At 64.3% G+C, this 57,671-nt stretch carries 49 protein-coding genes and 2 pseudogenes (1 of these 51 running past the window's edge); 13 read left to right on the forward strand and 38 right to left on the reverse strand.

Annotation, left to right across the window (positions count from 1 at the left end):
* Positions 1–768: 768 nt before the first annotated feature.
* The 6 genes and pseudogenes from AB0K73_RS13605 to AB0K73_RS13630 all read right to left on the reverse strand — a co-directional run bounded on the left by AB0K73_RS13605 (position 769) and on the right by AB0K73_RS13630 (position 7,159).
* A pseudogene (locus AB0K73_RS13605) lies at positions 769–1,967 on the reverse strand (IS481 family transposase).
* A 446-nt stretch (positions 1,968–2,413) separates the two neighbouring features.
* A complete protein-coding gene (locus AB0K73_RS13610; RefSeq protein ID WP_364775377.1) occupies positions 2,414–3,619 on the reverse strand; it encodes a serine hydrolase domain-containing protein in 1,206 nt (401 codons plus the stop codon).
* Entirely contained in the window at positions 3,592–3,999 is a 408-nt protein-coding gene (locus AB0K73_RS13615) for a carboxymuconolactone decarboxylase family protein (protein ID WP_360513726.1), read from the reverse strand. The genes AB0K73_RS13610 and AB0K73_RS13615 overlap by 28 nt, the downstream gene beginning before the upstream one ends.
* Positions 4,000–4,561: 562 nt before the next feature.
* Positions 4,562–5,359, reverse strand: coding sequence for an SDR family NAD(P)-dependent oxidoreductase (locus tag AB0K73_RS13620; protein WP_360513728.1), 798 nt, complete (start codon positions 5,357–5,359; stop codon positions 4,562–4,564).
* Positions 5,356–6,282 (reverse strand): NAD(P)-dependent oxidoreductase, encoded by a 927-nt coding sequence (locus tag AB0K73_RS13625; RefSeq protein WP_360513730.1) that lies wholly within the window; start codon positions 6,280–6,282, stop codon positions 5,356–5,358. Before AB0K73_RS13625 ends, AB0K73_RS13620 begins: the two co-directional genes overlap by 4 nt.
* Positions 6,275–7,159: an N-acyl homoserine lactonase family protein gene (locus tag AB0K73_RS13630; RefSeq protein WP_360513732.1), complete on the reverse strand. Its 885-nt coding sequence runs from the start codon at positions 7,157–7,159 to the stop codon at positions 6,275–6,277. Before AB0K73_RS13630 ends, AB0K73_RS13625 begins: the two co-directional genes overlap by 8 nt.
* Before the next feature lie 136 nt (positions 7,160–7,295).
* Between AB0K73_RS13630 and AB0K73_RS13635 the strand changes: the two genes are divergently transcribed.
* On the forward strand, positions 7,296–7,985 hold the full coding sequence (locus AB0K73_RS13635) for a GntR family transcriptional regulator (protein WP_360513734.1): 690 nt from the start codon (positions 7,296–7,298) through the stop codon (positions 7,983–7,985).
* A 7-nt stretch (positions 7,986–7,992) separates the two neighbouring features.
* On the opposite strand, the gene AB0K73_RS13640 is transcribed toward AB0K73_RS13635, so the two are convergent.
* Positions 7,993–8,427 carry an HtaA domain-containing protein gene (locus AB0K73_RS13640; RefSeq protein ID WP_360513737.1) on the reverse strand — a complete coding sequence of 145 codons (435 nt, stop codon included), beginning with the start codon at positions 8,425–8,427 and terminating at the stop codon, positions 7,993–7,995.
* Between the two features lie 142 nt (positions 8,428–8,569).
* Between AB0K73_RS13640 and tcuA (AB0K73_RS13645) the strand changes: the two genes are divergently transcribed.
* The 4 genes from tcuA (AB0K73_RS13645) to AB0K73_RS13660 all read left to right on the forward strand — a co-directional run bounded on the left by tcuA (AB0K73_RS13645) (position 8,570) and on the right by AB0K73_RS13660 (position 12,992).
* Positions 8,570–10,054 carry an FAD-dependent tricarballylate dehydrogenase TcuA gene (gene tcuA / locus AB0K73_RS13645; protein WP_360514669.1) on the forward strand — a complete coding sequence of 495 codons (1,485 nt, stop codon included), beginning with the start codon at positions 8,570–8,572 and terminating at the stop codon, positions 10,052–10,054.
* Between the two features lie 92 nt (positions 10,055–10,146).
* Positions 10,147–11,355, forward strand: a complete 1,209-nt coding sequence (locus AB0K73_RS13650) for a serine hydrolase domain-containing protein (protein WP_360513740.1) — start codon at positions 10,147–10,149, stop codon at positions 11,353–11,355.
* A gap of 79 nt (positions 11,356–11,434) precedes the next feature.
* Positions 11,435–12,571: a serine hydrolase domain-containing protein gene (locus AB0K73_RS13655; RefSeq protein WP_360513743.1), complete on the forward strand. Its 1,137-nt coding sequence runs from the start codon at positions 11,435–11,437 to the stop codon at positions 12,569–12,571.
* Positions 12,572–12,755: 184 nt separating this feature from the next.
* Entirely contained in the window at positions 12,756–12,992 is a 237-nt protein-coding gene (locus tag AB0K73_RS13660) for a hypothetical protein (protein ID WP_360513746.1), read from the forward strand.
* 177 nt (positions 12,993–13,169) lie between these two features.
* On the opposite strand, the gene AB0K73_RS13665 is transcribed toward AB0K73_RS13660, so the two are convergent.
* The 16 genes from AB0K73_RS13665 to AB0K73_RS13740 form a co-directional block, all read right to left on the reverse strand.
* Positions 13,170–14,219, reverse strand: coding sequence for an NADP-dependent oxidoreductase (locus tag AB0K73_RS13665; RefSeq protein ID WP_360513748.1), 1,050 nt, complete (start codon positions 14,217–14,219; stop codon positions 13,170–13,172).
* A 13-nt stretch (positions 14,220–14,232) separates the two neighbouring features.
* Positions 14,233–15,018 carry an SDR family oxidoreductase gene (locus AB0K73_RS13670; RefSeq protein ID WP_360513751.1) on the reverse strand — a complete coding sequence of 262 codons (786 nt, stop codon included), beginning with the start codon at positions 15,016–15,018 and terminating at the stop codon, positions 14,233–14,235.
* 1 nt (position 15,019) lies between these two features.
* Positions 15,020–16,207, reverse strand: coding sequence for a cytochrome P450 (locus AB0K73_RS13675; RefSeq protein ID WP_360513754.1), 1,188 nt, complete (start codon positions 16,205–16,207; stop codon positions 15,020–15,022).
* Positions 16,194–17,099, reverse strand: coding sequence for an NAD(P)-dependent oxidoreductase (locus AB0K73_RS13680; RefSeq protein ID WP_360513757.1), 906 nt, complete (start codon positions 17,097–17,099; stop codon positions 16,194–16,196). Before AB0K73_RS13680 ends, AB0K73_RS13675 begins: the two co-directional genes overlap by 14 nt.
* The gene (locus AB0K73_RS13685; RefSeq protein WP_360513760.1) at positions 17,096–18,583 is read right to left on the reverse strand and encodes an aldehyde dehydrogenase; all 1,488 of its coding nucleotides are present in this window, start codon (positions 18,581–18,583) and stop codon (positions 17,096–17,098) included. The genes AB0K73_RS13680 and AB0K73_RS13685 overlap by 4 nt, the downstream gene beginning before the upstream one ends.
* A gap of 108 nt (positions 18,584–18,691) precedes the next feature.
* Positions 18,692–19,399, reverse strand: coding sequence for a GntR family transcriptional regulator (locus AB0K73_RS13690; protein WP_360514672.1), 708 nt, complete (start codon positions 19,397–19,399; stop codon positions 18,692–18,694).
* Positions 19,400–19,476: 77 nt separating this feature from the next.
* Positions 19,477–20,283 (reverse strand): N-acyl homoserine lactonase family protein, encoded by an 807-nt coding sequence (locus AB0K73_RS13695; RefSeq protein ID WP_360513763.1) that lies wholly within the window; start codon positions 20,281–20,283, stop codon positions 19,477–19,479.
* Between the two features lie 14 nt (positions 20,284–20,297).
* Positions 20,298–21,248 (reverse strand): PDR/VanB family oxidoreductase, encoded by a 951-nt coding sequence (locus AB0K73_RS13700; protein WP_360513766.1) that lies wholly within the window; start codon positions 21,246–21,248, stop codon positions 20,298–20,300.
* A 159-nt stretch (positions 21,249–21,407) separates the two neighbouring features.
* Positions 21,408–22,229 (reverse strand): ABC transporter ATP-binding protein, encoded by an 822-nt coding sequence (locus AB0K73_RS13705; protein WP_360513769.1) that lies wholly within the window; start codon positions 22,227–22,229, stop codon positions 21,408–21,410.
* Positions 22,230–22,248: 19 nt separating this feature from the next.
* Positions 22,249–23,121, reverse strand: coding sequence for an ABC transporter permease (locus tag AB0K73_RS13710; RefSeq protein WP_360513772.1), 873 nt, complete (start codon positions 23,119–23,121; stop codon positions 22,249–22,251).
* Complete coding sequence (locus AB0K73_RS13715) at positions 23,091–23,963, reverse strand: ABC transporter permease (RefSeq protein ID WP_360513775.1); 873 nt, start codon at positions 23,961–23,963, stop codon at positions 23,091–23,093. The genes AB0K73_RS13710 and AB0K73_RS13715 overlap by 31 nt, the downstream gene beginning before the upstream one ends.
* 66 nt (positions 23,964–24,029) lie before the next feature.
* The gene (locus AB0K73_RS13720; RefSeq protein WP_360513779.1) at positions 24,030–25,043 is read right to left on the reverse strand and encodes an ABC transporter substrate-binding protein; all 1,014 of its coding nucleotides are present in this window, start codon (positions 25,041–25,043) and stop codon (positions 24,030–24,032) included.
* A 119-nt stretch (positions 25,044–25,162) separates the two neighbouring features.
* Entirely contained in the window at positions 25,163–26,197 is a 1,035-nt protein-coding gene (locus AB0K73_RS13725; protein WP_364775383.1) for an NADP-dependent oxidoreductase, read from the reverse strand.
* Positions 26,194–27,600 (reverse strand): MmgE/PrpD family protein, encoded by a 1,407-nt coding sequence (locus tag AB0K73_RS13730; RefSeq protein ID WP_360513785.1) that lies wholly within the window; start codon positions 27,598–27,600, stop codon positions 26,194–26,196. The genes AB0K73_RS13725 and AB0K73_RS13730 overlap by 4 nt, the downstream gene beginning before the upstream one ends.
* A 132-nt stretch (positions 27,601–27,732) precedes the next feature.
* Positions 27,733–29,907, reverse strand: a complete 2,175-nt coding sequence (locus tag AB0K73_RS13735) for a cytochrome P450 (protein WP_360513788.1) — start codon at positions 29,905–29,907, stop codon at positions 27,733–27,735.
* A complete protein-coding gene (locus AB0K73_RS13740; protein ID WP_360513791.1) occupies positions 29,904–30,638 on the reverse strand; it encodes an SDR family oxidoreductase in 735 nt (244 codons plus the stop codon). Before AB0K73_RS13740 ends, AB0K73_RS13735 begins: the two co-directional genes overlap by 4 nt.
* A 154-nt stretch (positions 30,639–30,792) precedes the next feature.
* On the opposite strand from AB0K73_RS13740, the gene AB0K73_RS13745 reads away from it, so the two are divergent.
* Together AB0K73_RS13745 and tcuA (AB0K73_RS13750) are read left to right on the forward strand one after the other, a co-directional pair.
* Positions 30,793–31,386 (forward strand): TetR/AcrR family transcriptional regulator, encoded by a 594-nt coding sequence (locus AB0K73_RS13745; RefSeq protein ID WP_360513794.1) that lies wholly within the window; start codon positions 30,793–30,795, stop codon positions 31,384–31,386.
* A 159-nt stretch (positions 31,387–31,545) separates the two neighbouring features.
* On the forward strand, positions 31,546–33,072 hold the full coding sequence (tcuA, locus tag AB0K73_RS13750; protein ID WP_360513797.1) for an FAD-dependent tricarballylate dehydrogenase TcuA: 1,527 nt from the start codon (positions 31,546–31,548) through the stop codon (positions 33,070–33,072).
* A 35-nt stretch (positions 33,073–33,107) separates the two neighbouring features.
* Here the strand turns inward: tcuA (AB0K73_RS13750) and AB0K73_RS13755 are convergent, their stop codons facing one another.
* From AB0K73_RS13755 to AB0K73_RS13770, 4 genes are all read right to left on the reverse strand, one after another.
* A complete protein-coding gene (locus AB0K73_RS13755) occupies positions 33,108–33,419 on the reverse strand; it encodes a MarR family winged helix-turn-helix transcriptional regulator (RefSeq protein ID WP_360513800.1) in 312 nt (103 codons plus the stop codon).
* A gap of 723 nt (positions 33,420–34,142) precedes the next feature.
* Positions 34,143–34,673, reverse strand: a complete 531-nt coding sequence (locus AB0K73_RS13760) for a flavin reductase family protein (protein ID WP_360513803.1) — start codon at positions 34,671–34,673, stop codon at positions 34,143–34,145.
* On the reverse strand, positions 34,670–35,875 hold the full coding sequence (locus tag AB0K73_RS13765) for an acyl-CoA dehydrogenase family protein (RefSeq protein ID WP_360513806.1): 1,206 nt from the start codon (positions 35,873–35,875) through the stop codon (positions 34,670–34,672). The genes AB0K73_RS13760 and AB0K73_RS13765 overlap by 4 nt, the downstream gene beginning before the upstream one ends.
* A 123-nt stretch (positions 35,876–35,998) precedes the next feature.
* Positions 35,999–36,946 (reverse strand): LysR substrate-binding domain-containing protein, encoded by a 948-nt coding sequence (locus AB0K73_RS13770; RefSeq protein WP_360513809.1) that lies wholly within the window; start codon positions 36,944–36,946, stop codon positions 35,999–36,001.
* A gap of 177 nt (positions 36,947–37,123) precedes the next feature.
* Here AB0K73_RS13770 and AB0K73_RS13775 point away from each other — a divergent pair, with 177 nt between their 5' ends.
* A complete protein-coding gene (locus tag AB0K73_RS13775; RefSeq protein ID WP_360513812.1) occupies positions 37,124–38,362 on the forward strand; it encodes an ABC transporter substrate-binding protein in 1,239 nt (412 codons plus the stop codon).
* 319 nt (positions 38,363–38,681) lie between these two features.
* Positions 38,682–39,760, forward strand: a pseudogene (locus AB0K73_RS13780) (IS3 family transposase).
* Positions 39,761–40,732: 972 nt separating this feature from the next.
* On the opposite strand, the gene AB0K73_RS13785 reads toward AB0K73_RS13780, so the two are convergent.
* On the reverse strand, positions 40,733–41,941 hold the full coding sequence (locus tag AB0K73_RS13785; protein WP_360513815.1) for a hypothetical protein: 1,209 nt from the start codon (positions 41,939–41,941) through the stop codon (positions 40,733–40,735).
* A 74-nt stretch (positions 41,942–42,015) separates the two neighbouring features.
* Positions 42,016–42,708 (reverse strand): hypothetical protein, encoded by a 693-nt coding sequence (locus tag AB0K73_RS13790; RefSeq protein WP_364775387.1) that lies wholly within the window; start codon positions 42,706–42,708, stop codon positions 42,016–42,018.
* Positions 42,709–43,211: 503 nt separating this feature from the next.
* On the opposite strand from AB0K73_RS13790, the gene AB0K73_RS13795 reads away from it, so the two are divergent.
* The 3 genes from AB0K73_RS13795 (at position 43,212) to AB0K73_RS13805 (ending at position 45,886) form a co-directional block, all read left to right on the forward strand.
* A complete protein-coding gene (locus tag AB0K73_RS13795; protein WP_360513821.1) occupies positions 43,212–44,408 on the forward strand; it encodes a competence protein CoiA family protein in 1,197 nt (398 codons plus the stop codon).
* A 140-nt stretch (positions 44,409–44,548) separates the two neighbouring features.
* A complete protein-coding gene (locus tag AB0K73_RS13800; RefSeq protein ID WP_360513824.1) occupies positions 44,549–45,574 on the forward strand; it encodes a hypothetical protein in 1,026 nt (341 codons plus the stop codon).
* A gap of 96 nt (positions 45,575–45,670) precedes the next feature.
* Positions 45,671–45,886: a hypothetical protein gene (locus tag AB0K73_RS13805; protein WP_360513827.1), complete on the forward strand. Its 216-nt coding sequence runs from the start codon at positions 45,671–45,673 to the stop codon at positions 45,884–45,886.
* Positions 45,887–46,402: 516 nt separating this feature from the next.
* Here the strand turns inward: AB0K73_RS13805 and AB0K73_RS13810 are convergent.
* From AB0K73_RS13810 to AB0K73_RS13850, 9 genes are all read right to left on the reverse strand, one after another.
* Positions 46,403–47,668, reverse strand: coding sequence for a hypothetical protein (locus AB0K73_RS13810; RefSeq protein ID WP_360513830.1), 1,266 nt, complete (start codon positions 47,666–47,668; stop codon positions 46,403–46,405).
* A 526-nt stretch (positions 47,669–48,194) separates the two neighbouring features.
* Positions 48,195–49,454, reverse strand: a complete 1,260-nt coding sequence (locus AB0K73_RS13815; RefSeq protein ID WP_360513833.1) for a hypothetical protein — start codon at positions 49,452–49,454, stop codon at positions 48,195–48,197.
* Between the two features lie 9 nt (positions 49,455–49,463).
* Complete coding sequence (locus AB0K73_RS13820; RefSeq protein WP_360513836.1) at positions 49,464–49,730, reverse strand: hypothetical protein; 267 nt, start codon at positions 49,728–49,730, stop codon at positions 49,464–49,466.
* 96 nt (positions 49,731–49,826) lie between these two features.
* Positions 49,827–50,237 carry a sulfate permease gene (locus AB0K73_RS13825; RefSeq protein WP_360513839.1) on the reverse strand — a complete coding sequence of 137 codons (411 nt, stop codon included), beginning with the start codon at positions 50,235–50,237 and terminating at the stop codon, positions 49,827–49,829.
* Between the two features lie 111 nt (positions 50,238–50,348).
* On the reverse strand, positions 50,349–53,819 hold the full coding sequence (gene mobF / locus AB0K73_RS13830; protein WP_360513842.1) for a MobF family relaxase: 3,471 nt from the start codon (positions 53,817–53,819) through the stop codon (positions 50,349–50,351).
* A 138-nt stretch (positions 53,820–53,957) separates the two neighbouring features.
* Positions 53,958–54,818 carry an alpha/beta fold hydrolase gene (locus AB0K73_RS13835; protein WP_360513845.1) on the reverse strand — a complete coding sequence of 287 codons (861 nt, stop codon included), beginning with the start codon at positions 54,816–54,818 and terminating at the stop codon, positions 53,958–53,960.
* A gap of 278 nt (positions 54,819–55,096) precedes the next feature.
* Positions 55,097–56,122, reverse strand: a complete 1,026-nt coding sequence (locus AB0K73_RS13840; protein WP_360513848.1) for a hypothetical protein — start codon at positions 56,120–56,122, stop codon at positions 55,097–55,099.
* Complete coding sequence (locus AB0K73_RS13845; RefSeq protein WP_360513851.1) at positions 56,119–56,595, reverse strand: hypothetical protein; 477 nt, start codon at positions 56,593–56,595, stop codon at positions 56,119–56,121. The genes AB0K73_RS13840 and AB0K73_RS13845 overlap by 4 nt, the downstream gene beginning before the upstream one ends.
* Positions 56,596–56,648: 53 nt before the next feature.
* The gene (locus AB0K73_RS13850) at positions 56,649–57,071 is read right to left on the reverse strand and encodes a hypothetical protein (protein WP_360513854.1); all 423 of its coding nucleotides are present in this window, start codon (positions 57,069–57,071) and stop codon (positions 56,649–56,651) included.
* A gap of 321 nt (positions 57,072–57,392) precedes the next feature.
* Between AB0K73_RS13850 and AB0K73_RS13855 the strand changes: the two genes are divergently transcribed.
* Positions 57,393–57,671, forward strand: the beginning of a protein-coding gene (locus tag AB0K73_RS13855; RefSeq protein WP_360513857.1) for an ArdC-like ssDNA-binding domain-containing protein. The gene runs 783 nt beyond the window's last position; only the first 279 of its 1,062 coding nucleotides appear in the window; it begins with the start codon at positions 57,393–57,395; the stop codon falls past the right edge of the window.

Below are 57,671 nucleotides of genomic sequence, written 5' to 3' on the forward strand. Positions count from 1 at the left end.
GCGTCGCCCACAGAATCGAGCCGACCAACGCAACGACCAGTGCACCACCGATAACCGAACACATGCGCCACCGCGCCGCCAGCCACGACCTCAACAGACACCTCTCCGAACGCACGACGATGAGCGTCGAGACGACGCACGCTTGGTATCACGTGCAGCGTCGTGCAACCAGGCGGTAGGGCCGCTATGAAGAGGTTCGGGTCGATGACACGTGACTGTCGGAATGAACCTACAGCCAATTCTCCGCATCGCACATGCCCCCCAAAAGAGGGTCATTACTCGGGCTTGATTTCGACGCATCAGCGAGAGCGAGCGATCGACGATCATCAGGCGAGCCCCGTCGTCCCGTGCCGTGCGAAATTGACTGCTCGGGTCGCCGAGATGGGGACGCGACGATGACCGGCAGCCCCTCACGCGGCGCATTTCTGCTCGGACTATCGTGCCAGAAACAACCTGCTCGGACTATCGTGCCAGAAACAACCGCTGATCAGGGATTTGTGGGGCTTGTGGTGGGGCGGACCAGACTTGAACTGGTGACCGATGGAACTCCTCGGCCGTGACTCGCCGTCTCGGCATGAGCCGGGATGCTTCGAAGAATCTCGATTTGATCAGGAATTTCTTGCCGCAACGACAACTGTCGAGTCTCGATGCTACCTGTTGATCTCGACCGCTATCGAGATTTCTCGGGGCAAAAGTGTTGGATAAACGTGCGCGGATCAAATCATCCGTAGGGTTGTGATGTCTCAGGACATCGGTGACGGTTCTGCCTCAGGACATCGGTGACAGTTGATGTCTCAGGACATCGGTGACGGTGGGAGGGTCTTGGGCCGTCGGCCGCGGGGCTTGCCGCTGCCGACGTACCGGGTCCCGGGTGCCGGCCACGGGTGCTCGACGATGAGCGTGCCACGGTCATCGAAGATCATGACGCCCTCGGGCTCGTAGACCACGAACACGTGCTGGCCGACGTGGTCGCGGCTGGTCTGGAAGCAGATCCCGCGGGCATACGCGGTTCCGTTCCCGGCGACCTTCACGACTCGCACCTGGTCGTCGCGGCCATCGGTGCGGAACGCGATCGGCGTGCGTGGCGGCGGCGGGCCGGGCTTCGGAGGGTCGGCTTTCGGGGTCGCGTCCCACGCTTGTCGCGGGGTGATCCGACCGGGAAGGGCCTGGTGCGGACGCTCGGTGTTGTAGATCGCGTCGAACCGGTCGACCTGCTCCTGCAGCTCGGCGGGGGCGTCGGCGATGGGCTGCTTGTCGAGGAACCGGAACAGGGTCTGGTGGAACCGCTCGTTCTTGCCCTGCGTGGTGGGCCGGTACGGCTTGCCGGTGATCGGCTGAACCCCGATCGCTTTCACGTGCGCAACGAGCTGACCGTCGTAGCCTCGCCGGGACGGGTTCAGCGCCGACCCGTTGTCGGTGAGCAGCCGTTGCGGCACCCCGTGCGCGGCGATGCCCTTGTCCACGACCGCGATCGCTGCGTCCGAGGTCTCGGCGTCCGCGACCAGAGACGCGACCGCGTACCGGGAGTGGTCGTCGATGAGCTGGAAGATCACGCACTTGCGCCCACCGGCGAGGACGTACTCGGTGGCGTCCAGCTGCCAGCACGCGTTCGGCGCCGGATACACGAACCGGCGGAACGCGGCCCGCGGTTTCTTCCGCGGCTCGAGCTTCGCGACCCCGGCGTCGTGGAAGATCCGCGCCAGCGACGCCGGTGACGGTGCGATCATCCCGAGCGACCGCATCTTCTCGTGCACACTGATCGGCCCGTGATCCAACCCCGACCGCTCCAACGCGGCCCGCACCCCGATGGCCTGTGCCTTCACGTCGTCCGCGATGGTCGTCGGGCTCGTCCTCGGCCGTCGGCTCCGCGGCTCGAGCGCCACCGCAGGCCCCTCGGCCTGCACCCGCCGGCGGATCTCGTAGAACGTCTTCCGTGAGATCCCGTGCTCGAGACAGAACGTCGACACCGCCCCGCGTGGCGCACCCGGCGGCCACTGCGTGATCGCGAGACGGACACGAGGATCGACGGGCTCGTTGCGGCTCATCCCTCAAACATCTGAGGGAACTGTCACCACCAAACCGCTCCGAAGCGTCACCGCTCTAATGATTCAGAACTGTCACCGATGTCCTGCGACATGACAGTCGGATAGAACGGTCAGATCTCGATGAGACCAGTAAGGCCGTTAGTTCGCCGCCGGGAATGACGTTTACGATTGCACCTGAACGCAGGGTGAATAAGTTCCCGGGCAGACCACCTCATACAGCCCTTCTCATTGCTCGACCGTCGATATTGCAAGTGCCAGCGAGGACGGATGTCGCCGGGGGTCGCTACTGGATCGGTTCCTGCGGAGCCTCATCGCGAGCGTCTAGGCGCTGCGATCAGCGGGGAACGTGAGAATGGCTGCCATATCTGCTACGTCACGGCGGCAACCGCCATATCAGACAGCCGTTGAAACCGGGCGATGTTCTGAGCTTGACTGAGAAGTCCCGCGGTGAGACCAACGAAGACGAGATCCAGCTCCGGATCGACCCAGTACAAGGCGCTGCCTGCGCCGTAATTTCCGAAAGTCTCGGGGCTAGTGAGGGTCCCGAGTTGCGTGTTGACGATCCGAGGGCCGCGGACATTGAATCCGAGTCCGAGGTACGCCGGCGGCACGTCATACCCCGCCCGCAAGGCGACAGTTTGGTACAACTCGTTTGGCATCTCGCCTGTCCACACCGTTCGTGCGCGCTTGATCGTCGCTGGAGAAATTAGGTCGTATCCGTTGACCGAAGTGCCGCCGCGGCGGAGGGTGTCAGCGAAGAGGACAAGGTCACCGCTCGTCGACGCGGCGCCCGCCCAAGCGGACTCATTCGATTCGGCGAGGTGCAATCCGAAATCGCCAGGAGTGGTGCGGGAAAGGGACTTGATGGGAACCGTGCCCCGAGTATCTGGTATGACGTGACGATCGCGCATCCAAGACTTGATGCCCATCGCGGTGTCCGCCATCCCCAGGGGTTGGAAGATTTCCTCGTCAAGCAGGGTTCCGATGTCCCGGCTTTCCGGATCAGTGCGGCAGAGCATTGCAGCAAGAAGGGTGTGGTTGGCCATGGGGGAATAGTCGCAGCGAGTCCCCGGCTCCACGACGCCGTGGATATTGGCGACAACCGCCCGCAACGCATCGTCCAACTTGTCGAGGTAGAGCGCTGGCGCCGGCTCCCAGACCCCGGGCATTCCCGCGGTGTGGGTTAAGAGATGGTAAACAGTCGAGCGGTCACGAGGTGGGCCTGCGAACTCGGGAATCACCTCCACGACCTTGCTCGTGAGGGCGAGGCGACCCAGTTCAACCCAGCGAAGGGTGAGGGCGTTCACGAAGGTTTTAGTGATCGAGAATATTGAGAAGACGGAGTTCTCGACTATCGGATGCGAAGCCTGCGCATCCGCATGTCCGGCAGCCAAGTCGAGCACCAACTCGCCGTGTCGTGCTATTTTCACGGACGCGCCGAAGTACAGGCCGCTGCTGATGTCATGCAGCACCGACTCGGCGAGTGCGGCCAGGCGGGCGGGCGACATACCTGCGGCCACTGCTGCCTGTTCGAGCACCGCCGGCATCATTTGGTCTCCGGCCCAGACTTCCACGCCTTGATCTGCTCGTCGGCGATCCGGAACGACTCGAGAGCCGCTGGCACCCCCACGTAGATGGCCGTCTGCATCAGGACCTCGCGAATCTCATCAACCGCGACTCCGTTGTTGAGGGCACCGCGCACGTGCACGCCAAACTCATGTCCTCGATTCAGCGCAGTGAGCATTGCGAGATTGATCAGGCTACGATCACGTTTCGACAGTTCTGGACGTGCCCAGACGGTGCCCCAGCAATACTCGGTAACCAACTCCTGAATCGGCCGGGTGAAATCGTTCGCCGCAGCCAGCGATTCCTCGACATACTGCGCCCCGATGACGCTCTTGCGGATCGCAAGGCCCCGCTCATAAGCCGACTTAGCGGCATTCTCCCGACTCATCTTTCCTCCTCCGTTGCGAGCACACTGGCCGCCTATGGAATGGCCATTTGCCAGCTACATTACTGTATGACAGCACGGCCGTAGGTTTGGCCGCGGGCAGTGGAGGCGCTAGGAGGCCCTGCTTTCGCTCTGCCCTACCACGACTCGAGGCGTCGCCCCTCGATGTATCACGATTCCGGCGACCCATCGGGCGAACACTTCGTCGGCTCCTCCGCACGGCGGCGGCGATCTGTCAGGGTGATCGCGCGGTGTTACGCCACCCGCACCTCGGTAACCCCGGAGCACCTGCTCCAGGAGCGGATTCGCCGTCCCCTCGCTACAGCACGCGGTCGAAAGACTTCGTAGCTGCGAGAATGTGACGTCCGCGCCGCAAAGCGAAGGTAGCTGCAATCTCAAGATCGTCGAATCGCGGCGCGTTGCACATCGGTCGCACGCTGCGGGAAGAGTCGCGTCGCGAAGCGCTAGAGCTCGACGCGGAGTTCGGGGAGGCGGCCACCTCTGTACTGCCAGCACGCGTACGATCCTGCCGCGGCCCGCTATTACCGAACTGCAATTTGGACACCTAGGTTGCGGCGTTCAAGAACGCCGCACGAATCTGCGCCACCCTCTCGTCGAAGCGGGGCAGCAGTTCGGGATGCGTGGGCGCGTAGAGGCTATCCGTCTCGACCGCATTGAGGATCCGTGCCGCGACGTCCTCGGGTGTGCGCCAGGAGATCCACTCGAAGCCCGTTTCTTCGAGCTCGCGGTCCTTAAGACCACCGCGATCCTCGCGTGCACGCTGACTGGATCCGATGTTGGTCGGCGTCGGTCCGGGCAGCGCGACCGTCACACCGACGGACGAATCGGCCCCGGCGAGCTCCGCCGAGAGCACCTCGCCGAAGGCGAGCACGCCGGCCTTGGTGGCGGCATACACCCCCAGACCGGGCGAGGGAGCCAAAGCCGCCATGGAGGCGGTCATGACCACGTGTCCTGACCGTCGACTGTCGACGATCTTGGGAAGAAATGCGGACACGCAGTCGACGACACCGCGGAGATTGACGCCGAGCATCCAATCCCAATCCGACCGGGTCATCTCGGCGAGAGACCCGAACGGGCCCACACCGGCGTTCAGCACTAGGAGGTCGGGCGCGCGCCCTGCCGCTTCCTCCTCGTCCGCGACCTGTGCCAAGGCGGCCGCATCGGTGACGTCGAGAGCGACCCAGTCCGACCCAATCCGGGTCGCGGCAGCCTCGGCGGCATGCGCGTCGTGGTCGGCGATGAGCACGTTGGCTCCACGCGCGATGAGAGCTGCCGAGAGCGCCGCTCCGATACCGGACGCGCCGCCAGTGACGAGCGCGCGTCGACCGGAGATCGCGGTCATCCGATCACGTCCACCGCGATCACACTGCCGCCCGTGCCCGGGCCCGCATCGCGGCGGGACTCGAGGTAACGGGCGATTTCCGTGTGGTCCGCATCGGGATCAAGCGAGTCAGCAGCATCCGACCACTCAGCGACTGCCGCATCGCCGAGCTCCATCGGAATGCCGAGGCTGTGCGCGAGCTCTGTCGCGATCTTCATGTCTTTGAGCATGAGTCGTAGGCCGAAGCCGGAGTCAAAGGTCCGCGGCAGGATGAAGTTCGGCCACTTGTTCTGCGACGATCCGCTCCGGCCGCTGGAGGCGTTTATCGTCTCGAGCATGACGGCAGGGTCCAGTCCGAACCGCTCTCCGACGAGAATGGCCTCGGACGTGACCAAGAGGTGGGTCGCAGACAGGAGATTGTTGAGCGCCTTCAGCGCGTGCCCGGCCCCGACCGCTCCGACGTGGCGCGGGCGGCCGAGGATCGACATCACACCGGCCGCGCGCTGAACGGCCGCCTCGCTCCCTCCCGCCATGATCGCGAGCGTCCCCGCTTCCGCCCCGGTCAAGCCGCCGGACACAGGCGCATCCATGAACTCAAGACCCCGCTGCTGTAGGTCCCGCGCGAGGGCGAGACTTCGGAGGGGCTCTGACGAGCTCATGTCGATGACGAGGGTGCCGGCACGGAGTCTGCTCGCAACGCCCTCGTCGAGCAGCACCGACTCGACGACAGAGGAACTGGGCAGCATGAGAATCAGAATGTCCAGCTCCGACAGATCTGCATCGGCGTCGACTCGTCCACCTGCCGCTACGTGCGCCGCTTGTGCTGCCGGGCTCGGGTCGCGGCCGAGAACATCGGCACCAGCGTCGAGCAGTCGTCTCGACATCGGGGCACCCATATTGCCCAACCCCCAGAAGCCGACACGCAGATTCAACGCGTCATTCATGCTTTTCCTCCCCGTTGTCGTGGCGTCCCCCATCGATCATGCGCGCCTCCCGACCTTCGATGTCATCCAGCACGTTCCCGCCGATGACCGAGGCATGGTCGGGAAGCAGGGGGTGCGCAGCGTGCGGGATCTGCGCGAGAGCCGCGGGGTCGTGACCCAAGAGGATGCGCGCCCCCGAGGTCTCCGCCGTTATCTCGGAGATGCGATCGTAGGCCGCATATGAGGCGCTCAGATGGTCCATGTAGATGAACGGCCGTCCGAGTGAGAGCTCCTCTTCGTAGTGCACCGCATCGGAGGTGACGAGAATCGGGCCCGATTCCGACTCGACGAGGACCATGAGCTGTCCGGGCGTATGTCCCCCGACGAGTAGGAGGCGGATGCCCGGATAGAGGTCGGTGTCACCATCGATCAGGCTGACGCGTCCATCATCGTGCGCGCGCGCGATTGCGTGCACTTCCGTCGTTTCGCGCAGATGCGCGAACTGCGATCGACCGGCGATCGGCCCCGTCCAGAAGTCGAACTCGGAGCGAGCGAGCGTGATGTGTGAACGTGGAAAAGCATCCACATTGCCGATGTGGTCGTAGTGCATGTGGGTCACGACAATGTCTAATTCAGCATCGAGATCCACGCCGAGCGCCTGCATGGCGTCGAGGGGGTCGATCAGCACCTCGCGGCCGCGTCGAGCGCCCACCTCGGCTGCGAACCCCGTGTCGATCAGGATGGTGCGCTCATCGTTGCGGACGATCCAGAAGTAGTAGTCGAGCCCGCGACTCTCATCCGCAACCTCGTTGAGGAAGTCATTAAGGAAGAGACGACTGCGCAGCAATGTCGTCGTCGCGTATCGCACGACGGTGATCTCGTACCGATTCGACTGCATTGCTCCTCCGCTCCTTTCCGTTCCCCGAACAATCTGTCAGACAGTCTTGAAGGTAATGGTATGACGAGGCGACGTCAATTCGAAGCGTGCGTTGTAGGCTGTATGACAGCAGTCATTTCGTACTTGAGGAGCTCATGTGTCCCAGTCGCCGAGTCTTGCGGTCACCCGCCATCCGCCGATCCGGGATCAGATCGCCGCCATCCTTCGCAATGCGATCGTCAACCTCGACTTCACCCCCGGGCAGGTGCTTGTCGAACGGGATCTCTGCGAGCGGACCGGTGCGTCGCGTCCTTCGGTACGGGAAGCGCTGCGCCAGCTGGAAGCAGAGGGCCTCGTCGAGTCTCGCAATGGACGAGGCACGATCGTCCGGGTGCTCACACCGCGAGAGGTCGACGACCTCTATGAGGTGCGAGCTCAACTCGAGGGATTCGCAACGCGCCTCTTCTCAACTCGCGCGACGCCCGATCAGCGGCGCAAGCTGCATGAAGCGCTAACCGAACTCGAGCGCGCGACGACATCGGGCGCCGATCGCAGCCCGCGGATTCTGGCCGCTCAGAACATCTTCTACGGCACGCTCTTCGAAGGCGCCGGCAATCCGCTGCTCGAGCAGGTGATCCAAGGACTCCAAGTGCGCGTCGCACAGCTGCGGGCCACGACGCTCACCGCTCCCGGGCGGGCGGAGCAGTCGTATCGAGAGTTCGTGCAGATCGTCGACGCCGTCGATGCGGGCGACGAGGCAGAAGCGGAACGAGTGGCAGTCGAACACGTGCGGAATGCTGCGCGAGTGATGTCCGACGTCGTGGCCGCTGGGCCCGCCGAAGGCTGATGCGAGGTCAGTTGGCAACGAGTGTCATCGGCGCAAGTCGCGTCCAAGGACCGTAGACGTTGCCGAGGAGGGCTGATCCCGCTGTCGTAAGGGCGATGTCGGCGACGACGCCGCCAGAGTGGAGCAGCAGCGCATCGTCGGCAGGATAATCGAGGATCCGAGCCAGGTCGATCGCTCCTGACGGCGTCGACACCCGCAACATCACATCGCTCCCGACCCGCACGATCTGGGGGAAGCCGATCTCCACGTTCAGCATGCCCCCATGCGCCGTCATGCGGACCGTACCCTGGAACGAGGCGCCGTCCGCTCGCGAAGAATCGACTGGGAAATGGAACCCGTTGGTGGTGCGCTCCGCACCATCGACCTCCACCGTCGCATCCTCGAGCGCCGCCAGATAGTCGAGCAGGCTTTCCTTGATCGGCCACCCCAACGAACTGAGCACCGTTGTCTCCTTGATCCGGTTTCTGTCCGCGCAGGCATCCGAGCGGTGTCCACAGGTTACTGCGAGCCGAAGGTCGCGCCGATTGCGATCATGAACTGATATTGCATACAATGAGTATTCATGATCTTGAGGAGTGTCCGGAGTGAGCGTTAACGACCCCCAGTGCGACGCAGACGTTATCGTCATCGGAGCAGGGAACGCCGCATTCGCCGCGGCCCTCTCCGCAGCCGAGCGCGGACGCTCCGTCATCATGCTCGAGCGGGCCGAGAAGGCGATGGCCGGAGGCAACAGCTTCTTCACGGCCGGCGCGACCCGCATGACACACGATGGATTCGATTCGCTGCTTGACCTGGTCGAGCCCGACGAGCGCCACGACCGAACGGAGGTCCCGGCCTACACGACCGATAATTACCGATCGGACCTCGAGCGGGTGACCGAAGGGCGCAACGACCCCGAGCTGACCGAGGTGCTCGTCGCCGAGATATCCGGCGGCTTGCGCTGGTTGCACAGCGAGCACGGAATGCGCTACCGGCTAATGTACGAGCGTCAGGCCTACGAGCGTGCCGACGGCACCTTCCTCTTCTGGGGTGGCCTGCATGTCGGAAACGTCGGCGGGGGCGAAGGCATGATCGCCGACTACTCCGCGGCCGCGGAACGCGCGGGAATCGAGATCCGATACGAGCACCACGTCATGGACTTTGTGATCGAAGACGGCCGCGTCGTCGGCGTCGAGGTCGCACTGTCCGATGGGACGCGAACCACTCTCCGCGGCGCCTCCACCGTCCTTGCGGCGGGCGGATTCGAGGCGAATGCCGATCTCCGCGAAAAGTACCTAGGCCCGGGGTGGTCGAAAGCCGTTGTGCGCGGAACCCCCTACAACACGGGAGAGCTCCTGCTGCGCGCACTTGACCTCGGCGCTGACCGCGGTGGCGACTGGTCGACCTGTCATTCGACGGCATGGGACGCCTGGTTCCCCGCGAACCAGAGCAACCGTGCGCTGACCAATCGGCTCACGCGCCAGAGCTACCCCCTCGGAATCGTCGTCAACAAGGCTGGCAAGCGGTTCATCGATGAGGGAGCCGACTATCGCAACTACACGTACGCGAAGTATGGGCGCGAAATCCTCCGCCAGCCCGAGTCTGTGGCCTTCCAGGTCTTCGACTCTGCAGTGCGCCCGATGCTGCGTGCAGAAGAGTACGATATGCCCGGCATCAGCGTCGCCGTCGCGGAGACCCTCGACGACCTCGCGCACCAACTCGGCGTCGACCGCGCCGGCTTCACCGAGACGGTGAACGGCTACAACACATCCATCGACCGCTCGATCCCCGTCGACCCCACTGTCAAGGACGGGGCCGCAGCAACGACCGTGCCCGTGAAGAGCAACTGGGCCTACCCTATCGAGGAGGCGCCGTTCTTCGCGTACCCCGTCACGTGCGGGATCACCTTCACGTTCGGGGGCCTCAAGACCGACGTGGACGGCAGGGTCCTGACCGCCGGCGGAGCCGAAATTCCGGGCCTCCTCGCCTGCGGTGAATCACTGGGTGGGCTCTTCTCGCAGAACTATCCCGGTGGCTCCGGCCTGGCCGCGGGTATTGTCTTCGGTCGGCGGGCAGGCGCCATCGCCTGACGTGCGGGCCGTATGACCCGCATCCGCAGAACTCTCGCGTCAACCAATCACCACAGGCAGCCTGGCTGCCGATTCAGCAGAAACGAGCCCCCATGGCGCAGGACAACATCCAGACACAGATCGACGATCGTGCCCTGGCGCGGCTGACCGAGCGCATCGCGCGTAGCGTCGATGCGGGCGAGTACGACGGCGCGGTCTTCGCGATCGCGCACCGCGGGGAGGTCGTCGCACACGAGGCCGTCGGATATTCGGACCGCGACGCCGGCCGCGCCGCGCGCACTGACGATGTGTTCCGCATCCTCTCGGTCACGAAGGCATTTACGACCAATCTCGTGTTCCAAGCCATAGAACAGGGAAAGCTCAGCTTCTCGACGAAAGTCGTCGAGGTCATCCCCGAATTCCGTTCGGCCGATCGGTTCCTCAACAAGCGGAAGGACCGCATCAGCGTCGCCGATCTTCTCACCCATCGTTCCGCCTTGCCGCCGACGCCTGAGCCTCTCCCGGCGCACGAGCTCGGCGATCTGTCGAAAGTAGTCGCGCGCGTCTGCGAGATGGATGCGATCGGTGATCCTGGCGGGACGATCGAATATTCACCCGCCTTCAACCATGCGCTCCTGGGCGAGATGGTCCGTCGGGTGCAGGGCGCCATGACCTACCGTGAACTCGCACAGCGCGACATATTCGATCCGCTCGGCATGACGAGTACGGCGATCGGCGCCCCGAAGCGTCTCGCCGAACGACTGGTCCCGATTCGCGCACGCTTCGAGGCAACGGGGTGGCTGTCGGCCTCCGACGTCGAGGGTCTCAATGACATCCTCACTGAGGAAGCCGAGATGCCGTGGGTGGGCTCCGTCTCGACGGCCGGCGATCTTCTACGCTTCGCCGAGATGCTCCGCCGCGGGGGGGAACTGAATGGTGTCCGATTGGTGTCGCCCGCAATTATCGACCGTGCCACCCGCAACCTGACGGGGGACGAGCCCAACAACTGGTGGATCCCGATGGCACAACGCCGCAACTGGGAGCTCATGCCGGCCAACCTCGGGCTCGGATTCTTCCTGCGCGGCGAGGGGATGCACCCCAGCATTCTCGGCTCGCTGACGTCGCCGCGCACGTTTGGCAACTACGGCGCGGGCTCGACTATCTTCTGGGTCGATCCGGAGCGCGAACTGACGTTCGTCGTACTGACGTCCGGCGTCATGGAAGAGAGCGCGAACATCGCCCGTTTCCAGACGTTATCCGACATCGCGGTGTCCTCGGTCGTGCGCCCGCCGGCCACTCCCGCGCTGCCGTCCACGTCCTGACGGTCGCTCGCTCCCCCACGCCCTTGATCGTGACCCTCGCGCTCGACGAAGAGAAATTACTCAAATGACGTCCAAAGGCATGTCCCGCGAGCGCCTCGCGGAGATCGAAGAACTGATCCGCCGAGAGACCGAGTCCGGCTGGTACTACGGCGCCGCACTCAAGGTGGCCCGGCACGGCGAGACCTTCCTCGACCTGGCTGTGGGCTACTTTGACGCCGGTCGGACACGGCCGATCGCGACTGATTCCGTGTTTAGTGTCTTCTCGATCACGAAGGCGTTCATCAACGTTCTGACGCTGCGCGCGATCGAGCAGGGACGCTTCGCGCTGACTACGAGGATGTCTGACCTGATCCCGGAATGGTCCGGTGCACCGCGCGACCGCGCGACGATCTTCCATTTCCTGACCCACACGACCGGCGTGCCCGGTCTGTGGGAACCCGCCCCCGGCTACTTCGTCGAAACCCTGCAACAGGGCTTCGAGGGCGTGATCACCTACATGCACGGCACTTCCGAGCCCGGAACGCGGTGCGACTATGCGCCGATGGCAAACCACACCATGCTAGGCGAAGCGCTCCGGCGAACTGACCCCCGGGGTCGAACGATCGAAGAGATCGTACTCGAGGACCTTTGGGAACCGCTCGGCATGACCGACACTCGCTTCGGAGTCAAGCCGCACATGCGGGACCGCCATGTGGTCCCAGACATGCGAGGCCTTATTCCCATTAAGTCGCCGTCGAGCACGACGCCAGGCGACTACGGCTTGTACACGGCCGAGAGCAACAGCGCCGTTTGGGTTGGCTCCGCGTCGACGACCGCGGACCTGCAGCGTTTCGTCGAGATGCTTCGCAACGAGGGCACGCTCGATGGGGCCCGTATCCTCTCGTCTCGGATGGTGCGGCTGGCGCGACAAGTCTGGACCGGCGATCTCCCCAATGAGCTCTACAAGACGGTGTCGCTCCGCGCTGGCGACGCTGTTCCCCCCGCGAACATCGGACTCGGCTTCAACGTCCGTGGCCTGCAGATGTGTGTGACCCAACTCGGCACGCTCACTAGCCCCGAGACCTTCGGCAACTACGGCGCCGGCACCGGACTGATTTGGGTGGATCCTGAGCTTGACATCTCTTTCGTGGGACTTAGTGCGGGACTCCTGTCGCAGGCCGACAACATCACCCGGTACCAGCGGATCTCCGACATGGTGGTTTCTGCTGCGCTGTGATGCTCAGCCTGTACCTACCACGAGGATGCGACATGGTTCAGCTGACCAGCTCACCATCTGGGGCCAGAGGAGACCCGAGGGCCGAAGAGGAGCTCGTCCGGGCGCAATTGGCACGACGACAGCCTATGCGTGCTCGGAGCACCGGAGTTGCTTCCTGCGGCGCGGGGATCAGGTAGACCTGAAGGTGGCGTTCACCCGCGACCTCCTCGAGCGAATGGTCAACACGCAGGATGGCGTGCAGCGCCGACGGCTTCGGGCTTCGTGCGGACGGATTCTCTCCCCGCGCAGCACCCTGACACTGACGCAAGCAGTACAGGTCATCATGGATGGTGTAATGCACGACCTCGATTATCTCGACGACGTCGACTTAGTGATGAAGTCGCTTGGCGCATCCCACCCCTCGTCGATTGCAGAATGGTGACTGGACTCAGGGAAATTGCTCCGGACGTCGCTGGGCTTCGGGAGGCGATGCTAACGAAGCCTTCGCTATCGCGAGCTAGCACATGGAGACCAGGCGCGGGATCTGTCCGTCGGTTCACGTCCGCGCTCTTCAGTGAGGAGATTGGGATACCTCGCCATGTTAGAGAACCGATCGCAGCTATCCACCGACCCCGGGCGCGGGCGAGACCTCTACGATGAGCTTGCCTCGGTTGCGGCCCTCAAAGAGCCAGCCCAAGTACTCAGGGGCATGCTCAAGTCCAGCGACCACGTGCGGACGATCGTGAACCAACCCTGCCGCGAACATCCCCCGGAGCTCCGCGATCTGCTGATCCCGAGGGCGTCCCATCCGCTCGGCGAGGAACCCCTGGACGCGGAGTGCCTTCATCACGACGTGGTACATCCCCTGGATCCCTCGCTGGTCGCCGGTCCGCTCGTACTCGGACATCACACCGCAGACGGCGACGCGTCCGAACCACGCCATCCGCGGGAGCGCGGCATCCAAAGTCGAGCCGCCGACGTTGTCGAAGAACGCGTCGATACCGCTCGGGAAGAGCTCGTCAAGCGCCGTGCCAACGTCGTCAAAGCGATAATCGATAACTTCATCCGCCCCGAGCGATCGAACGACCTCGCACTTCTCGGCGCCTCCGGCAACACCCACCACTCGTGCGCCGGTCGCGTGGGCGATCTCGACAGCGAGAGAACCCGTCGCCCCGGCGGCCCCCGTGACCAGAAGGCCCTCCCCCGCACGGAGATCAAGAACATCGCGGATTCCCGTGAGCGCCGCGAGGCCGACGTGCGAGAAAACTGAGAGGTAAGCGGTCAACGGCTCTCCCGCGGTCGGACGGAGCAGGCGGAGCGCATCAGGAGCGAGGTCGGCGATCTCCTGCCAGGGACCGAGGACGGCCACGAGATCGCCCTCCTCGAAGTTCGTTGCTCGCGATTCGGTGACCTCGCCGATCGATTGGCCCAGCATCACACTGCCGGACCGGAGATCGATGACTGTGCTCCCGATTCGGCGCGGAGGTCCGGGGCGCAGCCAGTTGCGGTTCGACGGATCCAGCGAGAGATATATCATGCGCACCCGCACGAAGCCATCTTGGAGCGGCCCCAGCTCGACCTCGGTGACACGTAGCGCGTCAGGCGTGTACCGACCGTCGACCTCCTGGACGACTTCCACAGCAAGCGTACGCGCGGAGGCGTTCGTCATAACAACTGTCCCGTCAGCTATCGTCCTTCTCGAGGGCATTGAAGATCGCCATGCTTCCTCCATGCGCCGAGAACCCGCCATCCACCGGGAGCTCGATTCCGGTGACGAAGCTCGCGGCATCGGAGAGCAGGAACAACACGACCTCCGCGACCTCCGCCACATTCCCCGCACGCCGCATCGGCGTCATCGACAGCTGAGCCTCACGGAACCGCTCGTCCATGCCCGCATTGATCGGCGTGAGGATGAATCCCGGGTGCACAAGGTTAACCCGGATCTTCTGCGCAGCCAATTCGACCGCTGCGCTCCGAGTCAGACCCCGGAGCGCCCACTTGGCCGCACCATAGGCGATGTTGTGATGCGCAATGAGACTCGCAATCGAACCAATGTTCACGATCGCCGAGCCCGGAGGCATGATCGGCGCAATCAGCTGAATTCCCAGGAGTGCTCCCGTGGCATTCACGGCGTAGGCACGTTCCCAATCCCGATCTGCGACATCGTGGAGGCGCCCGGGGACGCCGACTCCCGCGTTGTTGACAAGACCGCGCACCTCACGATCCGTGTCAACGAGGTGATCTCGCAGACGGATCCAGCCGTCCCTACTCGACACATCCAGATGCACGAATTCCGCGCTGCCGACCGCAGCCAGCTCATCGGCGAGACGCCTGCCGGAGTCATCCGAAACGTCCGCGACGACCACGTGAGCGCCCTCGGCTGCGAGTCGGCGACATTCTTCTTCGCCTTGTCCGCTCGCCCCGCCCGTGACAATGACCGTCCGGCCTGCGAATCGATCGACCGACATCTCAGTTTCCCGTCAGCGAGACGCGCATCTTCGTGACCTCGCGCACGAACGGCCCTTCGTGCTCCTCGAACTCCAGCAACCTGGCGTTCGGGTAGCGATTCATCATCGCGAGCGTCAACTCATGCATCTCAAGTCGCGCGAGATGCTGACCCAGGCAGGAATACTGACCTTGGCCGAACACCAGCGGGCCCGGAAGCATCGGGCGTGTGATATCGAACTCGAGCGGCCGCTCGAAGACGCGCTCATCGTGCTGTGCGCCGACGACGTGGATAAAGACGAGGTCGTCATCCTTCAGCCGCACGCCGAACTGCTCTTGGTCGCCGGCAGCGTAGCGGATGTGGGTGCGAAACCGCGGCCACATCCGGATGACTTCTTCGACCGCGTTCGGCATGAGTTCCGGCTGCGCGAGCAGCTGTGCCCAGCCGGGCGGGTGCTGGAGCAGCTTGCCGATCGTCAGTGCGCTCTGATGCACGGTGTTGTCCACACTCGCTTGGAGGAGGCCCACGCCGATGTCATAGACCTCTTGGCGCGTGAGATTGCCCGCAAGCTCCTCCTCGATAAGTGCAGAAGTAAAGTCGTCGGACAGGTGAGCGCGGCGATGCTCGATGTGCTCGATCACCAGCTCGAAGATCTCGTCATACGCTGCCTCCATCTCGGGCCTGCGGTGCTTCTCCATCGTCAGGAGCGGGGCGAGGGTGCTGTCGGAGAGACGCGCGACGGTCGGAGCCATCTCCCATGGGATGGACACCATGGCGCAGTACGTCTGCGACGGGATCCGCCACGCGACTTCACCAAGGAAGTCGACGTCGTCGGGATTCGCCACCTCGTCGAGGGTCCGATTAACGATCTCGTGGACATCTTCGAACAGCGTCTTCGTCCGTCGCGGAGAGAGCAGCCGCGCCATAGGTGTGCGCAGGTGCTTTCGCTGCTCTCCCTCCTGCGTATTGAGCGTGCGCTCCAGAAAATCGCGTGCGAAGCCCTCCGTGAGATCGATGTTGTCGGCGCGCCAGAGGAAGAGCTTCGCACGCATGAGGGCTGGATCACGGAGCGCCATCAGGCTGTCCTCGTACCCCAAGAGCTCCCATCCACGGCCGCTGCGGACGATCCGATGGGCGCGCGCCGCCGCCAACTGCTCGTCGAGCGAAGCGACCGCGTCCGGGGCGACAGTAAGTGCGTCAACGGCGACCATGATCATCTTTCCTCTCTGAAGTGCCCGACCATTCGTCCCACAGGGTCGCGATCGAGGCATAATCATTCCGCGCGAGACCGGCGGCCATCGCGAGCTCATAAGCCGAGTGCGCGCCCTGAATGGCGAAGAGCGGCACGCCGAGTGTTTGTGCGAGCGCCAAGGCGAGGACCGAATCCTTGCGCGCCGCCTCCGTCGGCATGCCTCCGGCGAAGTCGCGGTTCATGACGCGTTCGCGCATCCGGTGGGTGAGCGGCCTCATCAGCCCGGCCTCGGGATCCTGCAGAAGATCGAGCATTTGCGTGAGGTCTATGCCGCTGCGCTCGGAGATCGCGGCGGCCTCCGCCAATACGACCATCACGGCGTGCGCGACGGCGTTGTTGACGACCTTGGCCGCCATTCCCGTTCCCACGGGGCCGAAGCGCATAACCGACGAGCTCATCACCCCCAGGACGGGCGCCAGCTCAGCGAGGTCGTCGTCCTTGCCGCCGGCGAGCAGAATGCTCGTTCCCGCGCTCATTCCGCCAACCCCGGAAAGGATGGCGACATCGGTCGAGCGGATGTCCTTGGCGCCGAGAAGCGCCGCCATGCGGCGCATGTCGTCGGGATTCACGGTGCTCGTCTCGACGACAATAGACCCGGGAGCGAGGATCGCCGAGAGATCCCGTGCGACAGCCAGCGAGATGGCGGGAGTGGGGAGGGAGAGGAAGACGATCCGACATTGCGCGAACGCCTCGAGCGTATCGACGGCCTCAACGCCATCAGCCTCCGCGGCTGCTCGCCGCTCGGCGTCGAGATCGAAGCCGATAAGACGTCCTGCGCGGACAAGCCGCGAGGCCACCGCCGCACCCATATTGCCGAGGCCGATCAGCCCCACGGCATGTACGTCGCTCACCCCTGCCCCCCTTCCAAGTCGACGCTGAAGAAGTCCGGGAGGTCGGGATTGAGATCAATCATGACATTCTTCGTGCGCAAGTACTCGTCCAGCGCTTCTTCGCCGCGTTCGCGCCCATGTCCGGACTTACGGACGCCCCCGAACGGTGCCTGGGCCGCGCTGGCACGGTAGGTATTCACCCAGACGGTCCCGGCGACGAGGGCCGACGCGACACGATGCGCGCGTGCGAGGTCGCGGGTCCATATCGCTGACGCGAGGCCGAAGTCGGACGCGTTCGCGATGCGAATCGCGTCCTCTTCGGTGCGGAAGCGAATCACCGCGAGCACGGGCCCGAAGATCTCCTCCTGCGCGAGGGCAGAGGAGTTGTCGACATCCGCGAAGACCGTCGGGGCGATGAACAGACCAGTCTGCAGGTCTGGGCGTTGTGGGCGATCGCCGCCTGCGATGATCCGGGCCCCGTCGGCGCGTGCCTTTTCGATGGCGTCGGTGATCCGCGTCATCTGCGGCCGGTTGGCGACCGGCCCCATCTGGGTGCTCGGCACCTTCGGGTCCCCGAGCTTTATGCGCGGCGCCCGGTCAGCGAGTGCGGCGACCAATCGGTCATATACTCCGTCCTGAACGAGCAGTCGGCTCCCGGCGATGCATGTCTGTCCCCCGGCGGAGAAGATCCCGGCGAGTGCGCCCGTCACAGCGCGGTCGAGGTCCGCGTCGTCGAACACGATATTCGGGGACTTTCCGCCGAGCTCCAAGGTGACCGGAACGAGGTTACGGTTCGCCGCCTCGGCGATGGCCTGCCCGGTCGGCACACTGCCCGTGAAGCTGATGCGATCGAGGTCCGGGTGCTCGGATATCGCTCGCCCGCATTCGACGCCACCAGTGACAATGTTGACGACGCCGGCGGGGAACCCGGCCCGCTCGGTCAGATCACCCAGCTTTAGCGTCGACAGGCTCGCGTGCTCGGATGGCTTGATCACCACTGTGCATCCCGCGGCCAGCGCCGGCGCGAGCTTGTTGGCGAGCAGCTGCATTGGAGAGTTCCACGCCGTGATCAGGGCGGCGACACCCACAGGCTGACGCAGCGTGTAATCAAACATGCCCGGCTGATCAAGGGGAATCGTTCTCCCGTAAAGCTTGTCCGCGTATCCGGCGAAGAATCGGTAGTTGCGCGCCGCGAATCGCGCCTGACTGGACGTCTCGCGCAGGAGTTTGCCATTGTCCTCGGTCTCGAGTGCGCCGAGATCGTCCGCCGCCTCTTCAATGAGATCGGCGAGTCGATGGAGCAGCCCGGCGCGTTCAAGCCCGGATGTCTGCGCCCAACCGTCGTTGAACGCAGCGCGCGCCACCTTCACCGCCGTGTCGACGTCACCGGCCGAAGCATCAGGAATGCTCGCGATCTCGTCGCCCGTGTATGGGTTTACGACTGGTAGCCGACGATCTCCGGTGGCATCGGCCTTCGCGCCGCCGATGAGCATGCGATAGCGCACGGTGCAGTCTCCTTCGACGTCGTGTCGCGTTCCATTTGGGTTGCATAGTTATTGCATGCAACTGATCTGGGACTATTGTATGCAGCTCTCGTGGGGCGGCGCAACGCACTACATCGAGATGAGCTGGCGCACGCGCGATTCTCGCGCACGGCGCATGTGCGCGGTTGCGCGCGCCCCCGCAAGCTCCTGGTCTCCTTCGGCGATCGCCTCAAGGATCCCGAGGTGCTCATCGTTGGCGTCGGCACCGCGGCCGGGGATCGCGAACGTCGTTTGGCCGAACCGACGTACAGCGTGCTCGACCTGCGTGAGAAACCGTGTCAGATATGGGTTTCCCGCCGCATCCCGAATGAGTCTGTGAAACTCGAGGTTGAGAGTCGCGATTCGGGACGGATCCTCATCTGCGGCAGCGACCATCGCCTCATGCACGCGCTTGAGCTCATCTACCAAACCGGCGGGACGGCGGCCGGCCGCCGTACGCGCCGCCAAGCCCTCCAAGGACTCGCGTACCGCGTAGACGGCAAGGATTTCGTCGAGGGTCATCGGGCTGACGACCGTTCCACGATTGGCGACCCGCTGCGTGAGACCTTCATCGGTGAGGCGACGCAGGGCCTCACGGACCGGTGTGCGGCTCACGTCGAGCGACTGGGCGAGCTCATCTTCACGCAGCCATGCGGGTGGAGCGAACAGCCCGCTGAGAATGGCCTCCCGGAGCGCGTCCGTCACAGCATCGGTCATGCTGCCGTGTTCGGGCTTGACGAGGAGCCTGCGTAGAGTCTCGGTGTAGGGGTGCACCTTGTCGTCCCTTATTGTTGTCATGCTGTCCACCTCACTGCTGTCCTTGTGCGATTTTCGCACACTCGTTGCATGCAGTCATCGCAAGCGAGCCTCCCGTCTCAAACGATCCGCACGGCGACGCCGGTGAGATCGGGAACAGGCGGGAATGCTTCCAAGACTGCAGGATCATGACCTGGGATAATCGATCCGCTTCCCTTAACGCGCGCTTTCATCCAGTCGAATGCCTCATACATCTCCGGCAGATGATGGACGATCGAATACGGCTTGTCCTGTCCGATGTTGTCGAAGAAGTGTGTCGCATCCGAGGCGAGCACGGTGCAGCCGGCGTCATACTCGACGGAAACCACCTGCAGTCCCGCAGAATGTCCTCCGACCCGCCGCACGACAATCCCCGCGGCGATCTCCGCCTCTCCGTCGACGATGTCGGCCTGGCCACGCTCCACCAGCCCGAAAACACCGGCGAGGTCCTCGGCCTCGACGAGCGCGGGGTTCTCCCCGCGCGTCGCCATCGGCCCGCGCCAATAGTCGAGCTCCGCCTGCTGGACGACTAGCCGCGCTTGGGGGAAACTCGTCGCAAACCCGGTGTGGTCATAGTGCAGGTGGGTGAGGACGACGGTGTCCACATCGGATGCGTCGATCCCGAGTCGCCGCAGCGACTCCAGTGGCGACTGCTCGTATATGCGGCTTCCGCGGCGCGCACCGACCTCGGGAGTGAAGCCCGTGTCGACGAGGATCGTCCGTCCGCGCCCAACGATCAGCCAAACGTAGTAGGCGATCGGCATTGAGTCCACCGGCTCGTGATGCCCGCGATAGAAGTGCTCGGGGCGGTGCGAAAGCTCTCTCCTGGCGAACAGGAGTGCGTAGACGTGGTACTCGGGGGCATCGGCGTCGATGGGTGCGGCCATGTCGCGTCCTTCGTTCAGAGCCCGAGCTTCAAGCGCGGGCAGCCAGCGGCGGCGCGTGACACGCAGATCATTAGGGCGTCGTTTGCCGCCTGTTCGGCCGACGTAAGTAGCGAGTCACGATGATCAGCTTCTCCCTCGAGCATCGGGGTCTCGCACGTCCCGCACGTTCCTTCCCGGCAGGACGAGAAGACGTTGAGGCCGAGGTTCTCTGCGACATCGAGGATGCTTACCCCTGGTTCCACTGTGGCGGTTAGCCCACTTTCAGCGAATTCGACCTCGAACGCGACGTCTTCGGTCGTCGAGACCTCCTTGGCGGTAAATCGTTCAAGGTGCAACGAGTGCGCCGGCCAGTGTTGGACTGTAGCCTCGATGGCGACCAGCATGGGCTCGGGTCCGCACGCGTAGATCTGCTCGCCAGGGACAGGGTCACTGAGGAATCGCTTGAGGTCAAGCAGACCGAATTCATCCTGAGGACGGAATTGGACGTGATCGCCGTAGGCCTGGAGTTCGTCCAAGAAGGCCATGCTTGCTCGCGTTCGACCGCCGTAAAGCAGACTCCAATCTGCGCCCGTCCGAGACACGTCGGCGATCATCGGAAGCAGCGGAGTGATGCCGATCCCGCCCGCCACGAACCGGTAGGCGGGCGCCTCGTGTAGCGGAAAGTTGTTCCGTGGGGCGCTGACGCTGAGTTTCGCACCCGTCACGAGCGACTCATGGATCCACGCAGAGCCGCCGCGCCCTGCCATCTCGCGCAGCACCCCGAGGCGCCAGCGTCGCGAATCGGAAGGGCTGGAGCTCAGCGAGAACTGGCGGATCATGTCACCTGGGAGGTGAACATCGATGTGCGCGCCCGGGGCCCATTCCGGGAACGCATCGCCACCGGGACGCTCGAGCACCACGACGGCGACTCCGTCGGCTCCTTCGATTCGGTCGACAACGGAAACATCGATTCGGGGCTCGTCCACCGATGCCCACCACCCTTCACAGACGTGCGAGTCATTACACGACTCTTCTTCTCTAATTGTATGCACGTCGGGTACATTCACCGACGTCGAATACCCGGAAGAATGCCGACAAGCCCGGCCGCACATGCGGTGGACAGGACGCAGCAGAGAGAGTTTGTCTCAGTCCTTTATGGCCGCCGGCACAGGACCGCCCGCGCGGATCAGTCGTGCAACGTGACCGCGCAGATGGACGAATTCCGGGTCCTCCTTCGTGGAGATCTGGTCTCGCGGGGAGGGCAGAGCGATATGGACGTCCTCCACGAGGGTGGCGGGCGGCTTGGACAGGACGAGCACGCGGTCGGCGAGATAGACGCTCTCATCGATGTCGTGCGTCACGAAGAGGATGGTCATACCGTACTCCGCCCGAATCCGCAGAACGAGGTCCTCGAGGCCCGAACGGGTCTGCGCGTCGACGGAAGCGAACGGCTCATCCATGAGTAGCAGGCGAGGGCGATAGGCGAGCGCACGAGCGATCGCGACGCGTTGTTGCATGCCGCCCGATAGCTGCCACGGGTACTTGTGCTCGTGCCCATCCAGACCGACGGCGTGCAGAGCCTCCCGAGAGAGCCTCTGCCGCTCCTCCTTGCTTCCGGTCTCGGTGCTCAACGGAAAGAGCACGTTTTTCTCGACACGGAGCCAAGGCAGGAGCGAGCGGCTGTAGTCCTGGAACACCATAGCCATGCCCTCCGGCACGCCCGTGACCTTCTTGCCCAGCAGCGAGACACTGCCTTGGCTGGGCGTGAGCAGACCGGCGAGGATCCGGAGCAAAGTCGTCTTTCCTGCGCCGGACGGGCCAACAATTGACACGAGCTCACCCGTGCTGATCGAGAACGACAGGTCATGGATCGCCCGGTAGGCGGTCTCGCCATTGCCGTAGGTATGACCGACATTGGCGACATCGAGAATGAGCTCGTTGTCCGTCAGTGGAGTGTTGATGGTCATGCGGATTCCTAACTTTCGCCTATTCCTGACTCCGAGCGAGGCTGTCCCATGCGAGGACCTTGCGCTCGATGACTTCCATGAGGGTGTTCAGGAGGAAGCCAAGGATCGCCAGCAATACCAGCCAGGACCACAGGTCGGCCATCTTGAACATGTTCTGAGCGAGGATCAGCCGGTGACCGATGCCGTTGGTGGCGAGCATGAGCTCAGACACGATCGCGGCCAGCAACGACACAGTCGAGCCGATCCGGAGGCCGGCGAAGATGCGCGGCATCGCCGCGGGGATGATGACGCGGAAGAGCGTCTTGATGCGGCCGATCCGGAACGTGTGTGCGGTGTCGATGAGCGTGCGGTGGATGCTCGCCACACCGCTCGTCGTGTTGATCAGCACAAACCACATGACGGCGTATGCGATAAACGCGATCCGCATGCCGTCGTCACCGCCCAGCAAGATGATGAACAACGGGAGGGTGGCGGTCGCGGGGATGGAGCGCAGGAATTCCACATTGGGATCCGTGAGCTCGCGCAGGATCATCGATCGGCCGATCGCAGTGCCGGCGAGAATACCGACGGTCGATCCGATGATGAACCCGAGCAGCATCCGGCTCACGGTGCCGGCGACATCGACCGTGATGGCCTCGGTGAGGAAGAGGTGCGCGGGCGAACCCGAGAAAAACAGCTCCATCGATGTGCGAAGGATCCTCGATGGAGGCGGGAAGAACAGCGAAGGCACGGCGACCGTCGCCCACTCCCACACAAGGATCAGGACGATCAGGAAGCCGAACCCGTAGAGGAATCGGATGCTGAGGTCCTTTAGTCCGCGAACTACCATATTCGGCGCTGCGACTGTCGAGGTGCTCATCTCTAGACGCCCCCTCTCGTCGTCGTGTCCCAACTGAAGAATCGGCGCTCGAGGATGCCGAGCAGCACGTTGATCGCCAGGCCGAGAAGACCGGCGACGAGGATGCCGGCGTAGACCTCCTGGACTCGGTCACCCTGCACGCGCATCTGCGAGATGAACGCACCGAGTCCGGTTGCTCCACCTGCAATCAATTCCACTGTGATAATCACGATCAGCACGATCGAAGAGGAGACGCGGATACCAGTGGCGATGAACGGCGCCGCGCTGGGAAGGACGATGCGCCGGATGATCTCGGCACCTCCGAGGGTGAAGCTGCGCGCCATCTCCGTCGCTTTCGGATCGGTGCCACGAACCCCGTAGATCGTATTGAAAAGGATCGGCCAGATAGCCGCATACACGGCGATGATGAGCTTCATCTCGAGTCCGTTGCCCGCGATCATGATCACAAGCGGGATGAGCGCCACGGCGGGAAGGGTGCGCACGAGTTCGAAGACCGTCCGCGTGGCACGATATGTCCGGCCCGACAGTCCGAGCAGGAAGCCCAGGGGAATGCCCAGCAGGGCGGAGATCGACAGCCCCAAGAGCCACGTAAGCAGCGTCGATCCCACGACCATTAGGAAGGACGGGTCGGCAAAGAGGCCAATCATCGTCATGATGACCGTGGAGAACGGCGGCAGGAACTGCGGATCGACGAGGCCCAGGCGGCTGACGATCTCTAGGATCGCGATAAGCCCGAGAACGCCTGCTAGTCCGAGCCACAGGGCGCGCCTGCGCGTCGACTTCTTGCGGCTGCGTTTCACCGCCAGAGTCGCGAAGGCGGAAGTGGATTCACCATCCGGCTCGGTCTTTCGTATGGGCGACGTGAATGTGCTCACCGTCGATACCCTCCTGTGTCATTGAATTCGGCCCACCGGAGCAGAATCCGGTGGGCCGAATCGTTGCTATGCGTCGCAGTTGGTCGGCAGCGGAACCGTGATGGCCGCGATGTCGAACTCTTCGTCGATCCAGCCCAGCTCGTGCATCATCTCGGGGATGATCGTCGCCGGCTCGTTGGCCGCGGGCAGGTTCGGGTGGATATCGTTCGCGATTCCCTCTTCGGTGTACTTGAAGAAGCGCAGGGCGTCTTCGTACGCCTCCTGATCCTCGTTCGCCATCTCCGCACCTCGGAGCACGACGGCGCACTGGAATGCGGCAACGGTGTTCGGGTTCGCATCGACCCACGCACCATTGGCGAGCCACTGCGCGTCGGGGAACTCTGGCCACAGGCCCGGCTCGATTGCGAGGTCGATGACCTTCTGGGTCCCGAGCGCGCGGGCCGCATCCTGGAAGATCGATGTGACGGAGACCGCATCAACCTGGTCGTTCTGCAGGTTTGGAACCATCTCAGCCCATGGCAGGTTTACGAACTCGACCTTCGACGAGTCTCCTCCATCAGCGTTCACCGCCGTCTCGATGCGGGCCTGGTGGCCCGACAGCAGTCCGACCACGCCAACGCGCTTGCCTTCGAGATCCTTCGGGGTCTTGATGCTCTCATCGAGCACCTCGACGGTCTGCGTGTCCTCGGTGCCGCGGAGAACCTCGCCGATGATTCGCACGTCCGCCCCCTCGATGGACGCGGGGACTGAGAAGAACCCGTTGACGGCTCCGATCGGGATTGCCCCACTGATTACCTGGGCGAGCATGGCTGGAGCGTTCTCGGCAGGCTGCAGCTCGACGCTGATCCCATACTCTTCAGCGATGCCGTTCTGCATCGCCACCGGGATGGATGCGAATGCGTTCTGCGGGTATCCCGCCACGACGAGCTCCTTCTGCTCCGGAGCGAACGGGTCAGCCTCACCGCTGCCTTCGCTCGGAGCAGTGTCAGGCGCCGCGCCGCCACCTGAGCAGGCCGCAAGCGCCAGAATGGCTGCCGTGGCCGCGAGCATCCCAATGCTCCGCTGTGTCTTCGACTTCATTGTCCGTGCCTCTCTTCATTCATTTCATCCCCCTTCGGGGAGGTCAGGTTTCACCCAGCAAGTTGCATTCAATGATCATACAGTCCTGTGCGTGATCGGTGAACGCTGTGGTCGATTCGTTATGTCCTTCCAACGCGCACCACGAGTTTCCCGCGGTTGTCGCCGGTGAAGAGCTTGGAAAGCTGGTTCGCGGCGGATTCGAGCCCCACCGATTCCTCGATGCGGTGCTCGATCTGCCCACTGCGGAGGAGTTGTCGCAACTTCGCGAAGTAGTCGCCCCGGCGATGCCAGTGGCTGCCGGCCAGATATCCTTCGATCTTCAGTTCGCGGATGAGGACCAGGAACATGTTCCGTATGCCGACTCGGTGCGGCCCTTCCTCATAGTCGCTCATCACTCCGCAGATGGCGACCCGCCCGTGACGCGACATTGCACTCAATGCGGCATCTAGGGTCGCACCGCCAACCCCATCGAAGTACACGTCGACGCCCTCAGGCGCCGCCGCCCGGATCCCGGCCGCGAGATCGTCCTCAGACTTGTAGTCGATGGCGGCGGAGGCACCTGCCCGGAGGACATCGGTGCACTTGTCGGGACCGCCCGCAATCCCGATCACTCGGCAGCCGTGCGCCGCGGCTATGCCCACGGCGAGCCGTCCCGTCGCACCCCCGGCCGCAGAGACCAGCACAGTCTCACCGGGCTGGATCTTCGCGATCTCGTATAAGCCGACCATCGCGGCCATGCCGATATGCGAATAGATCGTGAGGTGCGCCGTGAGCGGTTCGTCCTCGGCCACGTCGACATGACGCATTCGTGCGCCCGGCACGACCGCAGTCTCCTGCCACTCCATGACGCCCGCGACGACGTCGCCCTCGATGAAGTCTGGGTGGCGCGACCGCAGTACGTTACCGAGCCCTTCGCCGACCATCGCGTCACCGATCCGTAGGTCGCGACCAATCTTCTCCCGCACGGTGTTCGCCGTCTCGAGCTTCAGCCAGTTCCGGTTCGTGGGATCAATGGAGAGGTAGAGTACCTCGATCAGGAGGTCGCCGTCTTCAGGGGCGGGCACGGCCCTGCGTTCGAGGCGCAGCACATCCGGCGAGTAGGCGCCTCGTGCATGGCGATCGATCACCAGCGCCGACGTATCGTGAGAACTCATGCCCGCGCCCCTTCCGTCGCTCGGAGGGGAGCAAAGAGGTCGTCGATCGTCGTGTGCGGCAGCGCGCGGATCACTGCTCCGAAATCGTCCACGGCGACCGTAGCAATGCGGCCGGTGAGCTTGCTGAGCACGGCATCGAGATCGGGTCTCAGGATATCGGGGTCGATGTCGGAATCGTCGGCGGAGACTTCACGGCCGTCTTTCAGCGAAACGACGACTTTCGCAGCCTGGGGATGCATGCTGTCTCCAGGGCGGAGCGGATGAGACGTGATCATCGCGAACGCGCTCTCCAATCGGCTGTCCACGAGCGCGGCATCGAAAGACGCTCTTGTGAGCGCAGCCCCGTCGCCGAGGGCGAGCGCCGCGAGAGCGAGCGGCCTGCTCATGTAGACGCCGTCGCCCACGAACGGGCCCCGGTCTTCGGTGCCTGGATAGTCCAATGACATCGGCGGAAGGTAGACGTCGACCGAGGAGATGTCGGAGAACTCGATGCCGTCCCTCGTCATTATCCGACTCAACGCCGCAACCGGGACCTGATTCGCCCCGCATGTGCTGTGGAGCTTGTGAGTAATCCCGGTTAGCACGGGCGACCCGATCGCATCCAATGCGGCGGCCCAGTCTACGTCCTCCCCCACAAGCGTCGCGTAAAGCCCGTGCGAGCCCTCGATCGTGTCAGCACGCATCGCGGCGAGCATCTCAGGGTCCAGTGCCGCAGCCAGACGTGCAGCCGCGAGACCGCTCGTGGCCGCGAGGCCCGGCTGACAGCGCCACTCAGGCGATCCAAGGGTGAGCGGCGCCAGGGTTCCGCCGGCGGCGCCGCTTGCAATGAGAATCGCAGCCGTGAGTCGGCGATCGTCTAGGCCAAAGATCGTCCCCGCTGCGATCGCCGCACCGACGGGCCCGAAGAGCGTAGTGTTGCGAAGCCCCCGCCGGGCGGCCCGCTCAGCGACTGGCGCGGCGATCAGCACCATCGCCTCGTAGCCGGCCACGACGGCCGACAGGAACTGCGCTGTGGACGCCCCGCGCTCCTGTGCGACCGCGAGCGCGACGGGAAGAACGATCGCACCAGGGTGGAGCATCGTGCCCGGGTGCGAGTCGTCCTGGAGGATCGCATGCACTCGCAGGGAGTTGGCGAGCACGGCCGCTTCGACACCCACTCCCTCGGGCGACCCGATTACGCTCGCGGGGCCGGATACAGCAGCGCCGGCAAGCGCGTCGGCCGAGCGAGAGGCCGGCGAGCCACCCGCCAACACGGCGTTAACCAGCGCATCCGCAATTACGACTCGAAGTTGGTCCATGCTCGCCGCGTCGAGCGTCGGGTTACGGACCCGCGCGAGGATGGCTTCCGCTACACCTTCGCAGTGGCGGGCTTGTCGGAACGCCGACGACGATGAAGCGGACATTCCCCACCTTTCCATTCCTCGACTCGACATTCACACCCTAACTGTAAGTTTGTATGAAAGCTAGTGAGCAACCAAACCAACAGAGCATCGCCGCACCCAGCCGGGACGAACGGCGATGTGGTGTGCGTTGCTCTACGCTTCGAGTTCCAACTCGTCGCTGAGCGCACGCGAGACGCAGACCATCATGGTCTCGTTCGCCCTGCGCTCGGCCGGCGTCAGTATCGCGTCGCGATGATCGGCGCGACCGGCGACGATGCGTGTCTCACACGACCCGCAAGTGCCCTCACGACACGAGTACGGCCATAAGACCCCCGACTCCTCCATCACGTCGAGGATCGACTTCTCGGCCGGTACACGAATGGTCTGGGCCGACTGCGTGAGCCGCACGCTGAAAGCCTCGGATGGTGCCGCGAGCGCAGACAGGTCGGGCTCGAACCGCTCGAAACGCATCGCGTCCTCGGACCACGCGGCGCCGGCAATGTCGGCCAGCAAGCTCGCTGGGCCGCACGCGTAAAGTAGGGTACCCTCCCTCGGCTCGCCCACGATCTCGCCGATCTCCGGGCGTCCCTCGACTCTCGATTCGATCACACGCACCCGCTCGCCCGGCAGCGCCGAGACCTCCTCGAGGAAAGCCATCCGACGGCGGTCACGTCCGACGTACACCAGGTTCCACTCCGCGCCGCGCCGTTCCGCTTCACGCACCATCGGCAGAATCGCCGTTATTCCGATCCCACCCGCAATGAAACGGTAGGAGGTCGCGTCCTCGAGTGTGAAATTGTTGCGCGGACCTCGCACCTCCAGGCGGTCGCCGACCCGCAGCTGGTCATGGATGTATGCCGACCCCCCGGCGCCGTGTTCCTCCCGAAGAATCGCGACTCGGTAGGTCGAACGATCGTCGCGCTCCCCGCACAGCGAATACTGCCTCACGAGTGAGTTGGGCAGCACGACGTCGATATGCGAGCCAGGAGTCCAGTCGGGCAGTGCGCTCGCGTCGTGAGCCTGAAGATCCAGAGCCAAACTATCGACGCCGACGCGGTGCATGCCAACCACCTCGCAGTCGATCACGACCTCACCCTTCGGCAGGGTGACGGCGACGTGGACCGGGCCACTGGACTGGCGCGGAGGCGCAGGCGCGCCGAGGTCGACGATCAATTCGGTGGTCTCGCTGACCGCATCGGCCTGTTTTCTCCCCCAATCGCCGGTCAGCACGAGATCCGGGAACCTTTCGGCGACGACCGTCATCGCCTCTTCGATCTCCATGCGCGCAAGATTCTGACCCATGCAGTTGTACGGGCCGGCCCCGAACATGAGCGGCCGCGCCGGCGGCCGGTTGAGTCGGTACTCATCGGGTGCTCCGAAGACCTCTGGATCTCGCTGGCCGGCGCGTGTCGACACGAATGCCCACGTCCCCTCAGGAATGATCACGTCATCGATCGCCACGTCCTTCGCAGCGATGCGGAAGATCGTGCCGAACCGCGGGTAAAGCCGAATGCCCTCCTCGATGATCGGTCCGCGGAGCGATTGGTTGGCAACGAATTCGCCCCAGCGATCCGGTTCGGTCAGGAGCATCCCGAAGACATTGCCCATCTGATGTGCGGTGTTGTCGACGCTCGCCTGGAGAAGGCCGAAGGATTGCGCCACGAGCTGCTCCTCGGTCATGAGGCCGTCCTGCTGTTGGCGGATCATTACCGATGTGAAGTCGTCACCGAGGTTTTGACGGCGCGCATCCAGGTGCTCCCGCACGATGCCGACGGACTCCAGAATCGCGGCCTCCGCCTCTTCCCGACGTGAGACGTTGACCTTAAGCAGTGTACCGAGGAGCGAATCCGCGATCCGAATGACCGTGTCGGCCCGATCGTGCGGAATTGAGACGAGATCGCAGTATGTGCGCGCGGGGATCTGCCAGCAGAGCTCCATGAGATCCCACGCCGACGGGCTCTCTACCTCATCCAGTACATTGTGGACGATCGCTCGGATGGATTGGCGCATCTTGCTGATCTGGGTAGGCCGGAAGAGCGCCGCCATCGATGCGCGCATCTGCCGGCGCTCGTCACCCTCCTTGTTGGGAATAACCATGTCCATGTATCGACGCGCTTCGCCCTGGATCCCGAGCTGATCGAGCCGATACTGGAATGAGGGCCCCTTGAGCAGGTCCGGATGCTCCAGCACCTGCATGCCCGGGTCGTAGCTGAACACCTCGATGCCACGGCTGCTCCGACCGGCCCAGTGGCGCTCGCGGTTCGAGCGCAGATCGGCGTCGTCCGTGAGGTCGCCGATAACGGCAGGAATCTCGTCGATGGTCTTCACAGCCCACCGTCCACAGCAAGCAGGTGGCCGGTGACGAACGAAGCGGAGGGCGAGAGGAGGAATGCCACACCCCCGGCGATGTCCTCCGGCGTGGCCAGTCTGCCGAGCGCGCTCATTTTGCGGCGGATCTCGTAGCCGTCATCATCCACGACCTCGCGCGCACCGGGGGTGCGAACGGCACCCGGAACGATACCGTTAACGCGGATGCCCCTCGGGCCCAACTCCCGCGCCGCCTGCCACGTCAGGCTCGACACCGCGCCCTTTACGGCCGAGTAGGCGCTGCTACCATCGACGCCGCGGGTCGCCGCCGGCGAGGACATGTTCACGATCACCCCGCTGCCGTGGCGCTCCATGATCGGGATGACTGCTTGCATCGTCCAAAAGGCGGCCTTCACGGCAATCCCGAACATTCCATCGAGCGAGCTTTCGGCGATCTCCGTGATGGGTGCGTAGTGCACCCACATCGCATTGTTGACGACGGCATCCACGCGACCCAGTCGCGCATCGATGTCACCAAACAGTGCCACAACGGCGGCACGATCCGTCACATCGATGGAATGCGCCTCCACATGCTCGTCGCCGAGGCGTGCCGCCACCGACTGCACGGTGGCCGGGTCGCGGTCCACCGCAACGATATACCAGCCGTCTTCGACGAGTCGCTCCGTGATCGCCTCACCGATCCCCCGACCGGCACCGGTGATCACCGCTACTCGCGTTCGTTCAAGGTTCATGGGCGTCTTCTCCCTCGGCGCGTCTCGACAGCATGGTTGCCCGCGAGGAGCGCGGGCAGCATCTTTTTGAATGTGACACTCATAATAACTCAAACCGCCATGGATGGAGCAGACAATCTGACTGTCGGACAGGAGTCGAAGTTATGCTGGGCTGATGGACTTTCGAACCCGGACCCGCGGCCGTCCTCGGGTCGGCGACCCCGATACAATCAGCGCGATCGCGCTTGGGCTGATGACCCGCGATGGGTGGGCACCCACCACGATGGATGGAATCGCGCAGGCTTCCGGCATCAGCACCCCCACGCTGTTCCGCTACTTTCCGTCGAAGGCTTCGGTGCTCTGGCACGGGATGGACGAGAACGCCGAGCGCTTCCGAACGGAGTTCACGCGGCGCATCCAGCACCCGTCCTCGTTGGACACCATCTTCGACAGCTACCTCGCGATGCTCCTCTCGGATCCGTGTCGGTTGCGCCTGATCAAGGCGAGAATCGCAATCATGGAGCGAGACCAGGATGCGTCAGCCGCGTCGTGGTCGAAGTTCGAGGAGTGGCGTCGACTCGTCACGGGATTCGTGGCAATAGTCCGCGACGAGTCCGAAGACGCGCTGGAAGTTCGCATCCAAGGAGCGGCGATGTGGTCCGCGCTGTCGTCAGCGTTGTCCGCCTGGGCACTGAGCGCCGACCATGACCCGGCTGCCTATATCGAAACAGCGCAGCGCTGCATGATCCCGAGCGGTCGCTGCGAGTAGGACCAGTGGCCAGTTGACATTGCACATCGTCTAGTTGAATACCGCACGAGTCGTCCGACGCCAGGCGTTCCTCGAACCCTCAATCCAATCCGTTGCGATGTTGAAGCATTTGGTGTGCATACTGGTTGCATACAACATCTGGACATTGAGGATTGCTTCGTGGACTTGAATAACCGTGTGATCATCGTCGGCGCTGGTAATGCCGCGCTCTGTGCCGCCATCTCCGCCCGGGAGAACGGTGCCGAGGTGCTCGTGCTCGAGCGTGCCCCCAAGGAACTCCGGGGTGGGAACAGCGCGTTCACAGCCGGCGCCATGCGAGTGGCCTATGAAGACGCCGATGGCTTGCGTCATCTAATGCCGGACCTCACAGAGGAGGAACTGCAGGCGACCGACTTTGGGAGCTACAGCCAAGAGCGATTTTATGACGACATCAGCCGCGTCACCGAGTACCGCGCGGATCCTGACCTTGCCGACCTGCTAGTGAGTGAGTCGATGCCTACTATGCGGTGGATGCGGACCCATGGCGTGCGCTTCTTGCCTATCTATGGACGCCAGGCGTTCAAGGTGGACGGGAAGTTCACCTTCTGGGGCGGTCTCACCGTCGAGGCCCGTGGAGGAGGACCTGGCCTCGTCGAAACGCTGTGTGCGGAGGCGGAACGAATGGGAATCGAGATCCGGTACGGAACCGAGGCGATAGGCCTCGAACGCGGAGACGAAGGAATCAAAGGCGTCAGAGTGAGGGCCGCCGGGGGCAGCGTTGAGGTACTGCCCGCACGAGCCGTTGTCCTGGCGGCTGGCGGCTTCCAGGCGAACCCGGAGTGGCGCACCCGATACCTGGGTCCGGGATGGGATCTCGCCAAGGTCCGTGGAACCCGGTTCAACACCGGAGGTGGCATCCGAATCGGGCTGGAAGTCGGCGCCGCCCCCGCGGGCAATTGGTCGGGATGTCATGCCGTGGGATGGGAGCGCAACGCCCCGGAGTTCGGGGACCTTGAAGTCGGTGACGGGTTCCAGAAGCACTCATACCCATTCGGCATCATGGTGAATTCCGATGGCAAGCGCTTCGTTGACGAAGGTGCGGACTTTCGCAACTACACGTACGCGAAGTATGGGCGCAGGGTGCTTGAACAACCGCAACAGTTCGCGTGGCAAATCTTCGACCAGAAGGTCACCCATCTCCTGCGCGACGAGTACCGCATTCGACAGGTGACCAAGGTCACCGCGAACTCACTCGAGGAACTTGCCCACAAACTCGACGGCGTCGATCCGTCTGCCTTCCTCGAAACAATCGACGAGTACAACGGCGCCGTTCAGGCCGAGGTGCCCTTCAACCCGAACCTCAAGGACGGCCGCAGGACAACCGGTCTCGCCGTCAACAAGTCCAACTGGGCCAACACGATCGATGAGGGGCCGTTCGAGGCCTACCAGATCACGTGTGGCATTACCTTCACTTTCGGTGGCCTTCGCGTGGACACCCTCGGGCGCGCCCTCGACGAGTCCGAACGGCCGATTCCAGGGCTGTACGTCGCTGGCGAAATGGCGGGCGGACTCTTCTACTTCAACTACCCGGGTGGTTCCGGACTCACATACGGTGCCGTCCTCGGCAAGCGCGCGGGTGCCACGGCAGCGGCACACGTAGCAGCGCAGACAGTTGTTCCGGCAGCACATGGCAGTGCGAGTATGTGACCCACCGTCCAGGCGAGCCCGCCAAACGAGTCGATTCAGGGAGCGGTGAGTAGCTCACTCGCCATTCGCCGCTCGACTGCTTGTCGAGCGGGCTCGAGTAATGACTGCAGCACGTATCGAAGCGCCCGCTCTGCTTCGTCCGGCCTGGGCCTGGTGAACGCAAGCTGGACGTCCGCCACGAGCGTCGCCAGTCGTCTGCGTACCGCGAGGCCGTACTCGGTGAGGCTAACGGTCTTGCGCCCGGCGTCGATCGGATCGGGTCGCCAGCCGATGAGTCCCTTCCGCTCAATGCATGCGACGAGGTCGGCGATGGTCGACCTCGTCGCACAGATCGCGCTGTCTGGCATGGCCCCAGCTTGCGAGCACGACGAGGCTCAAGTACTGCACGCTCGAGACCTCGGTCGACACGATCCGTGACCACGCGGCCACGTGCAATCTCTCAGCACGGCGGATGAGGAATCCGATGTGCACCTCCAGCCTCCCCAGTCAAAAGGTATTGGCCGTCCACATTGACAACGACATCGCTCCACGCGGTATCAGTAATAGTGGCGCGATCGTCATCGTCCGAGTGGACCGGATTGTGATGGCGGGGCGAGCAATTCGGTAACGTCGCGTGTGCGGTCAGCGAGAGCACTAGCGCTAGGTACAGTCCCAATCCTGTAGACCCAGCGTCCCGGAATGGGAGCGCCACTTCTAGAACGCCGCGAGGTCGATGTCGTGGTTGATGGCAGCGGAAGATCTCGTGTACGTCGAAGACGGCGTTGCTGTCGGCGCCATCTCGGGTGAAGCGACTCCGGCGCGTCGCTCGGCGATGCCGTGAAGTCGAGCAGCGCCGGGCCCGCTTATCGCCGACGGCTTAGATCCGCCAACTGCCGTCGGCAGGGGGCACGTACGCGCACAGGATAATTGCAACGAGCTGACCCGCACGGTGCCGAGAAAACTCGACCACCCAAGGGATCTCACCCATCCGATCGAAGCGACGGGTGTTCCAGCGTTTCCCATCCCAACCTCGGCTTTGGATCCAGCTGCACGGGAGTTAAGAATCGCGATCCCACCGACAGCGCGGCCCGTCACCTCGCAGTCGAGCTGGCGAGGTGCGCGTCATCGACCACCGACTGGGTGCCAACTCGATGCCAGGTGCGGTTGCGATAGACGAGCCCATCGTCTGCGAGGGAGCGGTCTGACACGCTTGCGTCCACTGCCTCCGCGACGAATACGGTGGAACCGCCGGCATCGATGCGGTGGACGATCCGAGCACGCAGCCAGACCCCGGCCTCCGCGAATACTGGCTCCCCCGTCGGAAGCTGGCTCCATCGCGTTTCGTCGGCGAAGCGATCCACTCCGCGTGCAGCGCCAAGTCTGGCGAGCTCGAGGTTGCTGGCGGTGAGCAGGTGGATTATCACGGCATCGGCACGCTTCAACACATCGGCGCTTGAGGACAGCACCGAGACCGAGAACATCAGCAGTGGCGGCTCGGCGCTGACTGCTGAGACCGATGATGCGGTGAGAGCGACGCATGTTCCGTTCACGTTCGCCGAGATGAGCGCGACACCGCTCGGGTGGAGCCGGAACGCAGCCTTGAATTCCGCTGCGGTGATCATGACTGTGAGGCGAGGAATCGGACGGCCGCCTGCCGCCAGTTGAGCGTGACGTGGTGGGAGATCATCTCGACGTCCCGCTTGGCGCGGGACACTGGGTGGTCGGCGTTGCCGGCCTTAGCGCCCACGAGCGAGAAGATCTGCTGGACGGCCCGCAGTGAGGTTCGAGTGACCAGGGCGTTGTCTCGCAGCTCGCGCGCAACGTCGGACTCCGATGATTCGACACGATGCCGCGCACGCTCCGATGCCTCGAAGCTGCGGCGCTCGATCAGGAGTCGTGCCATCTCGATGTCTCCCTGAGCCTGCGCGAATTCGCTTGCGACATAGTCCTGATCCGCGAGTCGGACGGTACCGCCGAGGGCGTTCGCGACCCGCGTGCTGGAACCGGCGGTCTCTGCGAAGTGTTCCGCCGCGCCCCAGGCGGCGCCAACCGCGCAGCTTGCGAACGGGAATCGACCGTTCGACGGCCACGTGGCCCACATTGTGTCGAACGTGGGGTGCACCGACCGGCGTTCCTTGAGCTTGCGCACGGTGTCCTTCGTCGCTTGGACGCGGTGCTCGGGGACGAAGACATCTTGGACGGCCATGGTACGGCTACCGGTGCCACGCATCCCGGTGGGGAACCAGTCGTCGATGGTCGTCGTGTCCTCGCGGGGAACGATGAACATGTGGCCCTCGCCATCTTCGCCGACGGGTGCGTTGAAGATCAGCCACTCGGAGAAGTCGGAGCCGCTGCAGAAGCCCCACTGGCCGGTGAGGCGGTAGCCGCCGGGCACGCGCTTCGTGATGGCTTTGGGGTTGAGGTTGGTGTTGCCGGCGAGTGTGGCGTAGGTGTCGGTGCCCCAGATCTCGTCTTGTACCTCTTCGGGGTAGGCGACGATCGCCATGTTGTCAGAGCTGAGAATCGAGAAGATCCAAGCGGTAGAGGCACATCCTCGAGCGAGAATCATCGCGATTCTTGCGTGCTCGTGCTCGGTGAGCTCGAGTCCGCCGTACTTCTTTGGCTTCAGCACGTGATAGAAGCCGGCGTCCCCGAGGCGACGGTAGGTGTCCTCGTGGATGCGGCGTTCGCGATCGACTTCGGGGGCACGCTCTCGCAGCAGGGGGACAAGGGCCTCGGCCGCGGTCAACAGGTCATCGGCGGTGAGTGTCGCCGAGGGCGCGGGCCGAATACCGGTTCGGCCTTCGAGAGTGGTGGTGTCCATGGCGGTCGCCTCTCCTGCGGCGGTCAGTGGCCGCGATCATCGTTGATGAACCCATCCTCGGACTGATGGCTTTATGCGGTCAAACGGATCAATTCGCGGAATATGCACTACTCAGTCGAATAATCAGCGTTCTTGAGGGTAGTGCCGCCTCATTAGGTCGATCAGGGCGCGGACGCGGGAGGACATCTCACCGCCACGTGGCCGCGCGAGGACGACGGGCACGGCCAGCGGTGGAGGCACGATGTCCTTCTCGATGATCGGAAGCCCCTCGTAGCTGAGCTTGTTGACGGGTCGCTGGACGAGGATCGCGTACTCAGTGTCCGATCGCGCGACGAGCGAACGTGTCAACTCGAACGCGTGTGTGCGATGGCGGACGTTCGGCGTCAAACCCTGGGCTTCGAAGATCGACATCGCGTACCGCGTGCTGGGTGTCTGGTCATAAAGGACAAGGGGGACTGGCGCTAACTCCTCCAGCGTGACGGTTTCGCGGGCCGCCAGGGGATGGCGTTCACCGAAGAGCGCGTAACCCCGCGCCTCGTAAAGGGTGAACCGGTCGAAGGCTTCCAGGCCTCCCACGTCGTACATGATCGCCGCGTCGATCGTGCCGTCGACCAGCGCGTCTTGCAACTCGTCCTGAGCCCCGACCATGAAGTCCACTGAGACCCGCGGATGCTGCTCCTCGTACTCGTCGAGCAGGCGTGGCAGCACTGTGGGTGCGAGCGTTACGAAGCAGCCGACCACAAGGGGACCGACCAATTCGCTCCCACCGCCGCCCACCGCATAGCTCAACTCAGCCACATACTCGAGCAGTCGCTTGGCCTTGTCGAAGATCAGGCGGCCGGTTGGCGTCAGCTTCACGCCCTGCGCCCGACGGCGGACACACAGATCAGCGCCGAGCGCCCGCTCGAGTTCAGTGATCGAGGCCGAGATCGCCGAGGCCGAGTAGCTCAACCGCTTCGCCGCACCGCTGATGGTTCCTTCCTCCGCCGCAGCAACGAAGTTGGCGATCTGCCGCAGGGTCACCTCACCCCTGGCGACGCCGGCAGCTACACCTTCCGCACTGGATTCCATTCGCCAAGACTAATCCACACTTGGATGGTGGTTCTTCATCAATTTGTTCTGTTTGACTGAATATACCGCTCAGCACAGGATGGGGTCGGGTCGATGAGACCACGACCAGCGTCGGTCGCGGCAGGCACAGGAGGCACGACATCCATGAGAATCACCCCAGCTAGACGACGGGCTACCGTGATCGCCGCGACGGTCGGCATCCTTGCACTCGGACTTACCGCGTGCGCCCGCGGAGGAGACACCGGGCCGGGAACCGGCGAAGGCGCGGCTGCCTCGCCAGGCATCACCGACACCACTCTCACCCTGGGATCGACGTCGCCGCTCACCGGCAACGCCGCCGGCGTTGGAAACTGCGCGATCGACGGAGCAATCGCCTACTTCGAAGCGAAGAACGCCGAGGGCGGCATCACCTTCGGGGACGGCAAGACGCGCACCATCGAGGTGAAAGCGTATGACGACGGCTATGACCCACAGAAGGCGCTAGCGAACTTCCAACAGATGGTGAGCGACGGGGTGTTCGCCACCACGCTGAGCCTCGGCACCCCGACCAACCGTGCCTGGCGTGAAGCCGCGATCGACGAAGAAGTCCCCCAAGTTCTATTGCAGACTGGCGACCCGCTATTCAGCGATCGCGAGCAAAGCCCCTGGCAACTCGGCCTACTGCCGGTCTACCCGCAGGAGGGTGAGGCGTTCGGTGAGATGCTCGCCGCCTCGCCGAACGATCACAAGGTCGCCATCCTCTATCAGAACGACGATTACGGCCACGGATACGTCGAGGGATTGAAGGCGGCACTCGAGGACGCGGACAACGTAGAGATCGTCAAGGAACTCACCTACGAGGCGACCGACGTCGACGTCTCGGCACAGATCACCGAACTTGCCAGCACTGGTGCCGACGTCTTCTACAACGCGATGTCGTCGCTCGCGCCCCTTGTGCTCGGCTCTCTCCAGCGCGCGCACGCCCTTGGATGGCACCCGAGCCTGTTCCTCCCGTCAACGACGTCCAGTCCCGGCGTGTACCTCACTCCGTCCGGCGTGGCCGACCAGTTCCCCGCGATCTACACGACGGCATCCTCTCTGGTAGCCGGTTCTCCGACCTTCCAGGAAAGCCAGGACGGCAAGGCATTCCTGGCCGCAATGGACGAATACACGGACCAGGATGGCGTACCCGGGTTCCCCCAGTGTGTGTGGAGCTGGATCGGCGCATCGATCCTCGAGCAGGCCTTCATGAAGATGGAAGAGCCCACGCGGGAGAGCTTCATGGAGGCTCTCTTCTCGATCGAAGGGTTCGAAGCCCCCTTCCTCCTCCCCGGTGGCACGATCGATACCACCAAGGACGGACTCCCGGCGATGAGCGAGGTCAAAGTGATGGCGTTCAACGGCACCGGATTCGCTCCAGTGGAATCCCTCCAGTAGACGAGCGCCAATGAACCCTGGAGCGGGGTCAGATGTGGATCGGGTCCCATCTGACCCCGCTCCCGCGTTGCGTCTGGGTGCGCGGGCGCGGTCAGGTTGAGGCAGGTCGGAATCTTACGTCTTGGTGCAATCGGGTCGGCTGACGGAGCGTTGGCGAACACGTCGACGAGGAGTCGTGACTCGGCCTGGGTTTCGTTCCGTCGTCTAGTTCAGGATGGATGACGATGCCGGGTCGGCTACACACGTCCATGGGTCTGCTGCACGAGTAGGTGACATCTGAGTTGGCTTGCCCTGCGGGGTGGGCTGGAAGGATGTTGCTGTGCCCAAGCCTTACCCGAGTGAGTTCCGTGACGACGTGGTCCGTGTCGCGCGGAACCGTGAGCCCGGTGTGACGATCGAGCAGATCGCGCATGACTTCGGGGTCCATCCGATGACGCTGCAGAAGTGGCTCCACCGCGCCAAGGTCGAAGAGGGAACGGCGCCCGGCCAGACCCGGTCGGAGTCAGCGGAGTTGCGTGAGGCGCGGAAGCGGATCCGGCTCCTCGAGCAGGAGAACGAAGTCCTGCGGCGGGCGGCGGCGTACTTGTCGCAGGCGAATCTGCCGTCAAAAGGCTCTACCCGCTCGTGAAGGAGCTCGCCGAGGACAGGAAGGTCCCTGTCTCGGTGACGTGCCGGGTGCTCAAGCTCGCCCGCCAGCCCTACTACCGGTGGCTGGCCGACCCCATCACCGACGCCGAACTGATGGAGGCGTGTCGCGCGAACGCACTGTTCGACGCGCACCGCGACGACCCCGGAGTTCGGGCACCGGCTCCTGGCCGACGAAGCCCGTGATGCCGGCCAGGCGATGGCCGACCGGACCGCGTGGCGGATCTGCGCGGACAACGGCTGGTGGTCCGCGTTTGGGAAGAGGTTGACGGACATCACCGAGCACCGCACCGCAGAGGGCAAGGTGTACCTCTGCGCGGTCAAGGACGTCTACTCGAACCGGATCGTCGGCTACTCGATCGATTCGAGGATGAAGTCACGCCTTGCCGTCACGGCGATCGAGATCGCCGTCGCCCGCCGCGGTGACGTCGCCGGATGCATCGTGCACTCCGACAGGGCAGCCAGTTTCGAAGCCGGAAGGTGCTCCGCACCCTGGCCCGTCACCACATGGTCGGATCGATGGGCAGGGTCGGCGCCGCGGGCGACAACGCGGCCATGGAGTTCTTCTTCAGCCTGCTGCAGAAGAACGTCCTGAACCGCCGCACCTGGGCAACCCGGGACGAGCTCCGGATCGCGATCGTGACCTGGATCGAGCGGACCTACCACCGCCGCCGCCGCCAGCCCCGTCTCGGTCGTTTGACCCCGGTCGAGTTCGAGGCCATCATGAACACGCCAGCCGCTCTGGCTGCGTGACTACAACCTGTCACCTATCCGTGCAGCAGACCCCCTTGGCGGCGGGGTGTCAAAGCGCATCACCGTGGGACACGAGCACCTCCCTGTTCTCGAGTGAGGAAACTAGACAGGTCCACTCTCGACCGGGAGGCCCTCACCCGTCTATCGCAGGTCACAAATCAACCAACGACCCTGAGCAGCACCCGTTAGTCACCTATGCAACTGAGCCCCTGGATACCCAGGTAGACCACACCAGGGTCCTCAGACCACTCTTCGCGGAGGTCGACGATCTGGTGATCGCCGATGCTCATGACCTCCGGGAGCTCACCAGTCATATTGGCCAACAAGTCGAAGTCTGAGCCACGCCGCACCATCGCATCGACAGGCGCTGGCGAGCAGTCCCGCAATGCGACCACCTCGATCGTCCAGCAGGTCATGTACGCGTCCGCGGATTCGGACGGCGCACAGGCCCGAGGCTCCAAGGTCCGATACGCGAGCCCTTCCCGTTTGTCCGTGAACCCGTTGGGAACCTGCATCTGCTCGGGTATAGCCGGCGCCTCCCCTGGTTCAGCGGATGCAGCCCGCGGACCCTCGATAGACACGTGCGACACACAACCGGTGATCAGAAGCGCGACCATCAATGCGGTAACCGCGCAGGCTCCCATTCGGGCGACGCGACCAGCCAACTCCACCTGCTTTCGGACGTGGCCCGCCGAGCAGCCGAGCTCGACCAGCTTGCCAGATACATACCGCCATAGACGATCGAGTTCGGCGCAATGCCGATTCTTGGTGGAGCGGTTCGCGCGGCGGCAGCGAGCATAGGCGGTTCGACTTATGCTCCCCTTGGTTGGGCGGACACATCGCCAGACGAGAAGAGGAGTCGAGGTGAGACGAGAACGCTCGAGCGCGGCTCAGCGCGCACCGAAGAGACTTCAGTGCCACCGGAAAAATACCAGTTCAGAGGTCCGTGCCGTCCTTCTGAGCCTTGGCTGATCAGGAGATGAGGTTCTTCTCCGTGACGAACGAATGCTCACCGGTCTCGTCCTTCCAGTAGACGAGCGTCGGCGAGGTCGCGCCGTTCAACGGTGCCGACGCATCAAGTGCCGTCCGAGTCGCTCGAGCGGACTCGATGAGCGAATGGAACTCGCTCATGATCTCCCGCTCGCTCTCCATCGTCGACGTGTAGGCGGCGTTGCGCTTTGCGAGCTCCTTCTCGAGGCTGGCTCCCTCGCCGACCGGGAAGCTCCGTGCGGCCCAGTTCATGTCCTGGAGCTTCGTCTCGAGCTGATTGATCTCATCCTTGAGCACTCGCGAACGGTCCTGCAGATGCTGCCAGAACAAAATCCCGTCGTCGATGACGGACTTCAGTCGTTCCATTGACGAGCTGACCGATTTCGGGTTTTCCTGCATATCGACACAGACACGAAGGTAGGCCACACGGAGTTCCACGAAGGAGGCAAGCATCGAGCTGTGGGCGTCATAGTTCGCCTGCTTGACCTCAGCGAGGTCATCGACGTTCATCGCGCTGCGCCCCTCCACAAGCTGGCGGAACCTGGCGGCAAGGGCTCTCACGTCACGCTCCGCGAGTGCGAGCCGCACGAGCATGTCGCGTGAGAAGCCTCCTTCGAGACTGTATTGGGAGTACACCTCGTCGACGATCCTGGATGCAGCGAGCAGCTCTCCCGCGTGCGTCGCTTCGATCCTCGCGATTACCTTGTCCAAGGTGCTCTTGATGACATCGAGCTTCCGGTCGATCTGCTTGAACTGCTGCATCATCACTGCAGTATTGAGAGCCTGGATCGCGAGGATCGGCGCCACGACCGGAAGTGAACTCGCCACGGCAATGAACGGCGCCTGGGCCACGATTCCGCTGGCGCCCATCACGGCGCTGCCGACGCCGTTGCCCAATGTCATGAGCGTGGCGGGATTCGCGGTCGCCATGAAGAGCGTGGACGAGAACGCTGCCGATAACGCGGTCGCTCCGCCCGCCGCTCCCGCGACGGCCAGCGACATGGCACCCTGGCGTGAGACGACCTTCGCGTCAGGGACGTAGTTCCCAGTGGTCAGATAGCCCTCGCGAAGGCTGGAGATCAACAAGTCTCGCAATTTGCCTTGGAACTCGAAGACCGCGAGATCCGCCCCTTCCTTGCCCAATCGTCGAACCGCGACCTCTTGAGTCTGCACTGCTGCGGCTGTGTCCACGTCTCTCCCTCTTTGGGTCCGATCGTATTCGTGCGTTTCGGGTGGATTGCTCTCCGCCGGAACAGTCGTTTCCGTCACCGCTTGATCGCCTCTCGGATTGCATCATCGAGCTGGAAGATGCCCGAGCGGACCTCCTCATGCAACGCGTAGAGCTTCTCGGTGTCCTTCGAGCTCACCCAGGTGTCACGCTTGGGCAGTTGGTCAGGCTCAAGGTCGGTGATGTTCGCGACGGCGATAATCCCCTTGTCCTTGTCGATCCGGCCATAGTCGTTCGCGAACCACGCCTTGACCGTGACGGCGGATGCGTCGGCATCAGGCGCAACCAGGTACACGAGCTCCGGCGAACGGCGCGCGAGGGACTTTCGACGAGGCGCCGACTCCTTCCGCGCAGTCGGGTTCGGATAGCAGCGGCCGCAGCGCTTCAGGTCCACATCTGCGGGCGTTGCGTCGCGAACGTCGTTGAGGGCAGTCTCGAGGTTGCAGTCTGCGACGATCGCGCCCTCCCCATAGCGCGAGAAGAATGCCTTGTGGAGCATGCCCGTCGTCGAGACGCCCACCCGCTCGATCGCCGGACGTGCGGCGGTCGCGCGTGCCGCGGCGCTGGCGGCCAGTGCGGCGGGCGACGACTGCGGCGGCGTCGCGTAGTCGGGCAACGGTGCGCGAGCGGAGTCACTGGGCGTCGGGACGAATGCAGACTTCAGCCGGTCGAAGAAGGAGGGCACGATTCTCACATTCAAGTCAGGGTGGTGCAAGGACAGTCGAGACACAGTATGGCGTGACCGGCAGACGTTGGTGGCCGTGCGGGCGCTCAGGCCTGAGTGCCTGATGCAGGCAAGAGCGAAAATCGGGCATGACGCCCATATGCGCCGGTCGTGGGTGTCAATTCCACATGCGGTGGCGCTGGAATTGAGGCGCGTTTCACTGAATCCGGGTCCACGCCGCACGGAGATCGTCGGAAGAGGCGGGGAACGGATGCTGAGTAGCCAGTCCCCCGATCAGGCCCCGCCATGGGATCCACACCAGCGTGTCGCTGCGCACGGATGCGTAGAGGGGACCTCCTCTGCGCCGGTAGTCTCACGGCGTGCCGATTCAATCGCCGCTAGCGGACTTCGCCGGGTCCGCCGACCCGCGCCTCGTCTATGCGCGTGAGGTCGCCACGGGCCGGGTCGTGCATATGCCGGACGGTCATGCAGAACGCTTCCGAGAGCGTGCGCGCGCCGGCGAGCTCATCTGCGTCGTCCCTGAGTGCAGCTCGCCCCGCCTAAAGGCGATGAATCGCGGCAACCGCCGCGACGGGTTCGCCCACTTCCGCAAGGTCGAGCAGCACGCGCCGATGGGCACCCATCACCTGCAGGCGCAGCTCATGCTCGAGAGGTGGCTCCGCTCGCGCTACCCGGACGCCGTAGTCGAGATGGAGGCGACGACCGAGGACGGCTGCCGGCGCGCAGACGTGATGCTCCTCTCCCCCACCGGCCGGCGAGCGGCGTTCGAAGTACAGTACGCGGCGCTCACACCTCATGCGTGGCAAGCACGGCACGACGACTACACCAGCCAGGGCATCGTCGACATCTGGCTCTGGGGCCACGTTTCGCCGCACCTGCGGCACATTCGCGGCGTGGACGACCGACTCGCGCCGACCCCGGTGATGCAGAGGCTCTCCGACCAGGGACTTCCGGTGCTCTGGATCAACCCCGAGACCGAGCAGCTGGGCGTCGCGCTCGGGGCGGCGTTCTCGAATGAAACCGGGCGATACCTCTCGCTCAGTGTCGGGGATCAGGCGGAGCTCAATGTACAGCCGCTCGATGCGTTCCGACTCATGGCCGATCGCGGATTCACGTGCGACCTCATCGAGCAGGTTCGTCACGCTGAGGCGATTGCTCACCAACTCCACATGAAGGCAGAGGCGCGCGAGCGGAAGCGGATCGCCGACGAGCTCGAGCGCCAGCGCAACGTGGCCGGCTTCCTCGAGCGGGTGGCCGCAAAGGCTGAAGAGCGTGTCCTGACGTGGCGAGAGCAGCCCGAGCGCATAGCAGTGCTGGACGCCTACGGCGGCAGTTGGCCGACGTTCCTGGACCTGAAGGTCGAAGGCTTCTCCCCTCGGGCGGGCGGTCGAGTGGTGATCCAGCTGCCTTGGGCGCCGGAGCACTGGCAGGGTCGACTGTACGCGCGGTTCATCCACAGGAGGGCCGCGGGGACTCAGGTCACGCTCAAAGCCATGACCGAAGCACTCGAAGCGGCCGACTCGGACGTCCGCTACGCGCGGGAGGCGGTGCAGGCCTGGTCTCGCGAGCTCGTCGCACGCCGGGTGCTTCGCCGGGAGACGTACCAGCGCAGTGACGGTGAGCCGGGCATCCGATACGTCGTCGGCGATCTAGAACAGGTCGCCCGCAATCCTCGGTATCGTCGCGGGCTCTCGGACCCGTTCAGCGGCTCAGCTTCGGTGGCTGGTGAGGATCCGATTCGATGACGCCCGGCGGCAGTGGCTAATCCACAGAGGCGTCGGATATAGGGAGACGACGAAGGCCAACGCTTCGGCCGGAAGGGCCGCGATATGGACCCACGCGGGTGTGTTGATCGCCACCTCGAGGCGGGACAAGGGGAAGGCTGGTGACCGTGGACGACACTAAGCAACCAGATCGGCAACTGTCGCCTGCCGCAGATCCGGAGAGCGTGTCGGGGTTCGTTGCCCGAGTGCTCAATCAACTCAGCATTAGCGCCTGGCTGCCAGGAGCGTTCCTCATTGCGAGCCTCATCTCGCTGGGATGGTTCTGGAAGAGCGGGGAGGTCTCTTTCAGCGGCATCGGATCGTTCATCCAGGTGAACTGGATTCCAGTGCTCATCCTCGCACTGCCGGCTCTGGTTATCGCGACCCTGCTTACGCAAGCCTTTTCATTTGAAGCCATACGGGCGCTCGAAGGCTACTGGGGCCACCACGGACCAGCCTCGGTACTTAGGAGCCTGGGGATTAGATACCAGCTCGCACGACAACGCGGGCTGAAGATGCGTCAACGAAAGACCCTCGTGACGGCGTTTCAGCGGACAAAGTCGCGGCTGAGCGAACGTCGCGTGGACGGGTTGGTCTTGCTAGCGATTGAGAATGACCTCGCCTTGGTTCCGCGCCCGCCGGATCTGACTGAGAACCAACACGAGGAAGCGGACGAGCTGCAATTGCAGTGGGTGAAGTACTGCGAACCCTGGGACAACGCAAAATTGACCCGGTTTGAGCTGGAGTTGAAGGAGTTCCCGGAACACTCGCGAATCATGCCGACGAAGTTAGGCAACATTCTTCGAACTACTGAGGATCGCCTCCGCAATACCAACGGGGATCTTGAGGGCTTCGTGATGGCACACCGCGGCGTCGCATCTGCCCGCGTCTTGGAACATCACGATCAATTCCGCACGCGTCTAGACATGTACTGCATGCTCGTGTTCGTCGCGGCCACGGCAGCATTAGTGTCGCTTCCACTTCTGTGGGGAATGCCGATTCTCGGACAGATTGCGGTGCCACTCGCGTTGGTTGCAGTGTCATGGGCAAGCTACCGCGCGGCACTTTCAAGTGCGCGCGGCTATGTGACAACCTTGCGACAGATCGATGCCGCAGCACTCGCAGCATTGGGCTCTAAGACGAGCTAATCGGCTGCATCAACGCCCTACCGCATTTCCTGCACAACATCTCGACGAGTGCCGGCTTCTCGAATCCGCATTCCGGGCAACGGTAGATCTGGCCCCTTGGACCGTCGACGCCTGGCGGCCGATCGTCTACCATGCCGCCGATGGTCCTCCCTCTGTGCCCGCGCGTCAAGAACCAGCCTCGAGAACCGCGCGATCTTCGAGCGCGAGGGTCGCATTGAGCGTGGCCTGCGGGCCGGCGTGCGGCTGCTCGAGGATCTGAAGCCGCTCGAACGGCTGACGGCCGTGGCCGAGGTGCGCGGCGACGGCACTTGATCGGCATTCAGGTCGCCAACGGTGACCCGTCATGGGTACAGCACGGCGCCCGACGCCAGCACGTAATTGCGCGATCGCCCTACAGGTCGTGCTGACGCCCCGCTCATGATCACGGACGGTCAAGACGACCGCCTGGCCCGGTGATCCGGGAGGAGGTCACTGCGGACGCCCCGCTCGGGTGAGTTCGAGCCCTCCGGATGCTCCAAATCGAGATCGTGCTCTCGCTCGCGACGCTTCCGCTGGATCCATAGCTTGTGGCCGACCTCGCGTTCGACGCGTGCAGCGAGCAGGCCGCCGTGGGAGCGACCGCCCTCGTCAGGCACGTCGCGATGCCGTCGCCCAGCAGGGGCTGACCGACCCGTCGACTCGTTGTCAAGGTAACTGCTGCCAGCCATCCCGCTCTCAAATTCAGGCACGCGCACGATCTCCGCATGCGCTCAATTCGAGCGCTCCACGAAAGCGTTCAGAAGAGCTTCGCCTCCCTGAGGCGCCAGAGAGAACGAGGTCCATCGGACGTCAGGCTTCCCCGCGCAGGTATCGCCTCCCCGCGACGATGTAAGCGTGAATCTGCTGCGCCGAGGTTGTGATGGAGCCCTCTCCGCGACGGCGCACGATGCTAAAAAACGCGCCCTCGACCTTGCCCTCTGCGATCACCCCATGCACAAGGTACGGCTGCATCTCGGCGGGCTGCTTCGGGACATAGATCGCGAGAACAGCGTCGGTCGGGGACGTCGCGAACTTCTCGATCAGCAGCCCGTCCACTGGCGGAACGATCCGAGCATCAAGCACCTCGCTAATCTGTGCTTTGTTGAGAAGTGAGTCGCGCACTGGAGTCAGACTCCCAATCTCGCTACCTCCACCAGCGGCCTCTCGATACCCCACTACCAGCACGGCATCGACGTCGGCGTTGGCAAACCGAGCCACGTCCTGCGCCAGCTCAATCTTCGCCTTCTCGCCTGGGGTGCCGGCGACCCAGATCGGGTGCATCGCGGTCTTCACCTCGAGGTACTCCGACTCGACTTCTCCGATCAGTAGGTTGAAGTGTCCTCCGCGCAAGAGGTTGAGTACACCAGACGCATGCAACGGACCGTCGCGCGTCGCCTTTAGGTAGTCGGCGAGGGCCGCGCCCCCATCCATGAGTACCGAGACGGTTCTAATCGGATCCGTGGTCAGCGTGATAGCCACGTCATGCGCCATCGCCGCGATCGTCGCGCGCTGCTCTGCATTGAGCTGTTCAGCATGCTCCGGCTCAAGGCCGCTAACCGAGAAATCGACCGCGATCTCCTCCGGTGAGCCTCCCCCCGCGAGCCTGAGCCTAACATCGACGATGGTGCAGTCGTAGGCCTCTACGACTCTCCGAAGTGAATCCGCGATGTCTTCTGGAGTAGACGGCGGCTGGGTCGCGTAGCGCTCCGTTACGACGGCCACGAGTTGGCCGGCCTGCACGTCGACGTGATATCGCTCTTCAAGATCCAGAACATCGTCATTCACCGGCGGCGGCGTGCGATCGACGTAGAGCTCGGTGCCGTAGTAGTTGCCATCAATAGCGGCGGCGAGACTAGCCACGCTGACGCCGCGAAGTTCGGACTCGGCTGCGACGAACGGGCCGTGGTCGATCCGCACGATTACACCGCCCGCTCCGATGCCCAGGTCTCGCGAGACGTCAGTGGCTTCGCCGGCCCTTGAGGGCGGCAGACGGGTCTCCGTGAAATCGTCGTCGTGGGAGATAACGAATACCTGGAGGCCCTCAGAGGCATGGGGAGCTGGATCGAGAGTCGACATAGACCTAGTCAAGTGCACGCGGCCCGCTCTCCCAGTGACAGAGCACCGCGGCGGCCAGTCTGGCTTGTACGTAGCGAATCTCATGCCAAGAACGCGTCGTGCTTTGTGGTCATGCGCAGTCCTGGCGCGCGAAGCATCACGCACCAGACCTTGCGCCTTTGAACGACACGGAACTCCCCAAGATCTGAGCCGTCGCTTCAGCTACCTGCGTTGAACTGACTGCGTGCCGTCATCCTCGTGATCGACTTCCCGTCAACCAAGCGCCGACACACCGACCCGTACACCGAACGCTCGTTCTCGGGGATGTTCATGTTGTCCGGAAGCATGAAGCGATCCGCCCGATCGCGTCAAGGTCGGCGTGGCAGCGATTACCTCGGCGACAGGAAGCGCGACCTCTGCGCTGACCGAGCTCGCCTTCGCCTCGCCGTGAGCTGCGTCAGTCCTCGTTTGGCTCAGTGGGCTATGCAACGCGGTTGGTCCATTCCCGAAGGTTATCGGCCCGGTGGGAACGCGTCGCCTCACCAGTTCAGGTACCACGCAGCGAAATCTCGATCGGCGCGCGCGGCTCCTGCAATTTGAACCGCAACCCGATGCGCGCCTTCGCCGCCCGCGCTGCTTTCCGAGCGTCCTCCACCGAGAGACGGCTTGTCCTCAGCTTGGGCAAAAGTTCCTGTGCGGCCAGCTGGATTACGAGAGACTCCGTCGGAACCGGAGGCCGACCGTGTCGTCGGCGCGCCCGGTTCTCAAACGCCGCCTCCTTGGCCAAGCGCGTGAAATCATTCTCGACATGTGCGACGACTGACGTCACGAGGCGCTCGAACTGCTGGCGGCGTTCTTCCTGTCTCAGCACCGCTTGCGTGCTGCGCACTGAGGCTGCAACATCCTGGCTAGTCAGAAGGTCGACCCGTCGCATGCGGTCGGTCACGATCTCAACCGCGCGGGCGTACACGATGCGTTCGACGTCTACGGGCGGGAGTCCCATCCGCGCACGCCTCGCCGCGTAAGCCTCCGCGAACTCCCGCATGCTTGCACCGTACTTGAGCATGTGCTCCGTCAACGTCTCGGCGAACACCGTGAACTGCCGCAGATGCTCGTTCAGCATCGGGTCACCGAAGTAGGCGCCAGCCTTCCGTTCGTTCGCGCGACGCTCGGCAGCAGTAGTGGGATGCAGTCGCTTCGGAGGTAGCCCCGCGCGCGCGAGCCGCCGCTGGAGACGCCGCTCCGAGGCATTCGCCTCGAGTTCCGCTTGATAGATCTCGGGGTTGCTGCGGCGGTTGCGCTGGAGCTCCGCGCGACGATCCTTGTTTCGCTCGGCCCACTCCTTTGAGGCACGCCGAGCGCGCTCCGGGTCAGCATCACGTCGTGCCGCGGCCCGCTCGCTCACTTCGTCGCGATGCGTCGCGTAGTAGCGGTTGTAGTACTCACGAACCTTGTCGCGGTTCTCCTCGACCCAGCGCTGCTGGTACGTGCGCACTCGTTCGGGATGCTCCTCGCGCCAGCGCTTGGCTCGCTCCCGCGACTCCCGCTTCGTCTCGGCTTCGCGCCGTTTCCGCGCAGCATTGCGACGCGCCAACTCGCGATGCTGCTGCCGAGCTCGATCACGATGCTCCTCGTGCCACCGACGATTCATCTCACGGACACGCTCCGGATGCGCTTCCTTCCACGCGCGACTCTGCTCGCGTGCGAGATCGGCATTTGCTTCTCGCCAGCGTCGGTTCCGTTCGCGCTTGCGCTCCAGCTTCTGGGCGGCGCGCTTGGATTCGTCGTCGCTGTCGGTGCTGGGCACGACGACCTCCTATCCGCCGTCGGGCGGCGCGAGCTCGATCACGAGAGCGAGCAGCTCCGAGCGATGCGCCGACGGATTCGTGATCACGCGCCCGATCACGGTACGAAGGCGCTCGACGTCCTCGACCGCGAGCCCTTCTATCGGTTCGAGGCAGTAGTCGATGTCTCGCTGAAGGTCGTACTCGACATCGTCAACGGCGATCTCGGGGTAGTAGAACAGCGCCGCCAGCGCAGTTCGGCTGAGGAGATCGTCGAACTGCTCCTGCGGCACCATCATGGCTGTCCTCCTGCTCGCGGCATACGTCGTGCCACAAGACTTACGTGAACAACAGGTGCACCGATAGCGCCGTGCGGATGATTGCCGAAAGCAGGTCTACCTGGCGAGATCGGCCGGCTCGCGCTCAGATGCGGCACCGTGGGGGGCGACGCCGGGACCGAGGACGTACTTCTCTTCGCGACTACCCGTCGCCGCACGAGTGACTCGAGCCTCGTGCATCCGAACTCGGGCGAGCCGGATCAGCGTCACGGGGCCGGCGACGATGAACTTCAGCGCGTTCCAAGCGAGGAGCAGCCCGACGAGGTACAGCCAGCCGGGCGCCTCCGCCTCAGCGAGTCCGAGGCACAGCAGCGCTCCGAGGCCGTACGGAACTGCGAGCAGCATCGCCAGCACGCCCCACTTGAGTCCACGCCGCGTGTGTATGGCGTCGAGCAGAATGTTGGCCGGCATGAACCGACGGAGCACGAAGTGGGTGCGGGCGACGCTCGCCCAGATGAGCCCGAACATGCTGCAGCCCTCCATTGTTCGGCGACGAGAACCTGGAGGGACCGCCGAAAATCGGAGGTCATGCCATCGCGACGAGCGATGCAACGAAATGAGGTCGCCTTCGGCCGCAGTCTAGAACTGACGTCCGACAGACGGAAGAGCCGTCGGGACACTCGGCTGCCGCCGGTCGGCGCCGCGCGCTTGGTCCGAGAGTCGACGCGCGATGCCGAGCGCACGCCGAGCTCTGGCTGCATCCGCCCGCTGCGCGCCGCTTTGCGGTTCCGATTCCAATGCGTGTGCTCCCGTGAGGCCGTAGCGATCGAGGTAGGCGGCGACCGTCAGAGCATAACGGCGCCAGGCCTCCGACGCTCCGCGCGGTGGCACCCCGAGTGCGCGAGTCCACGGCGCCTTTCCGTGCAGCGCCTGGTCGAGGATCGCGTCTGCGCGTGCCTCGATCAGAGCGCGTCGCTCCTCGAGGGCACGGCGAGCGTCAGGATCGATCTCACCGAGCACTAGCGGAATGAGCCCCGCGATGAGCCGCGGAGCCTTGCGTGAGGGCCCGGCGCGACCACCGACGCCGTGGACAGTTGCCGCCGCGACTCGGGCACGCAGCACCGCCGCGATATCTTGCGCATCGTCGAACCCGCGAGCCCGGACGCTGCTCGAGAGCAGTTGCTCAACGTCGAAGTGCTCGGCTTCCGCTCTCCGGAGCTCCGCGGTCAGGGGCCCGAAGGCATCCGATTTGATCGCGGATTCGGCTTGGTCTAGAGGAAGTCCGCAACCGCGTACGAGCTCCGCCCACCGACTCCGCTGAGCCGCCGCAGCGATGGTCTCGTACTCCGCTGCGAGCTGAGCGATCGATCCCCACGCGTCCTGCTCCGCCGCGAGCGTCTCGTGCGCGGACACGTCGGCTCCGACGTGTTGCAGCACGCCGTAGAGAACGCTCTGTGCCGTCGCCTTCTCCGCATCGCCGGGGCGCGGCCCGATGTGCGAGACATCCGGTCGGTCGACAGCGACGTAAGCGACGTTCGACTCGCGGCCACGTGTCATCGCCACGTAGAGGTTCTCTCGAGTCGTGCCCGACGCGACTACGACGTGGGACGTGTCGGTGGTGATGCCCTGCGCCCGGTGAGCCGTCACCGCGTACCCGAGCTCGACGTGTCGACGGACGTACGCCGCTGGTAGCACGACAGTGCCCCGCCATGGACGTTCGGGCCGTTGCACCTCGAGACCGCCATCCCTGCGCACTGTTGCGATGGTCCATCGGTCGCCGTTGCGCACCCAGCGTCGTCCGGCGCGAAGCCGGCGATCGTTCCGCCGGGTGATGACCGTGTCGCCGACGGATGCCGCGGTGCCATCGTGCAGCTCCGCCTCTCGGAGCGCGTCGATCCGACCCTCCAGGATGAGTTCCGTCCGTGCCCGGACGTTGAGAGCCGACACCGCTTCGTTCGATTCGCTGATCAGCACACTCGCCTTCCCAGCGCGGGCATCGGCGCGCCACGCGAGGTACGCGGCATCCGCCATCGCCTCAGTACTGCCCTCGAGCACGCGGCCGTGCGCGATGTACTCGTCGATGGCCTCGGCATCGCCATGGCGCAGAGCCAGTGACGCGGCCTTCTCCCACTCGTTGACGAAGCGACGCACCTCAATGAGCTCAGGGGCATCTGGTCGATCGTGGACGAGCAACGAGAATGCGCCGCCGGCTTCGACGGATTGGAGCTGCGCAGGATCGCCGACGAGCAGGACCTTCGCTCCCCCGGCGGCGGCGAGCGCCGACACCCGGTCCAAGTACAACGTGCCGGCGAGAGACGCCTCGTCGATGATGATGAGCTGGTCGGGTCGGAACGTCGTTCCGATGCGTAGGTGGTCGTGCCACCACTTCGCGAGGTTCTCGGTGGGGATGCCAAGGTCTTCAGCGAGGACGTGGGCGGCTGCGGCGGATGGCGCGAGCCCGACGACCGAGCCGGCGCCATGTTCTTCTTCCCAAACGCGGCGAAGCGCACTCATCGCGCTCGTCTTGCCTGCGCCGGCCGGACCGACGAGAACGTCCACGACGCGCCCCGATGCGACGATATTCGCGAGCGCCTCGACCTGCGCGTCGTCAACCGCTCCCCTCCCGCTGCCGGCTCTGAGCGTCGCACGGAGCGTCGTCGGCGCGACGCGTGGCGCGGTGTCGTCGACCGAGCGCTTCAGCAGGCTCGCCTCGGCCGCCATCACCTCTGCCGAGCTGAACACGACCGGGTGCTTCGGACGGAAGACCGACGAGCCATCCGCTCGCTGGAACGGTGCCGGACTCGGTGCGAGCTCCGGCGGCGTAAGGCGAAGTGACGCCCGCTCGGCAGCATCGACGACGAGACGGATCACCGCCTCGCGATCTGACGCCGACGCGAACCGGAAACCCATTGTCTGGCGCGCCGCTTCGGCGACGAGATTCCAATGCCGCCAAGTGGAGCGCTTCTCGCTCACGGCAATCATCACGGCCCTCCCGAGGGCGCCGACTTTCGGAAGCGGGATGTCGTCAGCGCGAAGCATGGCGTGCGGAAGGTTTGTGATCGCGGTGCGGGCCCAGCTCACGGCATCCGTTCCGAGAACGCTCGCAGCGCGCTCGCGCCAGCCCGCCGTGAGCTCGGCGAGTGAACGCACTTCCTTCGCGGGCCGAGTGGACAGCGTGGCCTGCGCGCGGAGCTTCATGATGGTCACGCGACCCGGCCGACGGCCGCGTGCCCGCGTGTGCGCCTCGATCAGGCGGTCCGTCTCGGCATCGATGTGCTGCGATCGCGTCGAGAACTCGGTGACCAGCGCCTCCGGAACGGTCGCGATCGCCCACGCCGGATTGCGGTCTCGTCCTCGTGAACGCTGCTCCCACTGCGCACCGATCGACCGCGTGAGCGCGTCCGCGAAGAGCGTCTCGTGGAGTTCCGAGATCGCAACGACCGCTGCGTGCATTGGTCTTCCGTCGAGCGAACGCCACTTCCCGTCGTGCACGGTCATTGCCTTGTTGCTGATCACAACGTGCGTGTGCAGGTGTGGATCGCCGGCGCGGCTATCGAAGTGATCGAACGCGGTTGCGGTCAATCCCGACACATCGACCTGCGCAACGGCTCCGTCGCGTACGGCAACTCCGGTGCGCGTCGCAGCAACCTCGCGCTCGAGGAACGCAAGCGACTCCGCAACAGCTGCATGGTGGGCTTGCACAATAGCCGCCTGCGTCGTTGCATCCGCAACGCCCCAAAGGACGCTCGCGGACTTCGGAATCGAGAAGGTGAAGTCGTAGCCGGCGACGGCGCGGCGGCGGGATGCCTCGTGGCCCGACCCCTTCTCGTAGACCGGGTACGCCCGTCCCAGCGGTTCACCGGAGACCGGATGGCAACCCAGACCGATCAGCCGTTGGAGCTGCTCTTCGGAGACCTCGTTCCCCTCGACGATGGTCGAACCCAGAGCAGCGAGGCCGCTTCCCATCCAGCGACCCGGCGGAGTGCCGTTCGCGCTGTAGTAACGGGTCAGCGGCGTCGAGAGCGAACGGTCGCCATCGCCGGCAGCGACAGTGCGGAGGAGGTACCTGAATCCGTCGCCGGCGCTCATGACCCGCATCGATACCGTCATCGCGATTACCTCCACCGCCGTGGAGAAGGTGCGCCTCGATCTGCAAGAGGCGTGGCGGCAGTGGCGACGGCGGCGAGGAGTGGCTACCGAAACGGTCGAACGTAGGGGGCGAGAACGCGATCCGGAAGCGGCTCCCGCTCATTGTCGAGGAGCAAGCCAGGTGAGCACGGTCTGTCGCCAGCGATCCGGGTCGGAGTTCCAGGTCATCGTGTGGTCGGCATCGAATGACTCGAGCGTGACCAAGTCGGGTCGGAGGCTCTGCAGACGAGCAGCCACCGCGAATGGTGAGGACGTGTCTTCGGCGCCATGGAGCAGGAGCATCGGGGCCGAAATCTCGGCGGCACGCGCGACCCAGTCGAAGCGGCCGACGTCGACCACGCTCGGCAGGCCGGCGATCCGGGCTAGCAGTGGTCGGTCCAGCCACGGCAGCGCGAGCAGCCCCGCCCACGCAGGGAGCCCGGCTCGCACGCAGTTCGCCTTGATCGTCGAGACCCAGTCGAGCACCGGCGACTCCAGCACGACTCCAGCGACATCAGCACGCAACTCTGGGTCGACCGCGATCTGCAATGCGATTGCGCCGCCCATCGACCAGCCGAAGAGGATGAGTCGTCGAGCGCCGTGAGCGCGCGCATAGGCCAACGCCGACCGAACGTCATCGGCCTCCACCGACCCGAGCGTCGAACGACCCGTCCCGACCGACGGACCCTCCCCGTCGTTCCGATACGTCACGACGAGGGAGGTCAACCCGAGCTCTGTTGCAACCTGCACCCCGCGCAGCGTGCCGGCTCGGGGGCTCCCAAGGCCATGGATGTGGATCGCCCACGTCGACGAGCTCGCGCCGGCCGGCTCGATCTGCCACGCAGGAGCCGGCCCGACGTCGGTCGGCACCTCGACGTCGACCCATTCGAGACCCGCATCCGACGGGCTGGCGAAGTAGATCCCGCTCCAAGACGCACGCTCCCCCGCCCTCGGGCCGGTCGCGCCAATGCCACCGTCCACGTCGCGTCTGACCAGGGCCGCCCCTCGGTCGTCCACCTCGTTCGCCAGTCGAATCAGGCCACCGCCTTCGAGCAGCAAGCTGTATCGCCCAGGCGCGGCCGTTCGGGTCGTCCGGTCCAAGACCACGGCCCGCCGGTCTCCCACCTTTTCGATATCGCGGATGACGACATCGAAACGCCGATCCGATCGGGCCGTGAGGCGTCGTGCGATCACAAACCCGAGGCCGCCGAGCGAGACCGCGGCGGCGGTCCCGAGCCCCGCGACCAACCATCCGAGCTTCATTGAGCGCGCTTCCTCAGCTCTGCGGCCGCGGAATCGTCGGCTGGCTCAGACGGCACATCCGCGAACCCGGCGCCGACCAAGTGCCGCTCCGCCCGGTCGACGAGCTCCCGCTCCTCCTCGGACAGGTCGAACGCCACTCGGCTGTCGATGAGCGCGTCGCGGATCTCGACGATCTCGCGGTGCAGCACGGTCTCGGGTTCGGACGTCTGGAACGCGGCATCCGCGCTCTGACTGATCCCGGGCCGCACGCTGATCGCTCGACCCCAGGCCGGCTGGAGCTCGAGGATGAGCGCGCGGGTTCTCTGCGCCCGAGATCGGGTCTGCAGGCTTCGGAGGACCGGCTGGGAAGCGAACCCCAGGCACAGGAATACGAACGTACAGAGATAGAGCGGGCCGTACGCGACAGACACGGCGGCCATGAGCTCGAGATTACCCACGCCATGCGCGATATCCATGCTGATCACCACGGCGCTGAGTGTCAGCCCGAAGAGACTTCCGAGGAGCAGTGACGTCGGCGGGAGGCGCTGGGTGCCCTGTGAGACCCGGATTCGCTGCGCTGCGAGCGCGGCCATCGCGGCGAGGACGACGCCGTAGTAGGTGAAGTGGATCATCGAATACGCCGCGGCCGCCGGCTGGTCGCCGAGGTCGAGCATGAAGGTCGTGGTGGTCCCCCGCTGGTCGATGAAGACGAATGCGACGATGGAGAACACCAGTGCAACCGCGAGGGCGGTGCGGCCGAGCGCGAACTGGACGACGCGGGGCTGTCGATCGGACGCCTTCATGACGCCGCGGCCCAGGAAGAACACCCCGATCATCAACGCCAGGTCCGCGATCAGTGTCACGAGGTTCTGACCGCCGACCACGGCGTCGAGCACCTCGTAGACCGGGTCGATGTTGAGTGTCATTGAAACGGCGATCGTGAGTGTCGCGTAGGTGATGGTCCGTTCCTCACGCCGCCGTCGCAGCACGAGCAGGCTGACAAGGAGTATCCACATCAGCGTGGCGACCAGAACGGGAATCACCCGAAGATCTCCAGGAATCGTGACTCGTGCATGGCCGAGCCTCGGATCGCTGCGGCGAGTTGGTCGGCGAGCGACTCCGCGATGACCTCTTCCGCCGTGTCGAGATTCTGCCTACGAAGCAAGCGACGTCGAGTGTCCAGTGGGATGTCGGGCAGCAGGAAGTCCGGCATCTCACGATCGTCATCGATCCCGTGACCGAGGATCATGTGCGCCAGCTCGTGCAACACGAACTGCTGCCGATGCAGCCTGGAGTCGCTGCGTGCGTGGAGCACGATGTCCTCGGTGTCCGTCATCAGCCAAATGGCACAGAGTCCGTCGTGGTCGCTGAGTTCAGCCAGCTCGACGATGCGGATACCTCGCCGACGCCGTGACTGCACCGCGCTTACCAGTTCGTCGAACGTGAAGGCTTCCCCTAATGCGAGTTCACGGAACGCCGTCGCTACGCTCGCTTCGCTGTTCACCGTCTTGGCCACCCCCTCTGACGTCGCCGGATGCCACCGCGTCGCGCAGCACCCGCGCGGGACTTCTATGTGTGCGTGATCTCCTCATCGAGGAACTTGCTGATTGCATGGAGCGCGTTCGGCGAGATGTCGCCGAGGGTGCGAGCTGCGTACGACTTGACACGCGCTGCACGCATGGAGCGCACAAGGTCGAGCTGCGCACTCACCTTCGCCGGAATCTCAGCGCCTTCAGCGCCCATCAGGAAGGCCGCGTCGACGTCGAAGAAGTCGGCTAGGCCCTCGAAAAGCACGCGGTCCTGCACATACCGATGGCCGTTCACCATGTAGGTCCATCGCGAGCGCGAGAGGTTGGTGCCGCGCTGTTCGAGGAACGCAGCGATGTGGGAGTACGTGGGCTCTGAGCCAGTCTCGGCGACGGCGACATCGAGAAGGAGCCGGAGTCGCTTCGCGAGATCCTCGGCTGCGGTGTTGCTCTCGTCTTCGATCATGTGTCGGAACACCTTCCACCCGCTCGGGTCAGGCGAGGCATCGTCGTTTCGGTTCCAGCGATGGGCCCGAATTGGGCATGCTCAATCTACTCTTTGAGCATGCTCAACACAACGGTTGCGCATGCTCAAATGCAGTGCTAGGAACGAACCAGCGCCGGATTTGAGCATGCTCAACTGCTCGCAGGGAAGCGGCGCGATGACGCCGGCAGCAACCGACCCGGCGGCGACATTCGTCATGCCGCGGAGGACCTCCATGATGCGTGCGCACACCTATGCGTCAGCCACGCCGAACCGGCGACGTCCTTCTGGAAGGTGAACGACGTGTCAACCAAGCCGCAACCGCACCAAGGCTGGGATGCGAAGCTCGACGAGATTCACGAGAAACTCGTCTCGTCCGTCGAATCCCTCGTCTCGGGCGACGAATGGAAGCGAGCGCTCGAATTCGCCGCCCGCTTTCGGACCCGCTCGTTCAACAACACGATGCTGATCTGGTGGCAGCACGCGGCAGCGTACCGGCGTGGCCAAGTGCCCGAGCCCGTTCCGACCCGGGTCGCCGGCTTCAAGCAGTGGCAGGCTCTCGGACGACGCGTGCTCGCCGGC

The sequence above is a fragment of the Agromyces sp. NPDC052230 genome (assembly GCF_040679595.1).
Classification (GTDB): domain Bacteria; phylum Actinomycetota; class Actinomycetes; order Actinomycetales; family Microbacteriaceae; genus Agromyces.

What these genes read in the sequence shown, in the direction of transcription:
- AB0K73_RS13615 (WP_360513726.1), bottom strand. Translation starts at nt 3,999, where the DNA reads ATGAGTCGGGAGAATGCCGCTAAGTCGGCTTATGAGCGGGGCCTTGCG.
- AB0K73_RS13620 (WP_360513728.1), bottom strand. Translation starts at nt 5,359, where the DNA reads ATGACCGCGATCTCCGGTCGACGCGCGCTCGTCACTGGCGGCGCGTCC.
- AB0K73_RS13625 (WP_360513730.1), bottom strand. Translation starts at nt 6,282, where the DNA reads ATGAATGACGCGTTGAATCTGCGTGTCGGCTTCTGGGGGTTGGGCAAT.
- AB0K73_RS13630 (WP_360513732.1), bottom strand. Translation starts at nt 7,159, where the DNA reads ATGCAGTCGAATCGGTACGAGATCACCGTCGTGCGATACGCGACGACG.
- AB0K73_RS13650 (WP_360513740.1), top strand. Translation starts at nt 10,147, where the DNA reads ATGGCGCAGGACAACATCCAGACACAGATCGACGATCGTGCCCTGGCG.
- AB0K73_RS13655 (WP_360513743.1), top strand. Translation starts at nt 11,435, where the DNA reads ATGTCCCGCGAGCGCCTCGCGGAGATCGAAGAACTGATCCGCCGAGAG.
- AB0K73_RS13665 (WP_360513748.1), bottom strand. Translation starts at nt 14,219, where the DNA reads ATGACGAACGCCTCCGCGCGTACGCTTGCTGTGGAAGTCGTCCAGGAG.
- AB0K73_RS13670 (WP_360513751.1), bottom strand. Translation starts at nt 15,018, where the DNA reads ATGTCGGTCGATCGATTCGCAGGCCGGACGGTCATTGTCACGGGCGGG.
- AB0K73_RS13675 (WP_360513754.1), bottom strand. Translation starts at nt 16,207, where the DNA reads ATGGTCGCCGTTGACGCACTTACTGTCGCCCCGGACGCGGTCGCTTCG.
- AB0K73_RS13690 (WP_360514672.1), bottom strand. Translation starts at nt 19,399, where the DNA reads ATGACAACAATAAGGGACGACAAGGTGCACCCCTACACCGAGACTCTA.
- AB0K73_RS13695 (WP_360513763.1), bottom strand. Translation starts at nt 20,283, where the DNA reads ATGGCCGCACCCATCGACGCCGATGCCCCCGAGTACCACGTCTACGCA.
- AB0K73_RS13705 (WP_360513769.1), bottom strand. Translation starts at nt 22,229, where the DNA reads ATGACCATCAACACTCCACTGACGGACAACGAGCTCATTCTCGATGTC.
- AB0K73_RS13720 (WP_360513779.1), bottom strand. Translation starts at nt 25,043, where the DNA reads ATGAAGTCGAAGACACAGCGGAGCATTGGGATGCTCGCGGCCACGGCA.
- AB0K73_RS13725 (WP_364775383.1), bottom strand. Translation starts at nt 26,197, where the DNA reads ATGAGTTCTCACGATACGTCGGCGCTGGTGATCGATCGCCATGCACGA.
- AB0K73_RS13730 (WP_360513785.1), bottom strand. Translation starts at nt 27,600, where the DNA reads ATGTCCGCTTCATCGTCGTCGGCGTTCCGACAAGCCCGCCACTGCGAA.
- AB0K73_RS13740 (WP_360513791.1), bottom strand. Translation starts at nt 30,638, where the DNA reads ATGAACCTTGAACGAACGCGAGTAGCGGTGATCACCGGTGCCGGTCGG.
- AB0K73_RS13745 (WP_360513794.1), top strand. Translation starts at nt 30,793, where the DNA reads ATGGACTTTCGAACCCGGACCCGCGGCCGTCCTCGGGTCGGCGACCCC.
- AB0K73_RS13755 (WP_360513800.1), bottom strand. Translation starts at nt 33,419, where the DNA reads ATGCCAGACAGCGCGATCTGTGCGACGAGGTCGACCATCGCCGACCTC.
- AB0K73_RS13760 (WP_360513803.1), bottom strand. Translation starts at nt 34,673, where the DNA reads ATGATCACCGCAGCGGAATTCAAGGCTGCGTTCCGGCTCCACCCGAGC.
- AB0K73_RS13765 (WP_360513806.1), bottom strand. Translation starts at nt 35,875, where the DNA reads ATGGACACCACCACTCTCGAAGGCCGAACCGGTATTCGGCCCGCGCCC.
- AB0K73_RS13770 (WP_360513809.1), bottom strand. Translation starts at nt 36,946, where the DNA reads ATGGAATCCAGTGCGGAAGGTGTAGCTGCCGGCGTCGCCAGGGGTGAG.
- AB0K73_RS13795 (WP_360513821.1), top strand. Translation starts at nt 43,212, where the DNA reads ATGAATCGCGGCAACCGCCGCGACGGGTTCGCCCACTTCCGCAAGGTC.
- AB0K73_RS13810 (WP_360513830.1), bottom strand. Translation starts at nt 47,668, where the DNA reads ATGTCGACTCTCGATCCAGCTCCCCATGCCTCTGAGGGCCTCCAGGTA.
- AB0K73_RS13820 (WP_360513836.1), bottom strand. Translation starts at nt 49,730, where the DNA reads ATGATGGTGCCGCAGGAGCAGTTCGACGATCTCCTCAGCCGAACTGCG.
- AB0K73_RS13825 (WP_360513839.1), bottom strand. Translation starts at nt 50,237, where the DNA reads ATGTTCGGGCTCATCTGGGCGAGCGTCGCCCGCACCCACTTCGTGCTC.
- mobF (WP_360513842.1), bottom strand. Translation starts at nt 53,819, where the DNA reads ATGACGGTATCGATGCGGGTCATGAGCGCCGGCGACGGATTCAGGTAC.
- AB0K73_RS13850 (WP_360513854.1), bottom strand. Translation starts at nt 57,071, where the DNA reads ATGATCGAAGACGAGAGCAACACCGCAGCCGAGGATCTCGCGAAGCGA.